The sequence below is a fragment of the Streptomyces manipurensis genome (assembly GCF_049570255.1).
Lineage (GTDB): Bacteria > Actinomycetota > Actinomycetes > Streptomycetales > Streptomycetaceae > Streptomyces > Streptomyces manipurensis.
On record NZ_CP186950.1, the window covers coordinates 2,017,170 to 2,073,468 of the forward strand.

The 56,299-nt window shown below is 72.3% G+C and carries 55 protein-coding genes (2 of these 55 only partly in view); 16 read left to right on the forward strand and 39 right to left on the reverse strand.

From position 1 onward, the window contains the following. The 4 genes in view from ACPU2J_RS09290 to ACPU2J_RS09305 are tightly spaced (each overlapping or abutting the next) and all read left to right on the forward strand, a layout consistent with a single transcriptional unit that may run on beyond the window. On the forward strand, positions 1–401 hold the 3' portion of the coding sequence (locus ACPU2J_RS09290) for an ADP-ribosylglycohydrolase family protein (RefSeq protein ID WP_423834942.1). The gene continues 1,180 nt to the left of window position 1, outside the view; only the last 401 of its 1,581 coding nucleotides appear in the window; the start codon falls outside the window, past its left edge; its stop codon occupies positions 399–401. Beyond that, complete coding sequence (gene rbsK, locus ACPU2J_RS09295) at positions 398–1,297, forward strand: ribokinase (protein WP_420081085.1); 900 nt, start codon at positions 398–400, stop codon at positions 1,295–1,297. The genes ACPU2J_RS09290 and rbsK overlap by 4 nt, the downstream gene beginning before the upstream one ends. Beyond that, positions 1,294–2,511, forward strand: coding sequence for a CaiB/BaiF CoA transferase family protein (locus ACPU2J_RS09300; protein ID WP_365494003.1), 1,218 nt, complete (start codon positions 1,294–1,296; stop codon positions 2,509–2,511). The genes rbsK and ACPU2J_RS09300 overlap by 4 nt, the downstream gene beginning before the upstream one ends. Next, positions 2,508–3,323 (forward strand): HpcH/HpaI aldolase/citrate lyase family protein, encoded by an 816-nt coding sequence (locus ACPU2J_RS09305; protein ID WP_365494006.1) that lies wholly within the window; start codon positions 2,508–2,510, stop codon positions 3,321–3,323. Before ACPU2J_RS09300 ends, ACPU2J_RS09305 begins: the two co-directional genes overlap by 4 nt. Positions 3,324–3,404: 81 nt before the next feature. Here the strand turns inward: ACPU2J_RS09305 and lgt are convergent, their stop codons facing one another. The 11 genes from lgt to hisI form a co-directional block, all read right to left on the reverse strand. Beyond that, complete coding sequence (gene lgt / locus ACPU2J_RS09310) at positions 3,405–4,484, reverse strand: prolipoprotein diacylglyceryl transferase (RefSeq protein ID WP_420082462.1); 1,080 nt, start codon at positions 4,482–4,484, stop codon at positions 3,405–3,407. An 88-nt stretch (positions 4,485–4,572) separates the two neighbouring features. After that, a complete protein-coding gene (locus tag ACPU2J_RS09315) occupies positions 4,573–5,556 on the reverse strand; it encodes a DsbA family protein (protein WP_423833065.1) in 984 nt (327 codons plus the stop codon). A gap of 95 nt (positions 5,557–5,651) precedes the next feature. Continuing rightward, complete coding sequence (gene trpA / locus ACPU2J_RS09320; protein ID WP_389076233.1) at positions 5,652–6,479, reverse strand: tryptophan synthase subunit alpha; 828 nt, start codon at positions 6,477–6,479, stop codon at positions 5,652–5,654. Next, positions 6,476–7,747, reverse strand: coding sequence for a tryptophan synthase subunit beta (trpB, locus tag ACPU2J_RS09325; protein WP_361605455.1), 1,272 nt, complete (start codon positions 7,745–7,747; stop codon positions 6,476–6,478). Before trpB ends, trpA begins: the two co-directional genes overlap by 4 nt. A 205-nt stretch (positions 7,748–7,952) precedes the next feature. Further along, entirely contained in the window at positions 7,953–8,177 is a 225-nt protein-coding gene (gene trpM / locus ACPU2J_RS09330; RefSeq protein ID WP_420081081.1) for a tryptophan biosynthesis modulator TrpM, read from the reverse strand. A gap of 9 nt (positions 8,178–8,186) precedes the next feature. Then, on the reverse strand, positions 8,187–8,996 hold the full coding sequence (trpC, locus tag ACPU2J_RS09335; protein WP_030032547.1) for an indole-3-glycerol phosphate synthase TrpC: 810 nt from the start codon (positions 8,994–8,996) through the stop codon (positions 8,187–8,189). Positions 8,997–9,168: 172 nt separating this feature from the next. After that, positions 9,169–9,681, reverse strand: a complete 513-nt coding sequence (locus ACPU2J_RS09340; RefSeq protein ID WP_420081080.1) for a DUF2752 domain-containing protein — start codon at positions 9,679–9,681, stop codon at positions 9,169–9,171. 54 nt (positions 9,682–9,735) lie between these two features. Then, a complete protein-coding gene (locus ACPU2J_RS09345) occupies positions 9,736–9,987 on the reverse strand; it encodes an HGxxPAAW family protein (protein ID WP_361605449.1) in 252 nt (83 codons plus the stop codon). Between the two features lie 110 nt (positions 9,988–10,097). After that, on the reverse strand, positions 10,098–10,769 hold the full coding sequence (locus tag ACPU2J_RS09350; RefSeq protein WP_423833066.1) for a TIGR02234 family membrane protein: 672 nt from the start codon (positions 10,767–10,769) through the stop codon (positions 10,098–10,100). 14 nt (positions 10,770–10,783) lie between these two features. Then, the gene (locus ACPU2J_RS09355; RefSeq protein ID WP_420081078.1) at positions 10,784–12,274 is read right to left on the reverse strand and encodes an anthranilate synthase component I; all 1,491 of its coding nucleotides are present in this window, start codon (positions 12,272–12,274) and stop codon (positions 10,784–10,786) included. Between the two features lie 13 nt (positions 12,275–12,287). Then, a complete protein-coding gene (hisI, locus tag ACPU2J_RS09360; RefSeq protein WP_361605440.1) occupies positions 12,288–12,656 on the reverse strand; it encodes a phosphoribosyl-AMP cyclohydrolase in 369 nt (122 codons plus the stop codon). A gap of 91 nt (positions 12,657–12,747) precedes the next feature. Between hisI and ACPU2J_RS09365 the strand changes: the two genes are divergently transcribed. After that, entirely contained in the window at positions 12,748–13,380 is a 633-nt protein-coding gene (locus ACPU2J_RS09365) for a TIGR03085 family metal-binding protein (RefSeq protein ID WP_361605437.1), read from the forward strand. Between the two features lie 78 nt (positions 13,381–13,458). On the opposite strand, the gene hisF is transcribed toward ACPU2J_RS09365, so the two are convergent. From hisF to hisD, 8 genes are read right to left on the reverse strand one after another with little or no spacing between them, the layout of a single operon-like run. Further along, positions 13,459–14,214, reverse strand: coding sequence for an imidazole glycerol phosphate synthase subunit HisF (gene hisF, locus ACPU2J_RS09370; RefSeq protein WP_365074395.1), 756 nt, complete (start codon positions 14,212–14,214; stop codon positions 13,459–13,461). Beyond that, on the reverse strand, positions 14,214–14,600 hold the full coding sequence (locus tag ACPU2J_RS09375) for a RidA family protein (RefSeq protein ID WP_423833067.1): 387 nt from the start codon (positions 14,598–14,600) through the stop codon (positions 14,214–14,216). Before ACPU2J_RS09375 ends, hisF begins: the two co-directional genes overlap by 1 nt. Next, the gene (priA, locus tag ACPU2J_RS09380; RefSeq protein ID WP_361605428.1) at positions 14,597–15,325 is read right to left on the reverse strand and encodes a bifunctional 1-(5-phosphoribosyl)-5-((5-phosphoribosylamino)methylideneamino)imidazole-4-carboxamide isomerase/phosphoribosylanthranilate isomerase PriA; all 729 of its coding nucleotides are present in this window, start codon (positions 15,323–15,325) and stop codon (positions 14,597–14,599) included. Before priA ends, ACPU2J_RS09375 begins: the two co-directional genes overlap by 4 nt. Beyond that, positions 15,325–15,975 (reverse strand): imidazole glycerol phosphate synthase subunit HisH, encoded by a 651-nt coding sequence (hisH, locus tag ACPU2J_RS09385; protein WP_361605425.1) that lies wholly within the window; start codon positions 15,973–15,975, stop codon positions 15,325–15,327. Before hisH ends, priA begins: the two co-directional genes overlap by 1 nt. After that, entirely contained in the window at positions 15,972–16,139 is a 168-nt protein-coding gene (locus tag ACPU2J_RS09390; protein ID WP_361605422.1) for a hypothetical protein, read from the reverse strand. Before ACPU2J_RS09390 ends, hisH begins: the two co-directional genes overlap by 4 nt. Before the next feature lie 2 nt (positions 16,140–16,141). Further along, positions 16,142–16,735, reverse strand: coding sequence for an imidazoleglycerol-phosphate dehydratase HisB (gene hisB / locus ACPU2J_RS09395; protein ID WP_361605419.1), 594 nt, complete (start codon positions 16,733–16,735; stop codon positions 16,142–16,144). Continuing rightward, a complete protein-coding gene (locus tag ACPU2J_RS09400) occupies positions 16,732–17,838 on the reverse strand; it encodes a histidinol-phosphate transaminase (protein WP_399818492.1) in 1,107 nt (368 codons plus the stop codon). The genes hisB and ACPU2J_RS09400 overlap by 4 nt, the downstream gene beginning before the upstream one ends. Beyond that, positions 17,835–19,166, reverse strand: a complete 1,332-nt coding sequence (gene hisD, locus ACPU2J_RS09405; RefSeq protein WP_423833068.1) for a histidinol dehydrogenase — start codon at positions 19,164–19,166, stop codon at positions 17,835–17,837. Before hisD ends, ACPU2J_RS09400 begins: the two co-directional genes overlap by 4 nt. A 125-nt stretch (positions 19,167–19,291) precedes the next feature. Here hisD and ACPU2J_RS09410 point away from each other — a divergent pair, with 125 nt between their 5' ends. The 3 genes from ACPU2J_RS09410 to ybaK are packed head-to-tail and all read left to right on the forward strand — an operon-like array spanning position 19,292 to position 22,166. Further along, positions 19,292–20,890 (forward strand): oxidoreductase, encoded by a 1,599-nt coding sequence (locus ACPU2J_RS09410; protein ID WP_423833069.1) that lies wholly within the window; start codon positions 19,292–19,294, stop codon positions 20,888–20,890. 34 nt (positions 20,891–20,924) lie between these two features. Further along, positions 20,925–21,662 carry an LON peptidase substrate-binding domain-containing protein gene (locus tag ACPU2J_RS09415; RefSeq protein WP_361605410.1) on the forward strand — a complete coding sequence of 246 codons (738 nt, stop codon included), beginning with the start codon at positions 20,925–20,927 and terminating at the stop codon, positions 21,660–21,662. Positions 21,663–21,671: 9 nt separating this feature from the next. After that, positions 21,672–22,166 carry a Cys-tRNA(Pro) deacylase gene (gene ybaK / locus ACPU2J_RS09420; protein WP_423833070.1) on the forward strand — a complete coding sequence of 165 codons (495 nt, stop codon included), beginning with the start codon at positions 21,672–21,674 and terminating at the stop codon, positions 22,164–22,166. Between the two features lie 12 nt (positions 22,167–22,178). On the opposite strand, the gene ACPU2J_RS09425 is transcribed toward ybaK, so the two are convergent. From ACPU2J_RS09425 to ACPU2J_RS09445, 5 genes are all read right to left on the reverse strand, one after another. Continuing rightward, positions 22,179–23,030, reverse strand: a complete 852-nt coding sequence (locus tag ACPU2J_RS09425) for a hypothetical protein (protein ID WP_420081073.1) — start codon at positions 23,028–23,030, stop codon at positions 22,179–22,181. Positions 23,031–23,128: 98 nt separating this feature from the next. Beyond that, the gene (locus tag ACPU2J_RS09430; RefSeq protein WP_420081072.1) at positions 23,129–23,812 is read right to left on the reverse strand and encodes a hypothetical protein; all 684 of its coding nucleotides are present in this window, start codon (positions 23,810–23,812) and stop codon (positions 23,129–23,131) included. Positions 23,813–23,846: 34 nt separating this feature from the next. Further along, entirely contained in the window at positions 23,847–24,719 is an 873-nt protein-coding gene (locus tag ACPU2J_RS09435) for an ABC transporter permease (protein WP_420081071.1), read from the reverse strand. Continuing rightward, on the reverse strand, positions 24,716–25,750 hold the full coding sequence (locus ACPU2J_RS09440; protein WP_399818501.1) for an ABC transporter ATP-binding protein: 1,035 nt from the start codon (positions 25,748–25,750) through the stop codon (positions 24,716–24,718). The genes ACPU2J_RS09435 and ACPU2J_RS09440 overlap by 4 nt, the downstream gene beginning before the upstream one ends. Before the next feature lie 28 nt (positions 25,751–25,778). Continuing rightward, positions 25,779–27,077, reverse strand: a complete 1,299-nt coding sequence (locus ACPU2J_RS09445; RefSeq protein WP_389076203.1) for an NYN domain-containing protein — start codon at positions 27,075–27,077, stop codon at positions 25,779–25,781. A gap of 220 nt (positions 27,078–27,297) precedes the next feature. Between ACPU2J_RS09445 and ACPU2J_RS09450 the strand changes: the two genes are divergently transcribed. Continuing rightward, complete coding sequence (locus ACPU2J_RS09450) at positions 27,298–27,456, forward strand: hypothetical protein (RefSeq protein WP_361605653.1); 159 nt, start codon at positions 27,298–27,300, stop codon at positions 27,454–27,456. Between the two features lie 89 nt (positions 27,457–27,545). Here ACPU2J_RS09450 and dnaE read toward each other — a convergent pair whose 3' ends face one another. After that, complete coding sequence (gene dnaE / locus ACPU2J_RS09455; protein WP_420081068.1) at positions 27,546–31,088, reverse strand: DNA polymerase III subunit alpha; 3,543 nt, start codon at positions 31,086–31,088, stop codon at positions 27,546–27,548. A 171-nt stretch (positions 31,089–31,259) separates the two neighbouring features. Between dnaE and ACPU2J_RS09460 the strand changes: the two genes are divergently transcribed. From ACPU2J_RS09460 to ACPU2J_RS09480, 5 genes are all read left to right on the forward strand, one after another. Beyond that, positions 31,260–32,585, forward strand: coding sequence for a DUF2252 domain-containing protein (locus tag ACPU2J_RS09460; RefSeq protein ID WP_361605659.1), 1,326 nt, complete (start codon positions 31,260–31,262; stop codon positions 32,583–32,585). Between the two features lie 37 nt (positions 32,586–32,622). Beyond that, entirely contained in the window at positions 32,623–33,312 is a 690-nt protein-coding gene (locus tag ACPU2J_RS09465; protein WP_420081066.1) for a hypothetical protein, read from the forward strand. Positions 33,313–33,359: 47 nt separating this feature from the next. After that, positions 33,360–34,154 carry a DsbA family protein gene (locus ACPU2J_RS09470; protein WP_423833071.1) on the forward strand — a complete coding sequence of 265 codons (795 nt, stop codon included), beginning with the start codon at positions 33,360–33,362 and terminating at the stop codon, positions 34,152–34,154. A 132-nt stretch (positions 34,155–34,286) separates the two neighbouring features. Next, positions 34,287–35,948 (forward strand): alkaline phosphatase D family protein, encoded by a 1,662-nt coding sequence (locus ACPU2J_RS09475; RefSeq protein WP_420081064.1) that lies wholly within the window; start codon positions 34,287–34,289, stop codon positions 35,946–35,948. 223 nt (positions 35,949–36,171) lie between these two features. Continuing rightward, positions 36,172–37,119, forward strand: coding sequence for a zinc metalloprotease (locus ACPU2J_RS09480; protein WP_361605692.1), 948 nt, complete (start codon positions 36,172–36,174; stop codon positions 37,117–37,119). 66 nt (positions 37,120–37,185) lie between these two features. Here the strand turns inward: ACPU2J_RS09480 and ACPU2J_RS09485 are convergent, their stop codons facing one another. Beyond that, positions 37,186–37,755, reverse strand: coding sequence for a dienelactone hydrolase family protein (locus tag ACPU2J_RS09485; RefSeq protein WP_365074439.1), 570 nt, complete (start codon positions 37,753–37,755; stop codon positions 37,186–37,188). Positions 37,756–37,818: 63 nt separating this feature from the next. Here ACPU2J_RS09485 and ACPU2J_RS09490 point away from each other — a divergent pair, with 63 nt between their 5' ends. After that, positions 37,819–38,877, forward strand: a complete 1,059-nt coding sequence (locus ACPU2J_RS09490; RefSeq protein WP_423833072.1) for a mechanosensitive ion channel family protein — start codon at positions 37,819–37,821, stop codon at positions 38,875–38,877. Between the two features lie 36 nt (positions 38,878–38,913). Here ACPU2J_RS09490 and ACPU2J_RS09495 read toward each other — a convergent pair whose 3' ends face one another. From ACPU2J_RS09495 to ACPU2J_RS09510, 4 genes are all read right to left on the reverse strand, one after another. Next, positions 38,914–40,506, reverse strand: a complete 1,593-nt coding sequence (locus ACPU2J_RS09495; protein ID WP_423833073.1) for a Na+/H+ antiporter — start codon at positions 40,504–40,506, stop codon at positions 38,914–38,916. A gap of 145 nt (positions 40,507–40,651) precedes the next feature. Further along, positions 40,652–41,593, reverse strand: a complete 942-nt coding sequence (locus ACPU2J_RS09500) for an RluA family pseudouridine synthase (protein ID WP_360876108.1) — start codon at positions 41,591–41,593, stop codon at positions 40,652–40,654. Positions 41,594–41,634: 41 nt separating this feature from the next. Beyond that, complete coding sequence (lspA, locus tag ACPU2J_RS09505) at positions 41,635–42,198, reverse strand: signal peptidase II (protein ID WP_361605680.1); 564 nt, start codon at positions 42,196–42,198, stop codon at positions 41,635–41,637. Positions 42,199–42,361: 163 nt separating this feature from the next. After that, positions 42,362–43,207: a TraR/DksA family transcriptional regulator gene (locus ACPU2J_RS09510; protein ID WP_423833074.1), complete on the reverse strand. Its 846-nt coding sequence runs from the start codon at positions 43,205–43,207 to the stop codon at positions 42,362–42,364. Between the two features lie 603 nt (positions 43,208–43,810). Here ACPU2J_RS09510 and ileS point away from each other — a divergent pair. Continuing rightward, positions 43,811–46,957, forward strand: a complete 3,147-nt coding sequence (gene ileS / locus ACPU2J_RS09515) for an isoleucine--tRNA ligase (protein ID WP_365074454.1) — start codon at positions 43,811–43,813, stop codon at positions 46,955–46,957. Positions 46,958–47,723: 766 nt separating this feature from the next. On the opposite strand, the gene ACPU2J_RS09520 is transcribed toward ileS, so the two are convergent. From ACPU2J_RS09520 to ftsW, 9 genes are all read right to left on the reverse strand, one after another. Beyond that, positions 47,724–48,944, reverse strand: coding sequence for a DivIVA domain-containing protein (locus ACPU2J_RS09520; protein ID WP_420081062.1), 1,221 nt, complete (start codon positions 48,942–48,944; stop codon positions 47,724–47,726). An 82-nt stretch (positions 48,945–49,026) separates the two neighbouring features. Beyond that, positions 49,027–49,323 (reverse strand): YggT family protein, encoded by a 297-nt coding sequence (locus tag ACPU2J_RS09525; protein WP_360879231.1) that lies wholly within the window; start codon positions 49,321–49,323, stop codon positions 49,027–49,029. Positions 49,324–49,383: 60 nt separating this feature from the next. Next, positions 49,384–50,001 (reverse strand): cell division protein SepF, encoded by a 618-nt coding sequence (locus tag ACPU2J_RS09530; RefSeq protein ID WP_361595065.1) that lies wholly within the window; start codon positions 49,999–50,001, stop codon positions 49,384–49,386. A gap of 149 nt (positions 50,002–50,150) precedes the next feature. Then, the gene (locus ACPU2J_RS09535; protein WP_420081061.1) at positions 50,151–50,870 is read right to left on the reverse strand and encodes a YggS family pyridoxal phosphate-dependent enzyme; all 720 of its coding nucleotides are present in this window, start codon (positions 50,868–50,870) and stop codon (positions 50,151–50,153) included. Continuing rightward, positions 50,857–51,621 carry a peptidoglycan editing factor PgeF gene (gene pgeF, locus ACPU2J_RS09540; RefSeq protein ID WP_423834943.1) on the reverse strand — a complete coding sequence of 255 codons (765 nt, stop codon included), beginning with the start codon at positions 51,619–51,621 and terminating at the stop codon, positions 50,857–50,859. The genes ACPU2J_RS09535 and pgeF overlap by 14 nt, the downstream gene beginning before the upstream one ends. Before the next feature lie 17 nt (positions 51,622–51,638). Continuing rightward, positions 51,639–52,847, reverse strand: a complete 1,209-nt coding sequence (gene ftsZ / locus ACPU2J_RS09545; RefSeq protein WP_420081060.1) for a cell division protein FtsZ — start codon at positions 52,845–52,847, stop codon at positions 51,639–51,641. Positions 52,848–53,125: 278 nt separating this feature from the next. Continuing rightward, positions 53,126–53,977, reverse strand: a complete 852-nt coding sequence (locus ACPU2J_RS09550) for a cell division protein FtsQ/DivIB (protein WP_423833075.1) — start codon at positions 53,975–53,977, stop codon at positions 53,126–53,128. Positions 53,978–54,006: 29 nt separating this feature from the next. Continuing rightward, positions 54,007–55,101, reverse strand: a complete 1,095-nt coding sequence (gene murG / locus ACPU2J_RS09555; RefSeq protein WP_361595072.1) for an undecaprenyldiphospho-muramoylpentapeptide beta-N-acetylglucosaminyltransferase — start codon at positions 55,099–55,101, stop codon at positions 54,007–54,009. 6 nt (positions 55,102–55,107) lie between these two features. Further along, positions 55,108–56,299, reverse strand: partial view of a putative lipid II flippase FtsW gene (ftsW, locus tag ACPU2J_RS09560; protein ID WP_361595074.1) — the 3' portion only. It continues 170 nt past the right edge of the window; the window shows 1,192 of its 1,362 coding nt (coding positions 171–1,362); its start codon lies off the right edge, out of view; its stop codon occupies positions 55,108–55,110.

The window sequence follows — 56,299 nt, forward strand, 5'->3', positions numbered from 1 at the left end:
CGCCCGGCTCGCGGCTCGCCGAGGCCGTCCGCTTCGCGATCCGCACGGCCGCCGCCGAGACCGACTTCGACCTCGTCGTCGACCGGCTGCACGCCCGCTACGGCCACTACCACTGGGTCCACGCCGTCCCGAACACCGCCCTGATCGCCGCGGCGCTCACCCACGCCGACGGCGACTTCACCCGCTCCGTGTGCCGGGCCGTGTCCGGCGGCTGGGACACCGACTCCAACGGGGCCACCGCCGGCGCCCTCGCGGGACTGCTCGCCGGTTCCCCGGGCAGGATCCCGGCCCGCTGGACCGCGCCCCTCGGGAACCGCCTGTCCACCACCGTCGCCGGTTTCGACGGCACCGGCTTCGACACCCTCGCACAGCTCACCGCACAGGAGGCAGCCCGCTCATGACGGCCATCGCCGTGCTCGGCAGTACCAACATGGACCTCGTCGCCTACGTCGCCAAGGCCCCCCGCCTCGGGGAGACCGTCACCGGCCGCGCCTTCCGCACGGTCCCCGGCGGCAAGGGCGCCAACCAGGCCGTCGCCGCGGCCCGCTCCGGCGGGAGGGTGGTGATGATCGGCGCGGTCGGGGCCGACGAGTTCGGCGTACGGCTGCGCTCCGCGCTCACCGCGGCCGGGGTGGAGACCGCCGGCCTGCGCACCGTCGAGGGGTCCAGCGGCACGGCCCACATCACCGTGGACGACGAGGGCGGCAACAGCATCGTCGTCGTGCCCGGCGCCAACGCCGCCGTCACCGGGCTGGAGGCGGGGGACGAGGCCCGGATCGCCGCCGCCGGCACGCTCCTGCTCCAGCTGGAACTGCCGATGGCCGCGGTGGTCGCCGGGGCCCGTGCCGCCCGCGCGCACGGCGTGCGCACGGTGCTCACCCCGGCCCCCGCCCAGCCGCTGCCGGCGGCGCTGCTCGCCGCGACCGACCTGCTGGTGCCCAACGAGCACGAGGCGGCCGCCCTGACCGGGCTCACCGACCCGCACCAGGCCGCCGAGGCCCTGCTCGCCGACGTACCGGAGGTGGTGGTGACCCTCGGGGCGGCCGGGGTCCTCCACGCGGCACGCGGCCGGGAACCGCTGGCCGTGCCCGCGCCCCGGGTCCGGGCCGTGGACACCACCGCCGCCGGGGACACCTTCGTGGGCGCGCTCGCCGTGGCCCTGGGCGAGGGCCGGCCGATGCCCGAAGCCCTGCGCTGGGCCTCGGCGGCGGCCGCGCTCTCGGTGCAGCGGCACGGCGCGCAGGACTCGATGCCGACGCGTGCGGAGACCGAAGCGCTGGCCGGAGCCACCTCGTGACCCCCGCGGAGCCCCGGCACGGACGGGAAGGAGGCCCGCTGCGCGGGCTGCGGGTGCTGGATCTCGCCACCCTCTTCGCCGGTCCGCTCGCCGCCACCCTGCTCGGGGACTTCGGCGCCGAGGTCGTCAAGGTCGAGCACCCCGCCCTCCCCGACCCCTCCCGCGGCCACGGGCCCGCCAAGGACGGGATCGGCCTGTGGTGGAAGCTGCTCGGACGGAACAAGCGGACCGTGACCCTCGACCTGTCCACGCCCGGCGGCCGGGACACCCTGCTGCGCCTGGCCGCCACCGCCGACGTGGTCGTCGAGAACTTCCGCCCCGGCACGCTGGAGAAGTGGGGGCTGGGCTGGCCCGAGCTGTCCGCCGCCAATCCGCGCCTGGTGCTCGCCCGCGTCACCGCCTTCGGCCAGCAGGGCCCCTACGCCCACCGCCCCGGCTTCGGCACCCTCGCCGAGGCGATGAGCGGCTTCGCCGCGGTCACCGGGGAGCCGGACGGCCCGCCGACCCTGCCGCCCTTCGGGCTCGCCGACTCGATCGCCGCGCTGACCTGCGCGTACGCCGTGATGACGGCCCTCGCCGGGCGGGAGCGGACGGGGCACGGGCAGATCGTGGACCTGGCGATCATCGAGCCGATCCTGACCGTGCTCGGCCCGCAGCCGCTCTGGTACGACCAGCTCGGCCACGTCCAGGCCCGCTCGGGCAACCGTTCCGCGAACAACGCGCCCCGCAACACCTACCGCAGCGCCGACGGCCGCTGGCTGGCGGTGTCGGCCTCGGCCCTGTCCGTCGCCGAACGGGTCGTGCGGCTGGTGGGCCGGCCCGACCTGGCGCACGAGCCCTGGTTCGCCACCGGAACCGGGCGGGCCCGGCACGCGGACCTGCTGGACGACGCGGTCGGCGGCTGGATCGGCCGGCACAAGGCGGAGGAGGTCGTCGCCGCCTTCGAGGAGGCCGAGGCCGCCGTCGCGCCCGTCTACGACGTGCGGGACGTGATGACCGACCCCCAGTACGCGGCCCTGGACACCGTGACGGAGGTCGACGACCCGGAGCTGGGACCCCTGCGCATGCAGAACGTCCTCTTCCGGCTCTCCGAGACCCCCGGCGGGATCCGCTGGGCCGGCCGCCCGCACGGGGCCGACACCGACGAGGTGCTGACCGAGCTCGGCCTGACCGGCGCCGAGATCGCCGCGCTGCGCACCGAGGGAGCCCTGTGATCCTGACCTGGCTGTACGCGCCCGGCGACCGGCCCGAGGTCGTCGCCAAGGCCCTGCGCCGCGGGGCGGACGCGGTCATCGTGGACCTGGAGGACGCGGTGGCGGCCTGCCGCAAGGAGTACGCGCGCGCCGCCACCGCCGAGCTGCTCGCCGAGCGGCCCCCGGTCCCGGTGCACGTCCGCGTGAACGCCCTCGACTCCCCCTGGGGCGGCGCCGACCTCACCGCGCTCGGCGCCCTCACCGGCCTCGCCGGGCTCCGACTGCCGAAAATCAGCGCCCCCGAGCAGATCGCCGCCGTCGCCGGCCGCACCGGCGGGGTGAGCCTGTACGCCCTGCTGGAGTCGGCGCTGGGCGTGGAGCGCGCGTACGACATCGCCCGCGCGCATCCCGCCCTGCGCGGGCTGTCCCTGGGCGAGGCCGACCTGCGGGCCGACCTGGGCGTCAGCGCGGAGGAGGGGCTGGACTGGTGCCGGTCCCGGGTGGTCGTGGCGGCCCGCGCCGCCGGGCTCGCTCCCCCGGCGCAGTCGGTGTTCCCCGACATCCGGGACCTGGACGCGCTGGCCCTCTCCTGCGCGCGGGGCCGGTCGCTCGGCTTCCTGGGCCGGGCGGCCATCCACCCGCGCCAGCTGCCGGTGATCGAACGGTCCTACCTGCCCGGGCCGGAGGAGGTCGACGCGGCCGAGCAGGTCCTCAGCGCGGCCCGTGGCGCACCGGGCGCGCTGGCCCTGCCCGACGGCAGGTTCGTGGATCCGGCCGTGGTGGCGACCGCCCAGCGCACCCTGGCGCTGGCCGCGCGGGTCCCGGTGCACTGAGGCCGCGGCCCGGACGGAGACGCGTGAAGGGGGTGCCGCGGCCTGGGCGGCACCCCCTTCACGACGGCTGCGGTCGGCGCGTCAGCGCGTGCCCGGCTCCGGCGTCTTGTCCCCGGCCGGCTGCGCCGTGCCGAGGTCCTTGTTCGCGGGCTCGTCCTTGGTCAGCACGGACCCCGCCGCCGCGGGCTCGGCGAGGGCGGCACCGGCGGCAGCCTTGCCCTCCGGCTTCGCACCCTTGGTGTCCTTGACGTCCTTGACGTCCTGGGCACCCTTCGTGTCCGCGGCGTCCGTGGCGTCCTTCGCGGCGGGGTCCGCTCCGTCGGCCGCCTTCTTGCCGGCACCGCCGGGGGCGTCCGGCTCGACGACGGTCTCGCGGCCCGGCCGCAGCTTCGCGGAGAGCACGAAGTAGACCACCGCGGCGACGAAGACGACGATCGAGGTCCAGACGTTCAGACGCAGGCCCAGCACGTGGTGCGCCTCGTCGACGCGCATGTACTCGATCCAGCCGCGGCCGACGCAGTACGCCGCCACGTACAGGGCGAAGGCCCGTCCGTGTCCGAGCTTGAAGCGGCGGTCGGCCCAGATCACCAGGACGGCGACGCCGATGCACCACAGCGACTCGTACAGGAACGTCGGGTGGTAGGTGCCGGCGTCCCGGTTCGGTCCGGCGCTGATCTCGACCGCCCAGGGCAGGTCGGTGGCCCGGCCGTAGAGCTCCTGGTTGAACCAGTTGCCCCAGCGTCCGCAGGCCTGCGCCAGCGCGATGCCCGGGGCCAGGGCGTCCGCCCAGGCCGGCAGCGGGATGCCGCGCAGCCGGCAGCCGATCCAGGCGCCCACCGCGCCGAGCGCGATCGCGCCCCAGATCCCGAGGCCGCCCTCCCAGATCTTGAAGGCGTCGACCCAGTTGCGGCCCTCGCCGAAGTAGAGCTGGTAGTCGGTGATCACGTGGTAGAGACGCCCACCGACCAGACCGAAGGGCACCGCCCACACGGCGATGTCCGCGACCGTGCCCGGCTTGCCGCCGCGGGCGATCCAGCGCCTGTTGCCGAGCCAGACGGCGACGAAGACGCCGATGATGATGCAGAACGCGTAGCCGCGGAGCGGGATCGGTCCGAGATGGATCACGCCGGTCGACGGACTGGGGATGTAAGCAATGTCCATGGCAGACATGACGCTACCCTGCCGGGCGGTGCGTACCGCAACCCGCCCGGCAGGGTCGAAACCAAATCCACACATGGATCGGCTGAAGTCAGTCCCCCGAGGACCCGCCCGTGGAGCTGCGCGCCGTCCCCTCCGTGGCGGTGCGGGAGGCGGACGGGGAGGACTTCCCGTCCCCCCTGGACCCGCTCGCGGAGGACGTGGCCGAGGCGGAGGCCGAAGCGGAGGCGGAGGCGGACGGTGAGGCCTTCGCGGTCCCCTTGGCGCCGCCCGCCCCGCCGGAGCCCTTGGCCGCGGCCTCGACCTGCTCCTTGAGCTTCTGCGGGGTCAGCGGGTTGGCCTGGTCGGAGAAGATGTCCTTGCCGTCCAGCAGCACGGTCGGGGTGCCGCGGAAGTTCCCCTCACGGAACGCCTCCTGCGACTTGGCGACCCAGCTGTTGTGCGTGCCCTCCTCGACGCACGTGCGGAACGCGGGGGTGTCCAGGCCGTCGACCTTGGCCGCGAGCTCCAGCAGCTTGGCGTTCTTGCCGTAGGCGTCGTCGACCTCCTCCGGCTGGTTCTGGAAGAGGACGTCGTGGTACTCGGTGAACTTCCCGGCGTCCTGGGCGCAGGCCGCCGCGTTCGCGCCCTTGAGGGAGCCGCTGCCGCCCATGTTCCCGTCGATGAGCGTGACCAGGTGGTAGTCCACCTTGAGCAGGCCCTTGGCCTCCAGCTCGTGGATGGTGTCCCGGTAGTTGTCCTCGAAGGCCTTGCAGGCCGGGCAGCGGAAGTCCTCCCAGACGGTGAGGGTGGACCTGGCCTCCGGCTTGCCGGTCTGGATCGCTAGCGCGTCCTTGCCGGTGGCCCCGGAGGGGGCGACGACCGGCCCGCCCTTGGCGCTGCTGTCCTTGCCGGTGTTGGCCGCGATCACGCCGACGACGGTCGCCAGACCGAGGACGCCGACCACCGCCGCCGCCACGATGAGGGTCCGCCGGCGCTTGTCCCGGGTCTTCTGCCGCTCGCGCTCCGCTTGGAGTCGTTCCCGGGCCGATCGTTTCGTCGCATCGCGGTTCGCACCGTCGTTCTTGTCGCTCACGCTCCGCCAAACGAAGCAGGGAGGCACTCGCGTGCCTCCCTGCTCGCCATTCCACCCGATCGGACTACAGAACCCGATCGAGCGTCCGTTTTGTCTCAGCTCCTGCGTACGCCTTCCGCAAGCCCGCCCGCAAGCTCCCGTACGGCGTCCAGCCCGGACGGCAGGTCCGGGGCGTCCAGGAGCAGCTTCACGAAGGCCGAGCCGACGATCACACCGTCGGCGAAGGCGGCGACCTCCTTGGCCTGGGCCGCGTTGGAGACCCCGAGGCCCACGCAGACGGGCAGCTCGCTGGTGGCACGGGTCCGGCGGACCAGGTCGGCGGCCTGGTCGCCGACGGACTCGCGGGTGCCGGTGACGCCCATGAGGGAGGCCGCGTAGACGAAGCCGGAGCCGGCCGCGGTGATGGTGGCCAGCCGCTCGTCCTTGCTGCTCGGCGCCACGACGAAGACGGTCGCGAGACCGTGCTTCGCGGCGTGCTCGCGCCACAGCGCGGACTCCTGGACCGGCAGGTCGGGCAGGATGCAGCCGGCGCCGCCCGCCGCCGCCAGCTCGGCCGTGAACCGCTCGACGCCGTAGCGGTCGATCGGGTTCCAGTACGTCATCACCAGGATCGGCGCGCCGGTCGCCTCGTGGACCTCGCGCACGGTGCGGAGCACGTCGGCGATCTTGACGCCGCCGCGCAGGGCGATGTCGTCGGCGGTCTGGATGACCGGGCCGTCGAGGACGGGGTCGCTGTGCGGCAGGCCGATCTCGACGACGTCGGCGCCGCCCGCGAGGACCGCCTTGGCGGCCTCGATGCCGCCGTCGACGGTCGGGAAGCCGGCGGGGAGGTAGGCGACGAGGGCGGCCCGGTCCTCGGACCTGGCCTTGGCGAGGGTGGCGCTCAGCAGCTCGACGTTGCCGCGTCCGTGCGTGGAGCTCACTTGTCGTCCCCCTCGGAGAACTCGTTGTCGGCGACCTCGCCGTCGGTGTCGTACAGCCCGAAGTAGCGGGCCGCCGTGTCCATGTCCTTGTCGCCGCGGCCGGACAGGTTGACGACCAGCAGGCCGTCCTTGCCCAGCTCCTTGCCCAGGTCCAGGGCGCCGGCGAGGGCGTGCGCGGACTCGATCGCCGGGATGATGCCCTCGGTGCGGGAGAGCAGGCGCAGGGCCTGCATGGCCGCGTCGTCGGTGACGGCGCGGTACTCGCCGCGGCCGACGTCCTTGAGGTAGGAGTGCTCCGGGCCGATGCCCGGGTAGTCCAGACCGGCCGAGATGGAGTACGGCTCGGTGATCTGGCCCTCCTCGTCCTGGAGGACGTAGGAGCGGGAGCCGTGCAGGATGCCGGGCTCGCCCGCGGTGAGCGTGGCCGCGTGCTCGCCGGTCTCGACGCCGTGGCCGGCGGGCTCGAAGCCGACCAGGCGGACGCCGGCGTCCGGGATGAAGGCGTGGAAGAGGCCGATGGCGTTGGAGCCGCCGCCGACGCAGGCCGCGACGGCGTCGGGGAGCCGTCCGGCACGCTCCAGGATCTGGCGGCGGGCCTCGACGCCGATGACGCGGTGGAAGTCGCGGACCATCGCCGGGAAGGGGTGCGGGCCCGCGACCGTGCCGAAGAGGTAGTGGGTGCGGTCCACGTTGGCGACCCAGTCGCGGAACGCCTCGTTGATCGCGTCCTTGAGCGTCCGGGAGCCGGACTTCACGGCGATGACCTCGGCGCCCAGCATGCGCATGCGGGCGACGTTGAGGGCCTGGCGCTGGGTGTCGATCTCGCCCATGTAGATGGTGCACTCGAGGCCGAAGAGGGCGCAGGCGGTGGCGGTGGCCACGCCGTGCTGGCCCGCGCCGGTCTCGGCGATCACCCGGGTCTTGCCCATGCGCTTGGTGAGCAGCGCCTGGCCCAGCACGTTGTTGATCTTGTGCGAGCCGGTGTGGTTGAGGTCCTCGCGCTTGAGGAAGATCCGCGCGCCGCCCGCGTGCTCGGCGAAGCGGGGCACCTCGGTGAGGGCGCTGGGGCGGCCGGTGTAGTTGACCATCAGGTCGCCCAGCTCGGCCGCGAAGGCGGGGTCGCCCTTGGCCTTCTCGTACTCGACGGCGACCTCGTCCACGGCGGCGACCAGCGCCTCCGGGATGAACTTGCCGCCGAAGTCGCCGAAGTAACCCTCGGCGTTGGGGACGTGACCCTCCGGGTCCGGAATGAAGAACTCGCTGGACATGTCCAGTGCTCCTACGGGTGCGAGATGCGGCGGGTTGGATTCACCGTATGGCGCCGCCCGCGCCCGTGCGCGCACATCCCGCAGGGGGATGTCGTGCGTACGGTACGGAGCGGCCCGCTCCCGGAGCCGGACGGCCCGGGCAGCGGACCGTACGGGACCGCCCCACGGCACGGTACGTCTCGCGTACCGGGCCGGGCAGCCCTCGTTACGGCGCGCCTCCCGGGCGCCATCGCATCCCGTTGACCTGGCCGGGCTCGGAGCCGATCACGTACCGGACCCGGCGACCGTGGACGCGCCGGGCCGGGGCGCGGCAGCCGCGGGGGCGGCAACCGCGCGCCAGGGGCGCGTACGCCGTCGGCACGCCGCCCTGGCCGCGGCGGGGTGCCGGCGGCGCGGGCTGCGTGCGGACGCAGGGTCGGTCGGGGGTCATGGGGACGGGTCAGCTCCGCCCGTGGCGCAGGGCGGGGTGGGCCCCGGCGGCGACGAGGTCGGCGACGGCCGCCTTCGGGTCGCGGCCGGTCACCAGGGACTCGCCGACGAGGACGGCGTCGGCGCCCTCGTTCGCGTAGGCGATCAGGTCGTGCGGTCCGCGGATGCCGGACTCGGCGACCTTCACGATGTGGGGCGGGATCTCCCCGACGACGCGCTCGAAGGTGGAGCGGTCGACCTTGAGGTCCTTGAGGTTGCGGGCGTTCACGCCGATGATCTTCGCGCCGGCGGCGACCGCGCGCTCCACCTCCTCCTCGTCGTGGACCTCGACGAGCGGGGTCAGACCGATGGACTCGGCCCGCTCGATGAGGGAGACGAGGGCCTCCTGCTCCAGGGCCGCGACGATCAGCAGCGCGAGGTCGGCGCCGTAGGCGCGGGCCTCCCACAGCTGGTACGCCGTGACGATGAAGTCCTTGCGGAGGATAGGGATGTCCACGCGGGCGCGGACGGCCTCCAGGTCCGCGAGCGAGCCGCCGAAGCGGCGCTGCTCGGTGAGGACGGAGATGACAGCCGCACCGCCGGCCTCGTAGTCGGCGGCGAGCCCGGCCGGATCCGCGATCGCGGCCAGCGCGCCCTTGGACGGGCTGGAGCGCTTGACCTCGCAGATCACCTTGACGCCGTCGCCGCGCAGGGCCGCGACGCCGTCCTTGGCCTGGGGCGCCTTGGCGGCACGCTCCTTGAGCTCGTCGAGGCTCACGCGGGCCTGCCGTTCGGCAAGGTCTTCGCGGACCCCTTCGATGATCTCGTCGAGCACACTCACGCGAGCGGCCCCCTTCCGGGTCGATGACGGTCGGCCGCCCTGCAGACACGTACAACTGCAAGGTCAGCACTCAAATGGTATCCGCCCGGGGCGTCGCCCTCCGCACCCGGTTGACGGCGTCCCAGTAACTGGACATGCGGAATACGGGCTTCTTACGGGCCCCGCAGCGGGATCAGGGCGCCAGCGCGGAGCCGAAAGAGAGATTTCGGACAACGGCGAAAACCAGTACCACGGCGCCCAGGGCCCACCAGTAGGCAGGACGCAGCACGACCCTCGGCACGGGTCCGCCGCGCAAGGCCCGAACCAGCCAGACGGCCATGAAACCCGCGAAGACGAAGTAGCCGACGACGGCCAGCGCATTCGACCCGAAAGCAGCGGCCAGATCGCCGTGGGCGAACGCGTGCGCACTGCGCAGACCACCGCAGCCCGGGCACAGCACGCCCGTCAGCCGCAGCAGCGGGCAGACCGGGTAGTGGCCGGGCTCGTTCGGGTCCACGGTGCCCACGTAGGCGAAGGCGGCGACGGCACCGGCCACGTACAGCACGGGGGCGGCCAGCCGCCTCGCCCGGGACGGCGCGGGCGCCGCCGCCTGCGTCGGCACGGGGGCCGTGGGCCGTCCGGGGGGCGTCACCGGACGGGCGTCGGGGGTACGGGGGGCGTCCACCCGCTGATTCTCTCCGCTCATGACAAAAGGCGCAGCCCGGCGGGGCCACGCCTTTCGGCTGTTTCCGCTCCGCGCTCAGGCCTTGGCGGGAACCTTGGAGGCTGCGATGACCTCGGCGAGGTCCTTGTGCGCGGCCTTCGGCGCACCCATGCCCGCGGCCCGCATCGCGAGGCCGACGACACCGCCGACCGCGACGACGACCATTCCGGCCCAGAAGCCGAGCGGGTTGGCGAGCACCATGAAGGCGCCGGAGATGCAGAAACCGATGAAGGCGATGATGACACCGGTCCAGGCGGCCGGGGTGTGTCCGTGGCTAGTGCCCGCCATGAGTTGCTCCTCGTTGCTCTGTCGCACTGCTTCGTCGAACGTGCGGTCCGTGTCGGACGCTCGGTGCCATTGTCCCGCACCGGGCGGCTCCGCCCACCAGGGGGGTCCGGTCAGCGGGACCGGTCGGCGCGGGAATCCCCGGTCGGGTCCTCACCGCGGTCCAGGGCCTTCCACAGATCTTCCGGCCGGTCGGGATCCACCGCCGCGGCGGTGCGCGGACGGGGACTTCCGTCACGCTCGTAGCGGCCGCCCATCGAGGGCCAGCCCTTGCCGAAGCGCAGGGCCAGCAGCCCGGAGGCCAGCAGCAGGACCGCGCCGGCGGCCGTCACGTACGGCCAAGTCGTCTGGGTCAGGCCGGCCACGTGCGCCGCGGTGTCCGCGGTCGTGCGGGCGGCCTCCGCGTCCAGGGCCCGGCGGCCGTCCGCCCCGAAGAGGGCCGACAGGCCGGCGCCCAGGCCGCTGAGCGCCAGCAGTCCGGACACCAGCAGCCGCCCCTTGCCCCGGACGGCGAAGACGGCTACCAGCGCGGCCAGGCCCACGATGGCCAGGGCCGCCGGCAGACCGGTGACCGTCCGCCCGTCCGCGGCCAGCGGGAGCGAGTCACCGCCGATCGCGGCGGTGCCCCGGGCCCAGACCCGGCCGGAGGCGAGCAGGACGACGGTGGCGCCGAGCGCGCCGAGCAGCAGCGCGACGGCCACGCTGCGGCGGCTGCTGCGGCTGTCGGGAGCCTCGGGCTCGTCGGCTTCGGTTCGGGGCGGGGGTACGGCACTCACGCACCCCACTATCCCCTACGCCCTCAGGAGCCGCCGAGGCGGTTCGCCGCTCCCACCGCGCGCAGCACCGCGGCGGCCTTGTTGCGGCACTCGTTGTCCTCCAGCTCGGGCACCGAGTCGGCGACGACACCGGCGCCCGCCTGCACGTACGCCGTCCCGTCACGCAGCAGCGCGGTACGGATGGCGATGGCCGTGTCGGAGTCCCCGGCGAAGTCCAGATAGCCCACGCAGCCGCCGTACAGACCGCGGCGGGAGGGCTCCAGCTCCTCGATGATCTGCATGGCGCGCGGCTTGGGCGCACCGGAGAGCGTGCCGGCCGGGAAACAGGCGGTGAGCACGTCGAAGGCCGTCCTCCCCTCGGCCACGCGCCCCGTCACGGTCGAGACGATGTGCATGACGTGGGAGTAGCGCTCGATCGACATGAAGTCGACGACCTCCACCGACCCCGGCTCGCAGACCCGTCCGAGGTCGTTGCGGCCCAGGTCGACGAGCATCAGGTGCTCGGCGCGCTCCTTGGGGTCGGCCAGCAGCTCCTCGGCCAGGTCGTTGTCCTCCTGCGGGGTCGCGCCCCGGTGCCGGGTGCCCGCGATCGGGTGGACCATGGCCCGGCCGTCCTCGACCTTGACCAGCGCCTCCGGGCTCGACCCGACCACGTCGAAGCCGTTCTCGAACCGGAAGAGGTACATGTACGGGGACGGGTTGGTGGCCCGCAGCACCCGGTAGACGTCCAGCGCGGACGCCCGGCACGGGGTCTCGAACCGCTGCGAGGGCACCACCTGGAAGGCCTCGCCGGCCCGGATGCGCTCCTTGATGTCCTCGACGGCCGCCTGGTACTTCTCGCCGCCCCAGAGCGCGGAGAACTCGGGCAGCTCGGAGGCCGGCAGCGGGGCCGGCACGTACGGGGCCGGACGCGCCAGGTCCGCCTCCATGGCGTCGAGGCGGGCCACCGCGTCCGCGTACGCCTCGTCCACCCCGGACTCGAGGTCGTTGTGGTTGATGGCGTTCGCGATCAGCTGGACGGTGCCGTCCCAGTGGTCCATGACCGCGAGGTCGGAGGTGAGCAGCATCGTCAGCTCCGGCAGCTTCAGGTCGTCGCTGCCGTGCTCGCCGATGCGCTCCAGGCGGCGCACGATGTCGTAGCCCAGGTAGCCGACCATGCCGCCGGTGAAGGGCGGCATCTCCCCCGCCAGGTCCCGGGGGGTGTGCAGGGCCTCCACGGTGGCGCGCAGGGCCTCCAGGGGGTCGCCGTCGGTGGGTACGCCGACGGGCGGGGTGCCGATCCAGTGGGCGCGGCCGTCCCGGGCCGTCAGGGTCGCGTCGCTGCGCACCCCGACGAAGGAGTACCGGGACCAGGAACGGCCGTTCTCCGCGGACTCCAGGAGGAAGGTGCCGGGGCGTTCGGCGGCGAGCTTGCGGTAGAGCCCGACGGGGGTGTCCCCGTCGGCGAGCAGCTTGCGGCTCACGGGGATGACGCGGCGGTCGGCCGCGAGCTTGCGGAACGTCTCAAGATCCATCGAGGGGCCCCTACTAGTCGGCTGCGCGGAGGAGGACGTCTTCGTCGAAGCAGGTGCGGGCCCCGGTGTGGCAGGCGGCGCCCACCTGGTCGACCCGGACGAGCACGGTGTCGCCGTCGCAGTCGAGGGCGACGGACTTGACGTGCTGGAAGTGGCCGGAGGTGTCCCCCTTCACCCAGTACTCCCGACGGCTGCGGGACCAGTACGTGCAGCGGCCGGTGGTCAGGGTGCGGTGCAGGGCCTCGTCGTCCATCCACCCGAGCATGAGCACCTCACCGGTGTCGTACTGCTGGGCGATGGCCGGTACCAGGCCGTCGGCGGAGCGCTTGAGGCGCGCGGCGATGGCGGGGTCGAGGCGGTCGGGGCGGGGGGACGTACTCATGCAGCCATTGTGCCGGGCGCGGACGGGCGGAATGATCCATGTCCGCAGGATGGGCGGGCGTCCCGCACGATACGGCCGTAGGCTGGCCCGCATGTCTACCCATGCGAAGCGTGAACGCCTGCTGCTGGCGGACCTGTTGGAGGCGGCCGGTCCGGAGGCCCCCACGCTGTGCGACGGCTGGACCTGTCGCGACCTCGCCGCGCACGTGGTCGTGCGGGAGCGGCGGCCGGACGCGGCGGGCGGGCTCGTGCTGGGCGTCCTGAAGGCCCGCCTGGACAAGGCCATGGCGGAATACACGGCCAAGCCGTACGAGGAGCTGATCCAGCTCATCCGGACCGGGCCGCCGCGGCTGTCCCCCTACGCGCTGAAGCAGATCGACGAAGCGGCGAACGCGGTGGAGTTCTACGTCCACGCCGAGGACGTCCGGCGGGCGCAGCCGGACTGGTCCCCGCGGGAGCTGGACCCGGTCTTCTCGGACGCGCTGTGGTCACGGCTGGAGAAGCTGGCCCGCCTGACGGGACGCCGCTCGCCGGTGGGCCTGGTGCTGAGGCGCCCGAACGGGCAGACGGCGGTGGCTCACAAGGGTGCGCCGGTGGTGACGGTGACGGGCGAGCCGGGTGAGCTGACGCTGTTCTGCTTCGGGCGGCAGGCGTCGGCGGCGGTCACGCTGGACGGCGAGAAGGACGCGGTGGCGGCCCTGACGGTGGCGGCCCTGGGCATCTGACCGCCGTTTCCCGTCTGCGGCCCGGTGGCCGGGCCGCAGACGGGAAACGGCCCGCACCTCCCCCCGGGAGGGGAGGGGTCAGCGGATCGGGTGGCCCGACTTGGCGAGGGCCGACTTCACTTCGGCGATCCGCAGGTCGCCGAAGTGGAACACCGACGCCGCGAGCACCGCGTCCGCACCCGCCTCGATCGCCGGGGCGAAGTCCCCGAGCCGCCCCGCGCCGCCGGAGGCGATCACCGGGACCGTGACGTGCTTGCGCACGGCCGCGATCATCTCGGTGTCGTAGCCGTCCTTCGTGCCATCGGCGTCCATGGAGTTCAGCAGGATCTCCCCGGCGCCCAGCTCGGCCGCCCGGTGCGCCCACTCGACGGCGTCGATGCCGGTGCCCCGGCGTCCGCCGTGGGTGGTGACCTCGAAGGAGCCGTCGGCGGTGCGGCGGGCGTCCACCGACAGGACGAGGACCTGCCGTCCGAAGCGCTCGGCGATCTCCTGGATGAGCTCGGGGCGGGCGATGGCGGCCGTGTTGACGCCGACCTTGTCGGCTCCGGCGCGCAGCAGCTTGTCGACGTCGTCGGCGGTGCGGACGCCGCCGCCGACGGTGAGCGGGATGAAGACCTGCTCGGCGGTGCGGCGGACCACGTCGTAGGTGGTCTCGCGGTTGCCGGAGGAGGCGGTGATGTCGAGGAAGGTCAGCTCGTCGGCGCCCTCGGCGTCGTACAGCTTGGCCATCTCCACCGGGTCGCCGGCGTCGCGCAGGTTCTGGAAGTTGACGCCCTTGACGACGCGGCCGTTGTCCACGTCGAGGCAGGGGATCACCCGTACGGCGAGGGTCATCACGCCACCTCCCCGTACGCCTCGACCTCGACCTCGACGACCATGCCGGGGTCGACGAAGCCGGAGACGATCAGCATGGTGGCGGCGGGGCGGACGGTGTCGAAGAGGGTCTTGTGGGCGCGGCCCACTTCGTCGACGTCCCGGGCGTGCGTGAGGTACATCCGGGTGCGGACGACGTTCTCCGGTCCCAGTCCGGCGTCGGCGAGCGCCTTGAAGGCGACCTCGAAGGCCTTGACGGTCTGGTCGTAGGGCCCGCCGGCGTCGGCGGCGGTGCAGCCGGAGACGAGGACGAGGCCGTTCGGGAGCTGCACGGCGCGGGAGTAGCCGATGACGTCCTCGTAGGGGCCGCCGGAGGAGATGCGGCGGATGTCGGAGGCGCTGCTCATGCGGAGACCACCTTCAGGGCTTCTTCCAGGGTGAAGGCCTTGGCGTACAGGGCCTTGCCGACGATCGCGCCCTCGACGCCGAGGGGGACCAGGTCGGAGAGGGCCCGCAGGTCGTCGAGGGAGGAGATGCCGCCGGAGGCGACGACGGGCCGGTCGGTGGCGGCGCAGACGTTGCGCAGGAGCTCCAGGTTGGGGCCGGTGAGCGTGCCGTCCTTGCCGATGTCGGTGACGACGTAGCGGGCGCAGCCCTCGGAGTCGAGGCGGGCGAGGGTCTCGTAGAGGTCGCCGCCCTCGCTGGTCCAGCCGCGGCCCTTGAGGGTGGTGCCGCGGACGTCGAGGCCGATGGCGATCCTGTCGCCGTGTTCGGCGATGGCCTTGGCGGCCCACTCGGGGGTCTCCAGGGCGGCGGTGCCGAGGTTCACGCGGGTGCAGCCGGTGGCGAGGGCCGCGGCGAGCGAGGCGTCGTCGCGGATGCCGCCGGACAGTTCGACCTTGATGTCCATGGCGCGGGTGATCTCGGCGACGAGGGCGCGGTTGTCGCCGGTGCCGAAGGCGGCGTCGAGGTCGACCAGGTGGAGCCATTCGGCGCCGGCGGCCTGCCAGGCGAGGGCGGCGTCGAGGGGGGATCCGTAGGAGGTCTCGCTGCCGGAGACACCGTGGACGAGGCGGACGGCCTGGCCGTCGCGGACGTCGACCGCGGGGAGCAGTTCAAGCGTGTTCGGCATCAGAGGGTCTCGATCCAGTTGGTGAGGAGCTGGGCGCCGGCGTCGCCGGACTTCTCGGGGTGGAACTGGGTGGCCCACAGGGCCCCGTTCTCGACCGCCGCCACGAAGCGTTCGCCGTGGGTGGCCCAGGTGACCTTGGGGCCCCGGATCCTGGGGTTGGTGACCTCCAGGGTCCAGTCGTGGGCCGCGTAGGAGTGCACGAAGTAGAAGCGGGCGTCGTCGTCGAGGCCGGCGAAGGCCTGGCTGTCGGCGGGGGCGTCGACGGTGTTCCAGCCCATGTGGGGGACGACGGGGGCCTTGAGGGGGCCGACCGTGCCGGGCCACTCGTCGAGGCCCTCGGTCTCGACGCCGTGCTCGATGCCGCGTTCGAAGAGGATCTGCATGCCGACGCAGATGCCCATGACCGGGCGGCCGCCGGAGAGCCGGCGGCCGATGATCCAGTCGCCGCGGGCGTCCTTGAGGCCCTTCATGCACGCGGAGAAGGCGCCGACGCCGGGGACGAGGAGTCCGTCGGCGTCCATGGCCTTGTCGTAGTCGCGGGTGATCTCCACGTCGGCGCCGACGCGGGCGAGGGCGCGTTCGGCGGAGCGGACGTTGCCGAAGCCGTAGTCGAAGACCACGACGGTCTTGGTGGGGTTGGCTGCGCTCATGCCCAGATACCTTCGATCCGCAGGACTCCGGCGGCGAGGCACATCGCGGAGCCGATGGCGAGCAGGACGACGACCGACTTGGGCATCTGCTGCTTCTGGAAGGAGTAGACGCCGCCGGCCAGGAAGAGGCCGACGACGATCAGGATGGTGTTGAGGCCGTTCACGACTAGAGGGCGCCCTTCGTGGAGGGCAGGATGCCGGCCGCTCGCGGGTCGAACTCGGCGGCGTAGCGCAGGGCGCGGGCCAGGGCCTTGAACTGGCATTCCACGATGTGGTGGGCGTTGCGGCCGTACGGGACGTGGATGTGCAGGGCGATCTGGGCCTGCGCCACGAAGGACTCGAAGATGTGCCGGGTCATCGTGGTGTCGTAGGAGCCGATCATGGGCGCCATGTTCTCGGGCTCGGTGTGCACGAGGTAGGGGCGGCCGGAGAGGTCGACGGTGACCTGGGCGAGGGACTCGTCGAGCGGCACGGTGCAGTTGCCGAAGCGGTAGATGCCCACCTTGTCGCCGAGGGCCTGCTTGAAGGCGGCACCGAGGGCGAGGGCGGTGTCCTCGATGGTGTGGTGGGAGTCGATGTGCAGGTCGCCGTCGGTCTTGACGGTGAGGTCGAAGAGGCCGTGGCGGCCGAGCTGGTCGAGCATGTGGTCGTAGAAGCCCACGCCCGTCGAGACGTCGACCTTGCCGCTGCCGTCGAGGTTTATCTCGACGACGACGGAGGTCTCCTTGGTGGTCCGTTCGACCCGTCCGATGCGGCTCATGCGTGCTGCTCCTTCTTCAGTGCGCGAACCGCTTCCAGGAACGCGTCGTTCTCCGCCGGGGTGCCCGCGGTGACCCGCAGCCGTCCCGGTACGCCGTTGTCCCGGACCAGGACGCCCTGGTCGAGGATCTTCTGCCAGGCGGTGTGCGAGTCCTCGAACGTCCCGAACTGGACGAAGTTGGCGTCGGACTCGGTGACCTCGTAGCCGATGGCCCGCAGTTCGGTGACGAGGCGGTCCCGTTCGGCCTTGAGCTGCTCGACGTAGCCGAGCAGGGTGTCGGTGTGTTCCAGGGCGGCCAGGGCGGTCGCCTGGGTGACGGCCGACAGGTGGTAGGGCAGGCGCACCAGCTGTACGGCGTCGACGACGGCGGGGTGCGCCGCCAGGTAGCCGAGGCGCAGGCCCGCCGCGCCGAAGGCCTTGGACATGGTCCGGGAGATCACCAGGTGGGGGCGGCCCTCGATGAGGGGCAGCAGGGAGTCCCGGTGGCTGAACTCCACGTAGGCCTCGTCGACGACGACCAGGGACGGCTTGGCCGCCTGGGCCGCCTCGTAGAGGGCGAGGACGGTCTCCGCGTCGACGGCGGTGCCGGTGGGGTTGTTGGGGGAGGTGATGAAGACGACGTCGGGTGCGTGCTCGGCGATCGCCCGCTCGGCCGCTTCCACGTCGATCGTGAAGTCCTCGCGGCGCGGGCCGGAGATCCAGCCGGTGCCGGTGCCGCGGGAGATCAGCGCGTGCATGGAGTAGGAGGGTTCGAAGCCGATCGCGGTGCGGCCGGGCCCGCCGAAGGTCTGCAGCAGCTGCTGGAGGACCTCGTTGGAGCCGTTGGCGGCCCAGACGTTCTCGGGCCCGACCGGGTGCTTGCCGGTACGGGTGAGGTAGGCGGCGAGGCCGGCGCGCAGCTCGACCGCGTCCCGGTCGGGGTAGCGGTTGAGGGTGCGGGCGGCGTCGGCGACGCGTTCGGCGATGCGTGCGACGAGCTCGGCGGGCAGCTCGTAGGGGTTCTCGTTGGTGTTCAGCTGGACGGGCACGTCGAGCTGAGGGGCCCCGTAGGGGGACTTTCCGCGCAGTTCCTCGCGGATGGGGAGGTCGTCGATCCCGGTCACTGCTGGGGCACCTTCCATCCGAAGCGCGCCTTGAGGGCGGCGCCGTGCGCGGGCAGGTCCTCGGCCTCGGCGAGGGTGACCACGTGGTGGGTGACCTCGGCCAGGGCGTCGCGCGTGTAGTCGACGATGTGGATGCCGCGCAGGAAGGACTGCACGGACAGGCCGGAGGAGTGGCAGGCGCAGCCGCCGGTGGGCAGGACGTGGTTGGAGCCGGCGCAGTAGTCGCCGAGGGAGACCGGGGCCCAGGGGCCGACGAAGATCGCGCCGGCGTTGCGGACGCGGGCGGCCCAGGCGGCGGCGTCGGCGGTCTGGATCTCCAGGTGTTCGGCGCCGTAGGCGTCGACGACCTTGAGGCCGTCCTCCAGGCTGTCGACCAGGACGATCGCGGACTGCTTGCCGGCGAGGGCGGGCTTGATCCGGTCCTCGATGTGCTTGGTGGCGGCGACCTGCGGCTCCAGCTCCTTCTCGACGGCGTCGGCGAGGTCCGCGGAGTCCGTGACGAGGACGGCCGCGGCGAGCGGGTCGTGCTCGGCCTGGCTGATCAGGTCGGCGGCGACGTGCACGGGGTCGGCGGTGGAGTCGGCGAGGACGGCGATCTCGGTCGGGCCGGCCTCGGTGTCGATGCCGATGCGGCCGGTGAAGTAGCGCTTGGCGGCGGCGACCCAGATGTTGCCGGGGCCGGTGACCATGTTGGCGGGCGGGCAGCCGTCGGGGCCGGAGGTGCCGTAGGCGAACATCGCGACGGCCTGGGCGCCGCCGGCTGCGTACACCTCGTCCACGCCGAGCAGCGCGCACGCCGCCAGGATGGTGGGGTGCGGCAGGCCGCCGAACTCCTTCTGCGGCGGGGACGCGAGCGCGACGGACTCGACGCCCGCCTCCTGGGCCGGTACGACGTTCATGACGACGGAGGACGGGTACACCGAGCGGCCGCCGGGGGCGTACAGGCCCACGCGCTCGACGGGAACCCACTTCTCGGTCACGGTGCCGCCGGGAACCACCTCGGTGGTGTGCTCGGTGCGGCGCTGGTTGCGGTGCACGATCCGGGCGCGCCGGATGGACTCCTCCAGGGCGGCGCGGACGGCCGGGTCGAGCTGTTCCAGGGCGTCCGTGAGGGCCTGTGCGGGTACCCGGACCTGCGAGAGTTCGACCCCGTCGAACTTCTGCGCGTACTCGATCAGCGCCGCCGTGCCGCGATGATGGACGTCCTCGCAGATGGGCCGCACCTTCTCCAGGGCGGCTTCCACGTCGAACTCGGCACGGGGCAGCAGGTCGCGCAGGGCGCCGCCCTCGGGGAGGGCGGCACCGCGCAGGTCGATACGAGAGATCACCTCCCAATTCTCTCAGACCGCCTCGCACCACCGTCCGCCCGTATCACTGGCTGATACACGCCCCGGACGTCACGGGCGCCCGTTAGCGTTCGCCTACATGTACACGACAGCGGAGGGGGGCCGCCGTGGCCGAGGCGCGCGCGGGCGAGGAGCCGGAGGATCTCACCGCTCCCGAGCGGCGGATGTGGGAGGCCTTCCGCACGGGCAGCGTGTGCGACCTCAGCACCCGCACCGCCGGGCAGGACGACCCGCACTCCGACCGGGTGTGGGGCCCCGGCCGCAGCGTCCGCGCCGAGGTGGTGGCCCTGCTCCTGCTGCACGGGCCGCCCCCGGTGCCGGGCCGGGTGCCCTCCCTGAAGCTGCGCGGCGTACGGGTCACCGGGCGGCTCGACCTGTCCGGCGGCGCGGTCGCCCCGTACGTGGAGCTGCAGTCCTGCCGCTTCGACAGCGAGATCCAGCTGTCGGAGGCCCGGGTCGGCACGCTGCGGCTGGTCAACTGCGCGGTGCCGCGGCTGGAGGCCTCCCGGCTGCACACCGAGGGTGACCTGCACCTGCCGCGCTGCCGGGTGACGCGCGGGATCCGGCTGACCGACGCGCAGATCGGCACGGACCTGCTGGTCAGCCAGGCCGTGGTGCAGCGCGACGCCAAGGGCCGGGCGATCGCCGCCGACGGGCTGTCGGTCGCGCAGGACTTCCAGGGGGAGCTGCTGGAGACGTACGGCGAGGTGAGCCTGCGCGGCGCGAAGGTCGGCGTGTCGATGAACCTGCGCGGGGCCCGCCTGCACAACCCCTACGGCCGGCACGCGCTGAACGCCCCGCAGCTGACGGTCGAGCGGACCCTGTACCTGACCTCGATCGCCGCGGACCGGGGGCCGGGCGGCTCCGGCTCCGCCACTCCCCCGTACGGACTGGGCCGGACGGGGGGTCGCGGCGGGCACGGGCAGCGCTTCGAGTGCCGGGGCGGGCTCCGGCTGGACGACGGCCGGTTCGGGGACGCCGTGGACTTCCACGGGGCGCGGTTCCTGCTGACCGACGAGCAGGAGATCTCCCTGCGGCGCATCCAGACCCCCGAGTTCCGTTTTGTCGGGGAGGGGCCCGAGCGCGGGCGGGTGGTGGTCTCGGGGGCCAAGGTGGTCAGGCTCGTCGACACCTCCACGAGCTGGCCGGGCCCGGGCGCGCTGTCCATCGAGGGGTTCCAGTACGAGATCCTCGCGCCCCGGGGCCATTTCCCGCTGGCCCGGCGGCTGGCCTGGCTGGAGGCCGCCACGCCCGAGTACTCGCCGGAACCGTACGAGCGGCTGGCGGCGGTCCTGCGGGCGAGCGGCGAGGACGCGGAGGCCCGCGAGGTGCTGCTCGCCAAGCAGCGGCGGCGCCGGGCCACGCTGCCGCCGGGCCCGAAGGCGTGGGGGTACCTCCAGGACTGGACGGTGGTCTACGGCTACCGGCCCGGCCGGGCCGCCCTGTGGATGGCGGTGCTGTGGGCGGCGGGGACGCTGTTCTTCTCCCGGCTCGACCCGCCCGCCCTCAAGGAGGACGAGCACCCGCAGTGGAGCGCCCCGCTGTACGCCCTGGACCTGCTGCTGCCGGTGATCGACCTCGGCCAGCAGGGCCAGTGGAAACTGGCGGGCGGCTGGCAGTGGGGGGCGGCGGGCCTCGTCGTCATGGGCTGGATCCTGGCCACCACGGTGGCGGCGGGGGCCTCCCGGCTGCTGCGCCGGGGGTGACGGGCGCAGTCTCCGGACGATTACGCTGTGCGTCGTGACCACCGTTCGCCTGCCCCTCTTCCCGCTGAACTCGGTGCTGTTCCCGGGACTCGTCCTCCCGCTGAACATCTTCGAGGAGCGGTATCGCGCCATGATGCGCGAGCTGCTGAAGGCGGGCGAGGACGACCCGCGCCGTTTCGCGGTCGTCGCCATCCGCGACGGCCGGGAGGTCGCCCCGACCGCGCCCGGGCTGCCGGACCCGACCTCCGTGCCCGAGCGGGGCCCGGCCGCCGGTTTCGGCGCCGACCCCATCCAGGCCTTCCACCGGGTGGGCTGTGTGGCGGAGGCGGCGACGATCCGCGAGCGGGAGGACGGCAGCTTCGAGGTCCTCGCGACCGGTACGACCCGGGTCCGGCTGCTCTCGGTCGACGCCTCGGGGCCCTTCCTGACGGCGGAGCTGGAGGAGCTCCCGGAGGACGCGGGCGACGGCGCCGGGGTCCTCGCGGAGGGGGTGCTGCGGGCCTTCCGCAGCTACCAGAAGCGGCTGGCCGGGGCCCGCGAGCGCTCGCTGACGGGCGCGGAGCTCCCCGACGAGCCGTCGGTGGTGTCGTACCTGGTGGCAGCGGCCGCGGTGCTGGACATCCCGGCGAAGCAGCGGCTGCTGCAGGCCCCCGACACCGCGACCCGGCTGGCGGAGGAGCTGAAGCTGCTGCGTACGGAGACGGCGGTGATCCGGCACCTCCCCTCCCTGCCGGCGGTGGAGCTGACCCGTACCCCGACGAGCCCGAACTGACGGAAGACGATGGCGAAGAAGACGAAGCAGGCGGCCGGCACCCCGGCGATCGTGGCTCTCACGGCGGCCGGCGTGCCCTTCACCACCCACGCGTACGAGCACGACCCGGCGCACCCCTCGTACGGCGAGGAGGCGGCCGAGGCGATGGGCGTGTCGCCCACGCAGGTCTTCAAGACCCTGGTGGCGGACGTGGACGGCGTCCTGACGGTGGCGGTGGTCCCGGTCTCGGGTTCGCTGGACCTGAAGGCGCTGGCGACCGCGGTGGGCGGCAAGCGGGCCGCGATGGCCGATCCGGCGCTGGCGGAGCGCACGACGGGCTACGTCCGCGGCGGGATCTCCCCCCTCGGGCAGCGCAAGCGGCTGCGGACGGTGATCGACGAGTCGGCCACGGCCCATACGACGATCTGCTGTTCGGCGGGGCGCCGCGGCCTGGAGGTCGAGCTGTCGGCGTCGGACCTGGCCGCGCTGACCTCGGCCACCCTGGCCCCGATCGCCCGCGCGTAGGAGCCGGGGGCGCTACGGCCGTTCGAGGGCCTGGAGCACACCGCCGACGGAGAAGCACAGGGCGCCGGTCAGCGTGCCCCAGTTGGCGACGCCCTCGCTGACCAGGTCGCCGGTGCCGGGCCGGGTGAACGCGGCGACGGCCGAGACCATGAAGAGCACCGACCCGAGCTGGTTCACGGCGACGATCCACCAGCCGAGGCTGCGCCGGTGCAGGCACGGCCAGGGCCGGTGGCAGATCTCGGCGAACGCCAGGTGGCCGGAGATCAGGAACAGCACGCACCCGATGACGTCGGGAGTCCAGATCAGCCGGTTGGTCTGCTGCACGGAGAGCCCCTGGAGGAAGCTGTCCAGCAGGTTGACGCCGAAGACGAGGGTCCCGACGAACAGCACGAAGGTGCTGAGCCAGTCCAGGCGCATCGGCTCGTACCCCCACCACCTCCAGCGGGAGGTGACCAGCCGGCCGCCGTCCGCGGTGTGGCGGGGCGCGTTCAGCACCTGGAGCAGCGAGACGTAGCCCCCGGTGTTGAAGAACAGGCCGCCGGCGAAGTAGACGGCGGCGCTCTCCATGGCGTCGCCCGAACCGAACTGGGAGAGCGCGGCGCCGAGGGCGAAGAGGGCCCCGCCGACGACGAACGCCGCGGACGCGACCGCGTTGAGCCTGCGCAGGCGGGTGAGGCCCGCGGGCTCGGCGGTCGCGGCATGTGCCGCGCCCTCTCCCGGTCCGCTGACCGACAGCACGCCGCGCCTGCGGGCGGGCCGTGACTCCCACACCACCGTCCCGCCCTCGGGGCGGTTCCAGGTGCGCCGGGTGGTGAACGGTCCTGCGCCGTCGGCGCGTGGCTCGGGCTGCTCGGGCTGTCCCACGGCGAGAGCGTAGCCGCGGGCCCGGTGCCCGCCCGGGGAGCGAAACGTACCTTTCCGGGGCGCGCCGGATCAGGGGCGCGCCGTCACCGGCAGGAGGTTCAGGGGCGCGGGGTCTCCGGCGCGGCCGGGGGCCCGGTCTCCGCGGAGGGCGCGGTGGCGGTCGGCGCCTCGGGCGCCCGGTAGTAGCCGCTCCAGCCGAAGTCGGGCTCCGGATCCGGGTCCCGCGGCCCCCACAGCGCCGTCAGCCCCAGGTGCAGCAGTACGGCGGCCATCGGCCAGGCGAGCAGCGCCCCGTGCGCGAGCAGCTGGAGCGGCGCGTCGAACGGCACTCCCTTGCCCGCCCGGGCGGCGGCGGCCACCAGGTCGGTCGACGGCCCCAGCCACAGCCCGAACCGCCACCCGGCCAGGGCGGCGAAGCAGGATCCGACGGCGAGGCCGACCACCAGCGGCACTCCGCCGGTGCGGCGCCACAGGAACACGCCGACTGCGCTGAGCACGCCCAGACCCACCGACAGCAGGAAGAAGGTCCCGTCGGCGGCGATCCGCGCCTCGCTCTCGGTGTTGCGCAGGAACACCGCCTCGCCGTTGGAGACGTACTGGACTCGCGGCGCCAGCCAGACCCACAGCAGTCCGAGGAGCAGACCGGCCACCCCGACCACGAGGGCCACGACGGCCCCGTCGCGGACGTCCGCGGGGGTGATGGCCCCGGGGGCGGCGCCCGGCTTCTCGGGCGGCGGCGACGGCGGGTCGAACGGGGACGGCGGGGTCACGGCTTCGGTCACCCCCACATCGTGCCAGGTGCGGCCGTCCTCGGCGTCAGCGGACCGCTGCCCGCCGGTACGCCCAGGTGGCGACGGCCAGCGAGACCACGCCCACGGCCGCGCACACGCCGAGGTCGACGGCGACGGCGCTCCAGTCGGGCCGCGCCTCGAAGGTCCGTGCGAACGCCTCCACCCCGTAGGTGGACGGCAGCAGGTCCCGGGCCCACACGATCGGCTCGGGCATCCGCTCGGGCGGCAGCACGCCCAGCAGCAGCGCCGCCGACATGCCGAGCTGCCCGGCCAGCGTGGCGAGCTCCTGGCGCGGGGCCAGCAGTCCGAGCGCCGCGCCGAGCCCGGCGAGGGCGGCCCCGGCCAGCGGCACCACTGCCGCGAGGATCCACAGTCCGCTCATCGGCAGCCCGAAGAGCAGGCAGCCGAAGACGGCGGTGGCCAGGGTCCCGGGCAGGGTGAAGGAGGCGTACGCGCCGGCCGCGCCCAGCACCACCGAGGCGGGCGGTACGGGCAGGGTGGCGTAGTGGTCGAGACCGCCGCCGGCCCGTAGCTGGCCGAAGTACTGCGCGAGCAGGTTCAGCGCGACGAAGGCGACGACGAGCACGGAGGAACCGGCGACGACGGCCCTGGCCTCCGTGCCCCCGTCGACGACGCCCCGCATGAGGATCATGATGCCGACGGACTGGAAGGTGGCGACGAACAGCAGCGGGATCCGGGCCACGCGGGCCCGGGACAGCTGCGCCCGGTACACGGCGGCCAGGGCCGGGAAGAACCGGGCGCGGGGCGCCAGCGGCGCGGGCCGCGGGGTCCGTGTGTGCTCCGCGGTGGCGGCCGCCTGCGTACCGGCGGGGGCGGGGAGCGGCGGGGCCTCGGGCGCGAGCACGGCCCGGGCGGCCCCCGTCGGACGGTCGCTCACGACTTCACCAGCCCTTTCGTCTTGCCGCCGAGGGCCAGGTACACGTCTTCGAGGCTGGGGGTGGCCAGGGTGAAGTCGTCGAGCGCGGCGAAGGCCGGTCCGCCGGTGATCGAGGCGACCGCCGCCCTGGCCTCGTCGGGCTCCAGCCGGAGCACCCAGCGGCGCCCCGATTCGGTGGCCCGGTCACGCAGCCGGGCGACTTCGGGCACCGCGAGCGGGGCCTCGTCGCGCCACACCAGGTCGAGCCGGACCTCTCCGGAGACGGCGGCCTTCAGCGCGGCCGGGGTGTCGCAGGCGATGACCTTGCCCTGGTCGATGACGGCGACCCGGTCGAGGACGGTCTCGGCCTCGATGACGTTGTGGGTGACGAGCAGGACGGTGGCGCCGTGCTCGGCGCGGCGCCGGTCGACGGCGGACCAGACGGCGCGCCGGGCGACCGGGTCCATGCCGGTGGTGGGTTCGTCGAGGACGAGGACGGGGCGCTCGCCGACCAGGGCGGCGGCGAAGCAGGCGAGGCGCCGCTGGCCGCCGGAGAGCTTCTTGAGGGGCCGTCCGGCGATCGCGGTCAGTCCGAGTTCGTCCAGGACGGCGTCGCGGGCGGTGCGGGCGGTGCGGGCGTCGAGTCCGCGCAGCCGTCCGGTGGTCTCGGCGGCCAGGGAGACGGTCAGCTCGTCGAGGGCGGTGGACTCCTGGCCCAGGTAGGCGAGCAGCCGGGAGGCGCGTCCGGGGTGGCGCACGAGGTCGTGGCCGAGGAGGTCGATGCTGCCGGAGTCGGGCCGGAGCAGGCCGGTGAGCTGGCGGACCAGGGTGGACTTGCCGGCGCCGTTGGGGCCGAGCAGGCCGAAGATCTCGCCGCGCCGCACGTCGAGGTGGATCCCGTCGTTGGCGCGGGTCTCGGGCAGGGCGGGTGCCCCGCGGCCTCCGCGTACGGCGGGATAGGTCTTGACCAGGTCACGCACCGCGCAGACCACGTCCGACGCCGCTCCCGCGGCGGCCGCCGTGCTGTCCGCGTGTGCTGTGCCCGTACTCACGAGGGAGCAGCCTACGGGGTTCCCGGCCCTACTCGGTGGCCGGGGTCAGCGGGGCGGCGAGTTCGCCGTTGGTACCGCCGGGTACGGCGGCCACGTGTTCGGCGGCGGCGCGGACGTCGATCTCGCGCCAGAACCCGGCGCGGATGGCGTAGCGGTCGTGTTCGTCGATCTGGTCGTCCTTGTGGGCGAGCAGGCCGAACCGGGCGGCGTAGCGCAGCAGCTCGCCGTCGATGCGGTGCGGGATCCGCGGGTACATCGTGGCGAGTTTCTGGAGGTGTCCGGTGTCGGGGAGACGTTCCATCCACCGCCGGGCGAACACCTGGCCGACCTCGAACGGGTCCCCACCGACGGTGGTGATGTCCTCCTCGCGGTCGGCCCAGCGCTGTTCGGCGCTGGTGAGCTGGGCGAGGGTGGGGAGGGAGGCGGTCTCGGCGGGTTCGCCGAGCGGTCCGGCGCGGTCGATCCAGCCCTTGTCGGAGGACCAGCGCAGGGCGCTGGTGGGGGTGGGTGTGCTCGCGGCGGCCTGGGGGCCGCCGTGGTGGCCGGGGGCGGCGCGCAGGGCGCCGGCGAGGTCTTTGGGGGTGGGTACGGGTTTGCCCCCGGGGGCGGTGGGCGCCGGTACGGGGGTTCCCTCGCGCGTGTCGTCGCCGGTGGTGGTGGCGGTGCCGTTGCGGGCGGCTTCGGCGAGTGCGGCCTCGGGGAGGGGCGCGGAGAGGATGGCGGCGATGTCGGGGCGGGGCACGGGCGGCGGGGAGCACAGCCCGGAGAGGTCCCTGGCGCGGACGGCCCGGGTGATCCAGGCCCGGTCGAGGACGCGGCGTTCGTCGGCCTCGGCGACGAGGTCCTCGGACTGGTTGTAGTCGCCGTCGGCGGCCTGGACGGCCCAGAGGTGGACGGCGACGCCGTGTTCCTTGGCGGACATCAGGCCGGGCAGCAGGTCTCCGTCCCCGGTGACCAGGACCACGTCGGAGCAGGCGCGGTTGCGGGCGAGCTCGGTGAGCTCGGCGTGCATGGCGGCGTCGACGCCCTTCTGGGCCCAGCGTCCGTCGCTGCGGGTCAGGGCGCCGAGGCGGACGGTGACGCGGGGCATGACGCGCAGCCGGCGGTGTTCGGGCTGGGGCACCCGGTCGGGTGCGCCGTCGAACCAGTAGATGCGCAGCAGGGGCTGTTCGGTGTCGGCTTCGGCGCGCTCGCGCAGGCCCTGGATGAGGGCGGCGTGGTCGACGGTGATCCGGGAGCGGGAGGGCTCCCCGGCGAGAAGGCTGGCGGCGGCGCCCAGCAGGTAGCCGGCGTCCACCAGGACGACGCAGCGGTCCACGCGTTCCACCCTCTTCCCTGGGGGTCCCTCGTGTTTTTCACGGGTTCCCCGAGTCTGCCCGACCTCAAGGGTGTTGAAGGCCGGAACTCGATCATCGGCGTGGCGGATGTCACGTTCCGGTGGGGCGAGGGGCGCGGCTACACGTAGTAATGATCCAAAATGCGCGGTTTGTGGCGCTGTGTGAGTGTGAAGGCGGTCCTGGCCCCTAGACCCTCACGGAGGCTCCACCATGGCCAAGAACAAGCAGCAGAAGCAGCCGAAGCAGCAGCGCTCGACCGGACAGGATCCGACGCGCAGCTCGGACGGCTCCCCGGAGCAGTCCTCCCAGGCGCCGAGCCCGATGGAGATGGCCCACAAGAGCAAGCAGAAGAAGTTCGGCCACAACTGACGCCTTCGCGTCGGTCTGTGACGTTCCGAAGCCGGAAGGGCCTGCCCGGTGGTGCCGGGCAGGCCCTTCCGTGTGGTGCGTGAGAGGCGCTATCCGGCCAGGCAGGACGGGCCGAGCAGCACCTTGAGGTCGCCGAAGAGGGCGGGGTCGGGCTGGACGCGGTGCCGGTCGAGGCGCAGCACGGTGGTGGTGCGCGGGCCCTGGAGCTTGATGCGGACCTCGGTGTTGCCCTTGTGGTGGCGCAGGATCTCGCCCAGACGGGTCACCATCGGCGGGGTGACCTTGACGGTGGGGATGGTGAGTACGACGGGCGCGTTGGTGCCGGCCGAGGAGAGGTCGGGGACCATCATCTCCATGGCGACCAGGCGGGGGACGTCCTCGCGCTTGTCGAGGCGGCCCTTGACGAAGACGACGGTGTCCTCGACCAGCTGGGTGGAGACGAGCTGGTAGGTCGCGGGGAAGAACATGCACTCGATGGAGCCGGCGAGGTCCTCGACGGTGGCGATGGCCCAGGCGTTGCCCTGCTTGGTCATCTTGCGCTGGAGGCCGGAGATGATGCCGCCGATGGTGACGACGGCGCCGTCGGCGTGCTCGCCGCCGGTGAGCTGGGAGATCCCGGCGTCCGTCTTGTCGGACAGGACGTGCTCCAGGCCGAAGAGCGGGTGGTCGGAGACGTAGAGGCCGAGCATCTCGCGCTCCTGGGCGAGCAGGTAGGACTTCTCCCACTCGACGTCGGAGAACTCCACGTCGAGCCCGAAGCCGGGCTCGTCGCCGCCGCTCTCGTCACCCATTCCGCCGAAGAGGTCGAACTGTCCCTCGGCCTCCTTGCGCTTGACCGCGACCACGTTGTCGATCATCGATTCGTGGTGGGCGACCAGGCCCTTGCGGGTGTGGCCCATCTCGTCGTAGGCGCCGGCCTTGATCAGTGACTCGACGGTGCGCTTGTTGCAGACGACGGCCTCGACCTTGTCGAGGAAGTCGGGGAAGGAGGAGTACTTCCCCTTGGCCTTGCGCGTCTTGATGATCGACTCGACGACGTTCTGGCCGACGTTGCGGACGGCGGTGAGGCCGAAGAGGATCACGTCGTCGCCCTGGGCGGCGAAGTTCGACTCGGACTCGTTGACGTTCGGCGGGAGCACCTTGATGCCCATGCGGCGGCACTCGTTGAGGTAGATCGCGGACTTGTCCTTGTCGTCCTTGACCGAGGTGAGCAGACCCGCCATGTACTCGGCGGGGTAGTTCGCCTTGAGGTAGGCGGTCCAGTAGGAGACCAGCCCGTAGGCGGCGGAGTGGGCCTTGTTGAAGGCGTAGCCGGCGAAGGGGACCAGGACGTCCCAGAGCTTCTGGATGGCCTCGTCACTGTATCCGTTCTTGCGGGCGCCCTCCTGGAAGATGGTGAAGTTCTTCGCCAGCTCCTCGGGCTTCTTCTTGCCCATGACGCGGCGCAGGATGTCGGCCTCGCCGAGCGAGTAGCCGGCGATGATCTGGGCGGCCTTCTGCACCTGCTCCTGGTAGACGATCAGGCCGTAGGTGACCGCGAGCACCTCTTCGAGCGGCTTCTCCAGCTCGGGGTGGATCGGGGTGATCTCCTGCTGCTTGTTCTTGCGCAGGGCGTAGTTCGTGTGGGAGTTCATGCCCATCGGGCCCGGGCGGTACAGGGCCGACACGGCGGAGATGTCTTCGAAGTTGTCGGGCTTCATCAGGCGCAGCAGGGAGCGCATGGGCCCGCCGTCGAACTGGAAGACGCCGAGGGTGTCGCCGCGGCCGAGCAGTTCGAAGGTCTTGGGGTCGTCGAGCGGGAGGGCCAGGAGGTCGATGTCGATCCCCTTGTTGGCCTTCACCATCTTGACGGCGTCGTCCATGATCGTGAGGTTGCGCAGGCCGAGGAAGTCCATCTTCAGCAGGCCGAGCGACTCGCAGCTCGGGTAGTCCCACTGGGTGATGGTGACGCCGTCGGTGTGCCGCACCCAGACGGGCACGTGGTCGGTGATCGTCTCGCTGGACATGATCACGCCGGCGGCGTGCACGCCCATCTGGCGGACCAGGCCCTCCACACCGCGGGCGGTGTCGATGACCTTCTTCACGTCGGGCTCGTTCTCGTACATGCTGCGGATCTCGCCGGCCTCGCTGTAGCGGGGGTGGGCGGGGTCGAGGATGCCGGAGAGGGGGATGCCCTTGCCGAGGACGTCGGCGGGCATGGCCTTGGTGAGGCGGTCGCCCATGGCGTAGGGGTAGCCGAGGACGCGCGCGGAGTCCTTGATCGCGTTCTTGGCCTTGATGGTGCCGTAGGTGCCGATCATGGCGACCTTGTCCTGGCCGTACTTCTCCGTGACGTACCGGATCACCTCGACGCGCCGACGCTCGTCGAAGTCGATGTCGACGTCGGGCATGGAGACGCGCTCGGGGTTCAGGAAGCGCTCGAAGATCAGGCCGTGCGGGATGGGGTCGAGGTCGGTGATGCCCATGGCGTAGGCGACGATCGAGCCGGCCGCGGAGCCTCGGCCGGGGCCGACCGCGATGCCCTGGTTCTTCGCCCACATGATGAAGTCGGCGACGACGAGGAAGTAGCCGGGGAAGCCCATCGAGATGATCGTGTCCATCTCGTACTCGACCTGCTTCATGCGGTCCTCGGGGATGCCCCCGGGGAAGCGGCGGTGCATGCCGCGCATGGTCTCCTCGCGGAACCAGGTGACCTCGGTGTAGCCGTCCGGGATGTCGAACTTCGGCATCAGGTTCCGGAAGGTGAACATGCCCTCGGTGTCGATCTGGTCCGCGACCAGCCTGGTGTTGGCGCAGCCCTCCTGCCAGGCGTCCGAGGAGTCGATCGCGTACATCTCGTCGGTCGACTTCAGGTAGTAGCCGGAGCCGTCGAAGCGGAAGCGGTCGGGGTCCGAGAGGTTCTTGCCGGTCTGGATGCACAGCAGGGCGTCGTGGGCGCCGGCCTCGCTCGCGTACGTGTAGTGCGAGTCGTTCGTGACCAGCGGCGGGATGCCGAGCTTCTTGCCGATCTCCAGCAGACCGTCGCGGACCCGGCGCTCGATCTCGATGCCGTGGTCCATCAGCTCCAGGAAGTAGCGGTCCTTGCCGAAGATGTCCTGGTACTCGGAGGCGGACTTGAGGGCCTCGTCGAACTGGCCGAGGCGCAGCCTGGTCTGCAGCTCGCCGGAGGGGCAGCCGGTGGAGGCGATCAGCCCCTCGGACCACTGGCTGATGGTCTCCTTGTCCATGCGGGGCCACTTGGTCAGCCAGCCCTCGGCGTAGGCGTCGGAGGACAGCCGGAAGAGGTTGTGCAGGCCGGTGACGTTCGCCGCCCAGATCGTCTTGTGGGTGTAGCCGCCGGAGCCGGAGACGTCGTCGCGCTTCTGGTGCGGCTGGCCCCACTGGATGCGCCGCTTGTTGCGCCGGGACTCGGGGGCGACGTACGCCTCGATGCCGATGATCGGCGTGATGCCGGCCTTCCGGGCGGAGTGGAAGAAGTCGTAGGCGCCGTGCAGGTTGCCGTGGTCGGACATGGCGATGTGGGACATGCCCATCTCGTTGCACGCGTTGAACATGTCCTTCAGCCGCGCGGCACCGTCCAGCAGCGAGTACTGGGTGTGGACGTGCAGGTGCGTGAACGGCGTCTTGGTCACGGCGCTGGTCTCCTGGCGGCGGGGGGAGGGGGCAGCTTCGAATCCTACGTCCCGCGGGTGACAGATCCGGGGCACGCAGCGGTACGGTCGGGCGTTGCAGAACCAGGGGCACCGGTCCGGCGTCCAGTCCGGCAGAGCCCGTACCACCCCGTGCACCAGGAGGAACCCGCCATGGCGGTCCCCGAGACGACCGACGAGCAGCGCGCCGAGCAGATCCTCGACGTGTTCGACACCGCGTTCGGAGAGCTGCAGGCCGCGGACCCCGCCGCCTTCCGCGTCAAGTTCCGCAAGATGGCCGCCTCGGCCTTCGCCTTCTACCGCGGTACGGCCTGCCTGTTCTACTCCGACCTGGAGCGGGACCGGCACGGCGGCCCCTACCTGGACGAGCGGACGGGCCGGGTGTGGATCCACGGCGATCTCCACGCCGAGAACTTCGGCACCTACATGGACTCCAACGGCCGGCTGGTCTTCAACGTCAACGACTTCGACGAGGCGTACGTCGGCCCCTTCACCTGGGACCTCAAGCGCTTCGCCGCCTCCGTCGCCCTGATCGGCTACACCAAGGCCCTCAGCGACGACCAGATAAGCGAGCTGGTGCGGATCTACGCCGGGGCCTACCGCGAGCGGATCCACCGGCTGGCGAAGGGCGCCAAGGACGAGGAGGTGCCCTCCTTCACCCTGGACACCGCCGAGGGCCCGCTGCTGGACGCCCTGCGCGCGGCCCGCTCCCGCACCCGGTTCTCGCTCCTGGACTCCATGACGGAGATACGGGACTACGAGCGCCGCTTCTCCTCCGGCGGCGGCGCCGTCGAGCTGGACGCCGCCACCCGGTACAAGGTGCTGGCCGCCTTCGACGGCTATCTGGAGACCCTGCCGGACGAGTCCCTGGTGCGGCCGGACTCCTACCGGGTCAAGGACGTGGTGGGGCGCCGCGGCGTCGGCATCGGCTCGGCGGGCCTGCCCTCGTACAACATCCTGCTGGAGGGCCACAGCGACGCCCTGGAGAACGACGTCGTGATCTACCTCAAGCAGGCGCAGACCCCGGCGGCCTCCCGGCACATCACCGACCGGGCGGTGCGGGAGTACTTCCGGCACGAGGGCCACCGCACGGTGATCTCCCAGCGGGCCCTGCAGGCGCACGCCGACCCGTGGCTGGGCTGGACCGAGCTGGACGGGGCGGGCCAGCTCGTCGCCGAGGTGTCCCCCTACGCGGTGGACCTGGACTGGTCCGACCTGGACGACCCGGAGGAGATCGCGGCGGTCGTCGCGGACCTCGGCCGGGCGACGGCGACCATGCACGGCGCCGCCGACGAGGACGAGAGCGGGCACACGCTGGTGCCGTTCTCCACCGAGCGGGCCATCGACGCGGCGATCGCCGCGGACGAGGAGGGCTTCGCGGAGCTGCTGGTGGACTTCGCGCACGCGTACGGGGCCCGGGCGCGCGCCGACCACCAGATCTTCGTGGACCTGTTCCGCAACGGGCGTCTCACCCCCTGAAACGGCGTCCACAGGAACACGTGACACACTCGCGAGGATGGATTTTTCCGGGAAGGGACTCAGAGGGCTGCGGGCCGCGCTGTTCAGCGCCGTCGTCGTGCTGCTCTCCTCCGGGTCCCACGTCCTGATGTCCCGGGTCCCGCTGCCGCCCGCGCTGGTGGCCGGGGCCTTCGCGGGCGTGTTCGTGATCGCCTTCGCGCTCGCCGGCCGCGAACGGGGCTTCGGCCCCATCGCCGGGCTGCTCGTACCGCTGGAGCTGGCCGCCGACACCGTCTTCACCGCGGGCCAGCACCTCTGCTACGGCCCGGCCGGCGGGCCCGTCTCGGGGCCGCTGCGCGCCATGGGCCTGGAGGAGCTGTGCGGGGGCTCCCCGGTGGGCGGTCCGCTCACCGAGGTGAGCGGGCCGGCCGCCGACGCGGCCGCGCTGCTGGCGTCACCGGGGCCCTACACGCCGTGGCTGCTGCTCGGCGCGCACGTCGCGGTGGGGCTGCTGGCCGCCTCCTGGCTGCACCACGGCGAGCGGGCCCTGGGCCGGCTGCTGGGTGCGGTGGCCGCCTTCGCGTTCCGGCCGCTGCGCCTGGCCGCGGCGGCCGTCACGGCGGCGCGCGGGCCGGTGCGGCGGGCGCTGCGGCCGGCACCGGCCGGCGCCGGGGCCCTTACCCGCTTCCCCGCACACTCCGTGGGACGGCGGGGACCGCCCGTGTCCGGCGCGCTCGCGCGCGCCTGACCCGCGTACGGCAGTCCCTCACCGCGTCACACACCACGGAGATCATCATGAGTTCACGCAACAGCCAGGCGAACAAGGCGGCGGCCCGCGAGCGGCTGCGCGCCGAGCGCGAGGCGCAGGCCAAGAAGGACAGGGTCCGTCGGCAGGTCATAGTCGGCGTCGGTGTCGTGGCCGCGCTGGGGCTGGCAGGCGGCATCGCCTACGGCGTCATGAAGGCCAGCGAGCCCGACTACTGGGAGAAGGCCGCGACGGCCCAGCTGGTCACCCCGAAGAACGCCACGGGCGAGGACGGCACCACCGTGGTCGTCGGCAAGGCCGACGCGAAGAAGACCCTGGAGCTGTACGAGGACTCCCGCTGCCCGGCGTGCGCCTCCTTCGAGCAGGCGGTGGGCGAGCAGATCAAGAAGGACGTCGACGCGGGCAAGTACAAGCTCCGGTACGTCGGCGCCACCTTCATCGACAACGCCGTCAAGGGCGAGGGCTCGAAGAACGCGCTGAGCGCGCTGGGCGCGGCGCTGAACGTCAGCCCGGAGGCCTTCCTGGAGTTCAAGGGGGCGCTGTACTCCAAGGAGCTGCACCCCGAGGAGACCGTCGACAGCTTCGCCAAGGACGACTACCTGCTGAAGGTCGCGGACACCGTTCCGGCGCTCAAGGGCAATGCCGAGTTCAAGAAGGCCGTCGAGGACGGCACGTACGACCGGTGGGCGCTGGAGATGTCGAAGAGCTTCGAGAAGTCGGGCGTGAAGGGTACGCCGACCCTGAAGATGGACGACAAGAAGATCGACACCCCGCAGACCGCCGAGCAGTTCACGGCGGCGATCGACAAGGCGCTGCAGGGCTGACGCCGGCGGGGCGCCGGGTGGCGCCCCGCCGCATGCGCTGCGCCAACGGGCGGGCGGACTCCCAGAGTTCGCCCGCCCTTTGCATTCCCACGTCTGTTCCCGAGGGTGTACCCGTCGGTAATATGATCATCCGTGACCAGTCATCTCACCTCCTCTCAGACCACGGCAACTCCCCGTCGCCGCACGGTCGTTCTGGCTGCCGCGGCCACTGCCGCGCTTGCCCCCCTCACCTCGCTGGGCGCCTCGGCCGCCCATGCGGCGGGCGCCGCTCCTTCCTTCCTCCACGGCGTCGCCTCCGGCGACCCGCTGCCCGACGGGGTCCTGCTGTGGACCCGCGTCACCCCCACCCCGGACGCCGTCCCCGGCTCCGGCCTGGGCGCCGCCACCCAGGTCGGCTGGGAGATCGCCTCTGACCAGGGCTTCTCCCAGGTCGTGGCGTCCGGGGCGGTCACGGCTACCGCCGCCACCGACCACACGGTCAAGGTGGACGTGCGGGGCCTGCGGCCGCAGACGCCCTACTGGTACCGCTTCACGGCGGGTACCACCGTCTCCCCCGTCGGCCGGACGCTGACCACGCCGGCCCACGAGACGACGACCGCGGGGGTCCGGTTCGGCGTGGTGTCCTGCGCCAACTGGGAGTCGGGCTACTTCTCGGCCTACCGCCACCTGGCCGCCCGTACGGATCTGCACGCGATCCTGCACCTGGGTGACTACATCTACGAGTACCAGAGCGGGGGCTACCCCGAGGCGAAGTACGTGGTGCGCCGGCACGAGCCGCAGCACGAGATCGTCACGCTGGCCGACTACCGGACCCGGCACGGCAGGTACAAGACGGACGCCGACCTCCAGGCCCTGCACCGCGCCCACCCGGTCATCGCCATCTGGGACGACCACGAGCTGGCCAACGACGCGTGGTCCGGCGGGGCCGAGAACCACACGCCGGGCGCCGAGGGCGAGTGGGCGGCCCGTGCGGCCGCCGCGAAGCAGGCGTACTTCGAGTGGATGCCCGTACGCGCCTCCATCGCCGGGACCGTCTACCGCCGGCTGCGCTTCGGCACCCTCGCCGACCTGCACCTGCTGGACCTGCGGTCGTTCCGCTCGCAGCAGGCCAAGCTGGGCAGCGGTTCGGTGGACGACCCCGAGCGCACCCTGACCGGGCGCGCCCAGCTGGACTGGCTCAAGTCCGGCCTGGCGGGCTCGACGGCCACCTGGAAGCTGGTGGGCACCTCGGTGATGATCTCGCCGGTGGCCTTCGGCTCGCTGCCCGCGCACCTGCTGGCGCCGCTCACCAAGCTGCTCGGCCTGCCCGAGGGCGGCATCGCCATCAACGTGGACCAGTGGGACGGCTACACGGACGACCGCAAGGAGCTGCTGGGCCACCTGAAGGAGCGCGGCGTCAAGAACACCGTGTTCCTGACCGGGGACATCCACATGGCCTGGGCGAACGAGGTCCCGGTGAACATGGCCACCTACCCGGGCTCGGGCACGGCGGCGACCGAGTTCGTCGTCACGTCGGTGACCTCGGACAACATCGACGACCTCCTGCACGTGCCGGCCGACACCGCCTCACTGGTCGCCGAGTCGGCCATCAAGGCCGCCAACTGGCACGTGAAGTGGCTCGACATGGACTCCCACGGGTACGGCGTGCTGGACGTGACGGCGGAGCGGTCCCAGATGGACTACTACGTCGTCTCGGACAAGCGGCAGCCGGGCGCGACGTCCGCGTGGAGCCGGTCGTACCGGACCCTGAACGGCACGCAGAAGGTGGAGCGGATCCACCAGCCCGTCCACTGATCGACTGTCGAATCTCCTGCCACATGGGGCGCCCGGGACATTCCAGGCGCCCCATGTGCGTGGTCGGCAACAAATCTTTTACGTAAGGCCCTTGACCTGAATATGTCATGGACACATAAGCTTCCCGCCAGCTGAAGAAGATCTTCACGCCACCACCCCCCACTCGCGAGGAGCACACGTGCGCGCAACTGCCCGCATATCCCCACTGCTTCGCCGCCGCCTCATGGGCACGGCGGTCCTGGCCGGAACCCTGGCGTTCACCCCGCTCGCGGCCCCCACCACGCTCGCGGCCGCCAAGACCCCCGCCGAAGTGTGCGCCGACGAGGCCACCGGGCCGGCCAACGCCCGCGTGACCCGTGCCCACGACGAGCACGCGGACGAGCCCAACGAGCTCACCGACGCGCAGGCCAAGGCCATGGACGCCGACCTGAAGGCGAAGCTCGACAAGGCCCTGAAGAACCAGCCGCAGCGCAGCCTCGCCGCCGCCGAGGCGGTCGTGAACATCCCCGTGTACTTCCACGTCATCCACTCCGGCAGCACCGGCAAGCTCACGTCCACGGACGTCGGCAAGCAGCTCGCGGTCCTCAACGCGGCCTACGGCGGCCAGGGCACCGGAAACGTGAACACGAACTTCCAGTTCACCCTGGCGTCCACGGACTACACGGACAACGCGTCCTGGTACAACCTGGCCTCCGGCTCGCAGGCCGAGAAGGACATGAAGAACACCCTGCGCAAGGGCGGGCCGGGCGCGCTCAACTTCTACACCGCCAAGCTCTCCGGCGGCCTGCTCGGCTGGGCGACCTTCCCGACCTCCTACGCCTCCAGCCCCAAGATGGACGGCGTGGTCGTACTGGACAGCTCGCTGCCCGGCGGCTCCTCCGCCAACTACAACGAGGGCGACACCGCGACCCACGAGGTCGGCCACTGGCTCGGGCTCTACCACACCTTCCAGGGCGGCTGTAACGGCAACGGCGACTACGTCGCCGACACCCCGGCCGAGAAGAGCGCCGCGTACGAGTGCCCGACCGGCCGTGACAGCTGCGCGAGCAAGCCGGGCGCCGACCCGATCCGCAACTTCATGGACTACACGTACGACTCCTGCATGTACCAGTTCACCGCCGGCCAGGTGGCCCGCATGAGCAGCAGCTGGACCGCCTACCGGGCGGGCTGACCCAGCGGGAGGGGCCCCGGTCCGGCAGCACGCCGGACCGGGGCCCCTCTCGTTCCCGCGCCGCGGCTACAGGCTGTCGAGGAAGCCGATCGCGGCCTTCCAGGCCTGCTCCGCCGCCTCGGCGTCGTAGTCGTCCAGGCCCGGGTCCGTGAACAGGTGCCCCGCACCCGGGTAGCTGTGGACCTCCACGTCCGCGCCCGCCCGCTGCATCCGCAGGTACCAGGCGGTCAGCCAGTCGTGCGGCTCGAAGGGATCGGGGTCGGCGATGTGCAGCTGCACCGGCAGCTCGTCCACCGACGCGCCGTCCTCCAGGTCCGCCGTCCCGTGCAGGAGCAGCAGGCCGCGCGCCTTCTCGTCGGCCAGCGCCAGGTGCTGGGCGACGGAGCCGCCGAAGGAGAAGCCCGCGTAGACCAGCCCCCGGTCGGAGTGCGGGGCCGCGGCCAGCACCGCCCGCTTCAGCAGCTCGTCACGGCCGATGCCGTCCCGGTGGGCCATGCCCTCCTCGACGGTCTCGAAGGTGCGGCCCTCGAACAGGTCCGGCACCTGGACCTCGTGACCGGCCGCCCGCAGCCGGTCGGCCGCCTCGTGCACCGCGGGCCGCAGCCCGTACGTCGAATGGAAGAGCATGATGTTCATGCCTCCATCGTGCCAGCCGCGGAAGGCCCGGGATCCCGCCCCGCTTCCCGCTACGTTCCTCCCATGGAGACGGAGAACTTCCAGAGCCCGTGGACGGTCGTCGCAGGCGCCCTGGTGGCCACCCTGATCGCGGGCTGGCTGCTGGACCTGCTGCTGCGCCGGGCCGACGCCCGGCACCCCGAGACCCCCCTGTGGGGCCTGCTGCGCCGCTGCCGCCTCCCCTTCCAGGTGGTGCTCTGCACCAGCCTGCTGAGAGCCTCCTACCGCTGGGCCGGCGTCCTGCCCGACCATCCCGTCGGCGTCGGCCGCTTCCTCACCCTGGTCCTGATCGGCTCGGCGGCCTGGCTGGCGGTACGCGTCGCCGCCGCGGCCGTGGACTCGACGTACGCCCGCTACGCCGCCGTGACGGAGGACGAGGCCCGGGTCCGCCGGGTCCGCACCCAGGTCACGCTGATCCAGCGGGTGATCACCGCGGTCGTGGTCGTGGTCGCCGTCGCGGCGATACTGCTGACCTTCCCCGCCATGCGCACGGTCGGCACCTCGATGCTGGCCTCCGCCGGCATCCTCGGCATCGTGGCGGGCATCGCCGCCCAGGCCTCGCTGAGCAACCTCTTCGCCGGACTCCAGATCGCCTTCGGCGACACCGTCCGCATCGGCGACACGGTCGTGGTCGACAAGGAGTGGGGCAGGGTCGAGGAGATCACCCTCACCTTCCTGACCGTCCGCACCTGGGACGAGCGCCGCATCACGATGCCCGTGTCGTACTTCACGAGCAAGCCCTACGAGAACTGGTCGCGCGGCGGTGCCGAGATGACCGGCACGGTCTTCTGGCACCTGGACCACTCGGCCCCCGTCGGCCTGATGCGCGAACGGCTGGCCGAGGTCCTCGCCGGACTCCCCGAATGGGACGGCCGCGGCGGCGGCCTGGCCGTGACGGACACCACACCGCACACGGTCGTGGTCCGCGCCGTGGTCACCGCGAAGGACGCGGACGACCTCTGGACGCTGCGCTGCGCCGTCCGCGAGCAGCTGATCACCTGGCTGGCCGCCCACCACCCGCACGCCCTCCCCCGCATCACCACCCTCGACGCGACCCCCGCCCCGGAACAGGACCCGGCCTGAGACCGTGGGCGGCCGCCCCGGGCACCGGGCGGCCGCTCACGGCGAGCGCAGGCTGCGCACGTCCAGGTGCCGCAGCACCCGGTCGACGACCTCCGGGTCGGAACCGGGCTCGCTGCGGGCGGCCAGCACCTCGTGCCGGGCGGCGGACATCATCTCCCGCTGGATCCGCTGGATCGCGTGCAGCCGCTCCACCCGCTGCGCGTACGCCTCCCGCCGCTCCTCGTCCACCATGTCGGGGCTGATGCGGGCCCCCACGTCGTAGGCGCGCCGGGTCAGCTGCTCGATCAGGTCCTCCGGCAGCTCCTCGACCTCCTCGATCTCCTTCAGCCGCTGCTTCGCGGCCTTTGCGGCGCGGATCGCCAGCTGCCGTTCGGCGTCGCGGGCCGCGTCCGTGTCGGCCTCCACGCCCAGCCGGCGCACCAGCCACGGCAGCGTCAGCCCCTGGCACACCAGCGTCACCATGATCACCGCGAACGCGATGAAGACGATCTCGTCCCGGGCCGGGAACGGCTCCCCCGCATCCGTCCGCAGCGGAACGGCCAGGGCCAGCGCCACCGAGGCCACCCCCCGCATCCCCGCCCACCACATGACCACGCTCTCGCGCCAGCTGAGCGGGATCTCCTCGTCGTAGTCGCGCCGCCGGTGCAGCTTCTGCGCGAGCCAGCCGGCCGGCAGCAGCCACAGCAGCCGGACGCCGACCACCACCGCGACCACGGCGGCCGCCCAGCCGGCCATCTCCAGCTCCCGGCCCCGGGTCGTCCCGAAGACGTTGTGCAGCTCCAGCCCGATCAGCCCGAAGGCCACGCCCGTGACCAGCATGTCGACCACCTCCCAGAAGGTGTGGCCGGCCAGGCGCCCCAGCACGTCGTCGGCGTCGTTGGCGTACTCGGCGAGGAACAGGGCCGTCGTCAGCACCGCCAGCACCCCGGACCCCTCCAGCTCCTCCGCCAGCACGTACGACACGAAGGGCACCAGGAGCGTCAGCCCGATCTGCAGCGTGGCATCGCCCAGCCGGCCCATCAGCCGGTGCGTGGCCCAGCCGAGGGCCAGGCCGACGGCCACCGCGACGACGGCGGACAGCACGAACTCCCCGAGCGCGTCGGGCCAGGAGAAGGAGCCGCTCACGGCGGCCGCGATCGCCACGTGGTAGAGCACGATGGCCGTCACGTCGTTGAAGAGCCCCTCGCCCTCCAGGATCGACACCATCCGGCGGGGCAGCCCGAGCGACCCGGCGACGGCCGTGGCGGCGACCGGGTCGGGCGGGGCGACGAGCGCGCCGAGCGCGACGGCCGCGGCGATCGGCAGCCCCGGCACCACGGCGTGCGCGACGGCGGCCACGGCCGCGGTCGTGACGAACACCAGGGCCACGGCCAGCAGGAGGATGGGCCGCACGTTGGCGGCGAACTGCCGCCAGGACGTCCGCTGCACGGAGGCGTACAGCAGCGGCGGCAGCACCAGCGGGAGGATGTAGTCGGGCGGGATGTCCACGTTCGGCACGGCCGGGACCAGGGCGAGGCACACCCCGCCGACGGTCATCAGGACGGGCGCGGGCAGTCCGAGCCGGTCCCCGAGCGGCACCGTGACCACCGCTCCGAGCAGGAGCACGAACAGCAGGGCGAGCTGATCCACTCCCCCACCCTGCCAGGCTGCCGCGCCCGGCCGCGGCGGTGCGGGCCGCGGTCGCGTGTCGGCGGCCGCCGCACACCCCGTACGGCCGTCGGCGGCCCCGGCCGCGGGACTCCGGCGGCCGGGGCCGGCCGCCGGTCGGGGACCGCTACTCGCTCTCCGCGCGGATCACGTCCAGGGCGTGCTGGAGGTCCGCCGGGTAGCCGCTCTCGAACTCCACCCACTGCCCGTCCGCGGGGTGCTCGAAGCCGAGCCGGACCGCGTGCAGCCACTGCCGGGTCAGGCCGAGCCGCTTGGCGACGGTCGGGTCCGCGCCGTAGGTCAGGTCGCCGACGCAGGGGTGGCGGTGCGCGGACATGTGCACGCGGATCTGGTGCGTACGGCCCGTCTCCAGCTTGATGTCCAGCAGGGACGCGGCGCGGAAGGCCTCGATGAGGTCGTAGTGCGTGACGGAGGCCTTGCCGTCCTGGGTCACGGCCCACTTGTAGTCGGCGCTGGGGTGCCGGCCGATCGGCGCGTCGATCGTGCCGCTCATCGGGTCCGGGTGCCCCTGCACCAGCGCGTGGTAGCGCTTGTCCACGACGCGCTCGCGGAACTGGTTCTTCAGCGAGGTGTACGCCCGCTCCGACTTCGCGACGGCCATCAGGCCGGAGGTGCCGACGTCGAGGCGGTGCACGATGCCCTGGCGCTCGGAGGCGCCGGAGGTGGAGATCCGGTAGCCCGCGGCGGCGAGACCGCCGATGACGGTGGTGCCGGTCCAGCCGGGGCTCGGGTGCGCGGCCACGCCGACCGGCTTCATGATCACGACGATGTCGTCGTCGTCGTGGACGATCTCCATGCCCGGGACCGGCTCGGCCACGATCTCGACCGGACGCGGCGGCGCGGGCATCTCGACCTCGAGCCAGGCGCCGCCGTGCACGCGCTCGGACTTCCCGACCACGCTGCCGTCGACCGACACCTTCCCCTCGGCCGCGAGCTCGGCCGCCTTCGTCCGGGAGAAACCGAACATGCGGGCGATGGCGGCGTCGACGCGCTCGCCTTCGAGGCCATCGGGAACGGGCAGGGTGCGGATCTCGGGAATCGTACTCACCCGTCGAGTATGCAGGACGGGGCGGACGGCCCGTCCCGCGCTCAGTCCTTGTGGACGGTGCCGTCCGGGTCCAGGCCCTTGAACGACAGCAGCACGATCAGGATGCCGCCGCACACGATCGCCGAGTCGGCGATGTTGAAGACGGCGAAGTGGGCCGGGGCGATGAAGTCGACGACCGCCCCGCGGAACACGCCCGGCGAGCGGAAGATCCGGTCGGTCAGGTTGCCCAGCGCGCCGCCCAGCAGCAGGCCCAGCGCGATCGCCCACGGCAGGCTGTACAGCTTGCGGGCCAGCCGCACGATCACCACGATGACGGCCGCCGCGATGGCGGTGAAGATGATGGTGAAGGCCTCGCCGAAGCCGAAGGCGGCACCCGGGTTGCGGACCGCCTCGAACTTCAGCAGGTCCCCGATGATCTCGATCGGCGGCTGGTGCTCCAGCTTCGCCACGACCAGCATCTTGGTACCGAGGTCCAGCAGGTAGGCCAGCACCGCCACGACGAGCAGTGCCGCGATCCGCCGACGCCCCTTCGCGGGCCCGGCGGACTCCGGCTGGGAGCCGTCCCCGATGTCCGGCGTACCGATGATGCGCTCCGCCTCTGCCACGTGAGTCCCTCGAACTAGCCGACCCAGGCTCCTCATGGACCCTGACGAGACACGAGGGTACGTCAGGGCCCCCGCGAGCGGCCCGTCCCGGCTCCCGCTGCAGCGCAAATCACCCGGGGCCCCGCCGCCCGGCGCCCGGGGGGCCGGCCGGCAGGGAGGCGGGTCAGTGGCGCCGCTCCTGCTTCTGCTTGCAGTCCACGCACAGGGTGGCCCGGGGGAAGGCCTGCATCCTGGCCTTCCCGATCGGCTGCCCGCAGTTCTCGCAGAGGCCGTACGTGCCCGCTTCCAGCCGCTCCAGGGCCCGCTCGGTCTGCTCCAGCATGGAGGTCGCGTTCGCCTGGAGGGCGAGCTCCGACTCCCTCGTGATGTTCTTCGTACCGGTGTCGGCCTGGTCGTCGCCCGCGCCGTCGCCCGAGTCCCGCATCAGGCCGGAGATGGCGACCTCGGAGGCGTCCAGCTCGGCGCGCAGCCGCAGCAGCTCCGACGTCAGCTCCGCCCGGGCCTCCGCGACCTCGTCCGGGGTCCACGGGTCCTCCCCCGGCCGTACGGCGAGCTCACCGGGGGCGGCCGCCGCCGCGACCCGGGTCTTGGGCAGCCCGCTGGTGGCGGCCTCCGCCGTCTTCCTCGCCGCACCGCTGCTCTTCTTGGCAACCACGTTCCGGACTCCCGTCTCCTTCGCGGCGTGTGCCGCCCCCTCGGCCCCGGCCGTCGTGGCCGCGGCCGTCCGCTTCCCTGCGGCGGTCGTCTTCCTGGCGGGAGACTTCTTCGCCGGAGCCTTCTTCGCGGCGGTCTCCTTCACCGCGGCCTTCTTCGCAGCGGTCTTCTTCGCAGCAGTCTTCTTCGCAGCAGTCTTCTTCGCGGCCGCCTTCTCGGCCGGGGCCTTCTTCACCGCGGTCTTCCTCGCGGCCGTCTTCTTGGCGGGAGCCGCCTCCGCGGGGACCTCCGCCTTCGAGGCGGCCCTCCCGACGGCCCTTTCGGCAGTACTCCCGGCGGTCTTCTTCGCCACCATGGCCGCGGCCCCTTCACATACCGTGATATTGCTCGCGAATCGTGCCGGAACGATAAATCGGCTCCGACCCCACGGCAACGGGGCACGCATCCGTCGAGGTCAACCTGCATCCGTTGTGCCCATCCGGAGGCCCGGTAATCCGCCCCTCCCGCCCCACCCGACGGCGGGCCCGCACCGCTCGTCCGTCCGGGTCACCCCCGGCGCCGCCGCGGACGCCCCGGACGGCCCCGGAGGCGGGGCCGGCGCCCCGCCGGACGGGCCCCGGCCCCGGCGCGGCACCGAAAACCGGTCTGCCGGGCGCCCCCCGGCCCCGTACACTGACCCCAGCGAAAGGCATGGACGGGGACGAGTAGCGTCGGACGCAGCCAGGAGCGACCCGGGGACGGTGAGAGCCCGGGGGCGAGCGCGACGTGAAGGATCACCCCTGAGCCGCCGGAAGAAAGCCGCGGGTCCCCCGCAGGGCGAGTAGAACCGGCTTCGCACCCCAATGAGGGGGCCACCGGATCCGTCCGGCGGCCAAGGAGGGTGGTACCGCGGGAGCAGCAGTCGGCTCTCGTCCCTCCGGACGGAAGTGACACCCCGCCGGAGGAAGAGTTCAGCCTCATGACCACACCGCCGCAGTACCGCCCGGTACCCGCCCAGGTCGACCTGCCTGCCCTCGAGCACGCGGTCCTCGACTTCTGGCGCGAGAGCAAGACCTTCGCCAAGACCCTGCAGCAGTCCGAGGGCCGCCCCGAGTGGGTCTTCTACGAGGGCCCGCCCACCGCGAACGGCATGCCCGGCGCCCACCACATCGAGGCCCGCGTCTTCAAGGACGTCTTCCCCCGCTTCCGCACCATGCGCGGCTACCACGTGGCCCGCAAGGCCGGCTGGGACTGCCACGGCCTGCCCGTCGAGCTCGCCGTCGAGAAGGAGCTGGGCTTCAACGGCAAGCAGGACATCGAGGCGTACGGCATCGCCGAGTTCAACGCCAAGTGCCGCGAGTCCGTGACCCGCCACACCGACGCGTTCGCCGAGCTCACGACCCGCATGGGTTACTGGGTCGACCTGGACGACGCCTACCGCACCATGGACCCCGAGTACGTCGAGTCCGTGTGGTGGTCCCTCAAGGAGATCTTCAACAAGGGCCTGCTCACCCAGGACCACCGCGTCGCCCCCTGGTGCCCGCGCTGCGGCACCGGCCTCTCGGACCACGAGCTGGCCCAGGGCTACGAGACGGTCGTCGACCCCTCCGTCTACGTCCGCTTCCCCCTCACCTCCGGCCCGCTCGCCGGCGAGGCGGCCCTGCTGGTCTGGACGACCACCCCGTGGACCCTGGTGTCCAACACGGCGGTCGCGGCCCACCCGGAGGTCAGCTACGTCGTCGCGACCAACGGCGAGGAGAAGCTGGTCGTCGCCCAGCCTCTGCTGGAGAAGGCCCTCGGCGAGGGCTGGGAGGCCACCGGCGAGTCCTTCACCGGCAAGGAGATGGAGCGCTGGACCTACGAGCGCCCCTTCGAGCTGATCGAGTTCCCGGCCCCGGCCCACTACGTCGTGAACGCCGAGTACGTCACGACCGAGGACGGCACCGGTCTGGTCCACCAGTCCCCCGCCTTCGGCGCCGACGACCTCGCGGTCTGCCGCGCGTACGGCCTGCCCGTCGTGAACCCGGTCCGCCCCGACGGCACCTTCGAGGAGGAGGTCCCCCTGGTGGGCGGCGTCTTCTTCAAGAAGGCCGACGAGAAGCTGACCGCCGACCTCGACGCGCGCGGCCGGCTCTTCAAGCACATCGCCTACGAGCACAGCTACCCGCACTGCTGGCGCTGCCACACGGCCCTGCTCTACTACGCGCAGCCGTCCTGGTACATCCGCACCACCGCCGTCAAGGACGCGATGCTGCGGGAGAACGAGAAGACCAACTGGTTCCCGGACTCCGTCAAGCAGGGCCGCTTCGGCGACTGGCTCAACAACAACATCGACTGGGCGCTCTCCCGCAACCGCTACTGGGGCACCCCGCTGCCGATCTGGCGCTGCGAGGAGAACCACCTCACCTGCGTCGGCTCCCGCGCCGAGCTCTCCGAGCTGTCCGGCCAGGACCACTCGGACCTGGACCCGCACCGCCCGTACATCGACGACGTCACCTTCACCTGCACCCACGAGGGCTGCTCCCTCGAAGCGGTCCGCGTGCCCGAGGTCATCGACGCCTGGTACGACTCCGGCTCGATGCCGTTCGCGCAGTGGGGCTACCCGTACAAGAACAAGGAGATCTTCGAGAAGCGCTACCCGGCGCAGTTCATCTCGGAGGCCATCGACCAGACCCGCGGCTGGTTCTACACGCTGATGGCGGTCGGCACCCTCGTCTTCGACAAGTCGTCCTACGAGAACGTGGTCTGCCTCGGCCACATCCTCGCCGAGGACGGCCGCAAGATGTCCAAGCACCTGGGCAACATCCTCCAGCCGATCCCGCTCATGGACCAGCACGGCGCGGACGCGGTGCGCTGGTTCATGGCGGCCGGCGGCTCCCCCTGGGCGGCCCGCCGCGTCGGCCACGGCACCATCCAGGAGGTCGTCCGCAAGACCCTCCTCACGTACTGGAACACGGTCGCCTTCCAGGCCCTGTACGCCCGTACGTCGAACTGGGCGCCCTCCGCCGCCGACCCGGCCCCGGCCGACCGCACGGTCCTGGACCGCTGGCTGCTCTCCGAGCTGCACGCCCTGGTCTCCGAGGTCACCGAGGCGATGGAGTCCTACGACACCCAGCGCGCCGGCAAGCTGCTGTCCTCCTTCGTCGACGACCTGTCCAACTGGTACGTCCGCCGCTCGCGCCGCCGCTTCTGGCAGGGCGACGCCGCCGCGCTGCGCACCCTGCACGACGTGGTGGAGACCGTCACCCGCCTCCTCGCGCCGCTGACCCCGTTCATCACGGAGCGGGTCTGGCAGGACATGGTGGTCCCGGTCACCCCGGAGGCACCGGAGTCGGTGCACCTCTCCACCTGGCCGGTCGCCGACACGACGGCGATCGACCCGACCCTGTCCCAGCAGATGCAGCTGGTGCGCCGCCTGGTCGAGCTGGGCCGCGCCACGCGTGCGGAGTCGGGCGTGAAGACCCGCCAGCCGCTCTCCCGGGCGCTGGTCGGGGCGACGGGCTTCGACGCCCTCTCCCCCGAGCTCCAGGCCCAGATCACGGAGGAGCTGAACGTCTCCTCCCTGGCCTCCCTCTCGGAGGTCGGCGGGTCCCTGGTGGACACCACGGCGAAGGCGAACTTCCGGGCGCTCGGCAAGCGCTTCGGCAAGGGCGTCCAGGACGTGGCGAAGGCGGTGGCCGCGGCCGACGCGGCGGCCCTGTCGCTGGCCCTGCGCTCCGGCGAGGCCACGGTGGAGGTGAACGGGGAGCAGGTCACCCTCACCCCCGAGGAGGTCATCATCACCGAGACCCCGCGCGAGGGCTGGTCGGTGGCGTCCGACTCGGGCGCGACGGTGGCCCTGGACCTGGAGATCACCCCCGAGCTGCGGCTGGCGGGCCTGGCCCGTGACGCGATCCGGCTGATCCAGGAGGCCCGGAAGAACTCCGGCCTGGACGTCGCGGACCGCATCGCCCTGCGGTGGTCCTCCGCGGACCCGGAGGTCGTGACGGCCCTGACGGACCACGCGGGCCTCATCGCCGACGAGGTCCTGGCGACGGACTTCGCGTCGGGCGAGGCGGACGGCGCGTACGGTGACCCGTTCACGGACGAGCCCCTGGGCCTGACCTTCCGCCTCCGCAAGGCGTAACCCCCGGCCAACGGCCCGCCCTTCCCCTCCCGGGGTGGGTGCGGGCCGTTTCCCGTCTCCGCCCCGGTGGCCGCGCCTCAATCGCCGGCGGGGCTGGGGGGTGTGCGGGGGCGGGGTCGGTGGGGTGGGGGGTGTGGGTGTCGTGGGGTGGTGCCCCTGCGGGGGCTCTCCTCGGCTCGGCGCGTGCGGGCATGTCACGGGTGGTACCCGGTGGTGGCGCCTCGTCCTGCGGGGAGCCCCCACAGTGTCCCCACCCCACGCCCCCCACACCCCGGGCCCGCCCCGCCCGCGCGAGGGGGGTGGGAAAGGCGTCCTCCTCGGGCCTGCTTCCGCCCGCGCGAGGTGGGGCGGGCCCGGGGCCATGCCGCTCGGCGGGGTAGGGGCGTGCCCAGGCCGGTCCCGCTCGGGTGGGTGTGGGCGTGCCGGGTCGGGGATGCCTCGAGACCGATGTCCCTCCTGCCGGGGCGGGGTGGATGTGCCGGTGGGGGTGTGGGGACGGTGGGGGGTGTCCCCGCAGGACGAGGCGCGACCACCGCTCACAGCCGAGACATGCCCGCGCGCGCCGAGCCGAGGAGACACCCCCCGCCGGCCCCGCACACCCACCCCCATCCGACCCCGACCCCGCACACCCCCCAGCCCCGCCGGCGATTGAGGCGCGGCCACCGGGCCGCAGACGGGAAACCACCCGGACGCGGAAACGGGCCGGGCCCGGTGCCCCCGTGGGGGAACCGGGCCCGGCCCGTGACTGCCGACTGCGCGGCGGCGCCTAGTTGTCGTCCTCGTCGATCAGGAAGCCCCGCATCGGCGACGGCGCCTGCATCGGCTGCGGCGCGGTCGGCCGCACCGGCGCCATCGGCTGGGTCATCGCCGGGGACATCTGCTGCTGGCCGCCGTAGGACGGACCGGCACCCATCGGGGAGGGACCGCCCATGGGGGACGGGCCGCCCATGGAGTGGCCCATCGCACCGGCCGGAGCCATCGACGGGGACGGCGACGGCGGCAGCGCCGGACCGGCCGGGTTGCGCGGCGGGGCGAGGGAGTCGTCGGCCTGGGTCTCCAGCTGGCGCAGCTGCGACTCCAGGTACGACTTCAGGCGCGTGCGGTACTCGCGCTCGAAGCCCCGCAGGTCCTCGACCTTGCGCTCCAGCGTGGCGCGGGCGGACTCCAGGGAACCCATCGCGACGCGGTGCTTCTCCTGCGCGTCCCGCTCCAGCGCGTCGGCCTTGGCGCGGGCGTCCCGCTCCAGGCCCTCGGCGCGCGACCGGGCCTCGCCGACGATCTTGTTGGCCTCGGAGCGGGCCTCGGCGATCGCCTGGTCGGCGGTCTGCTGCGCCAGCGACAGGACGCGGGCGGCGCTGTCGCCACCGGGGCCCTGCTGCGGAAGCTGCGGCTGACCCATGGGCTGCATCTGCTGGCCCATCGGCTGCATGGGCTGACCCATCGGCTGCATCTGCTGGCCCATGGGCTGCATCTGCTGGCCGAGCGGGTTCTGGCCGCCCATCGACTGCTGCTGACCCATCTGCTGCTGACCCATCTGCTGCTGGCCCATGGGCTGCTGACCCATGCCCTGCGGTCCGCCCATGGGGTGCTGCTGCATGGGGCCGCCCATGGGGCCGGGGCCCTGCGGGCCGCCGTGTCCACCGGGGCCGGGCGGGAGCTGCGGCGCGCCGCCGGGCAGCTGGGGCGGGCCCATCTGCGGCTGCTGCGGCTGCTGCGGCGGGCCGGATATGGCCGCGGGCACGGGGGCGCCGGGGCCTCGCTGGTCCTGGGGCTCGGGCTTGCGCATTCCCTGCTGCTGCTGGTTCTGCGCGGCGGCGCGCGTGGCGGCGGCCAGCTTCGCGCGCAGGTCCTCGTTCTCGCGCAGCAGGCGCGTCAGTTCGGACTCGACCTCGTCGAGGAAGGCGTCGACCTCGTCCTCGTCATAGCCTTCTCGGAGGCGGACGGTCGTGAACTGCTTGTTCCGCACGTCCTCGGGAGTCAGCGGCATGTCTTCTTCACCTCTACGTAGTCGTCGGCAGTCGGCAAGACCGTATCGGGACCGTCCCCGCGCGTGCGGGGCAGCTCATCGTTCACACGCTTCTCGCAGCGGCGCTCACGAAGTTGATGAGGATGTAAACGATGATCATCAGAACGAAGAAGGACAGGTCGAGTGCCACGCCCCCGAGGCGCAACGGCGGGATGAACCGCCGAAGCAGCTTGAGCGGTGGATCGGTGACAGTGTAGGTGGCCTCGAGTACGACCACCATCGCCTTGCCGGGTGTCCATGAGCGTGCGAACTGGAACACGTAGTCCATGACCAGTCGGAAGATCAGCACGATCAGGAAGCACATCAGCACGATGTAGACCACCTGCAGTGCGACACCCATCCCGTGCTTCCCTCTCCCCGTTTCCCGCTCTGTTCCCGGCCCCGTGTCTGACGGATCGGTCTAGCTTTGGTTGAAGAACCCGCCCTCCGCGATGCGGGCCTTGTCCTCCGCCGTGACATCGACGTTAGCAGGCGACAGCAGGAACACCTTCTGTGTCACGCGTTCAATGCTGCCGTGCAGACCGAACACGAGTCCGGCGGCGAAGTCCACCAGACGCTTCGCGTCCGTGTCGTCCATCTCCGTGAGATTCATGATCACCGGAGTGCCCTCACGGAAGTGTTCCCCGATGGTACGGGCCTCGTTGTAGGTCCGGGGGTGCAGCGTCGTGATGCGGTACGGCTCCCGCTCGGAGACGACCTTGGGCATGATCACGGGGGCGTTCTTCTCCAGGTTCGTGCGTTCAGGTGTGATGGATGCCACGGGGGCAATTCGCGCAGGACGTCCGTTTTCCACCGGAATTGGGATGGGTTCCCGCTGCGCCGGAGGCTGTGCGACTCGTACCGGTTCGTCCGGTACGGGCGCTTGGTGCACGGGCTGCTGTCGGCGATCCCGCTCCCGAGCCCGTTCCATCTCCGGCTCGGGCTCGAACTCGTCGTCGGGGTCGTACCCCGGGTTGTCGTACCGGTCGTCCTCCACGAGGCCGAGGTAGACCGCCATCTTGCGCATCGCGCCGGCCATTCTCCGAGTCCTCCGCTCTGTGGTGGATCGCCCTGTCGCAGGTGCCGCCGTGTCACGAATGTCACCAACTGCCCGCGATCCACGTGGTCTGCCCGCTCATCGACGGGAATGACCATATTTTCTGCTGTGGTCCGACTTTCTTCGCGACGTTACCCGAGCCGGGGTCTCGCGCCGAGTACCGCAGTGCCGACGCGTACATGTGTCGCACCGGCCGCCACGGCCTGTTCCAGGTCTGCGCTCATCCCGGCCGACACCATCGTGGCAGTCGGATGGTCCGCGCGCAGGCCGGATGACAATTCCACCAGCCGCTCGAAGGCGGCCCGTTCGCGTCCCGCGTAGGGGCCGGACAGCGGGGCGACGGTCATCAGTCCGTCGATCCGCAGTCCCGGTGACCCGGCGACGAGATCCGCCAGCTCCGCGAGCTGTTCGGGCGCCGCCCCTCCGCGGGAGCCCCGTTCGCCCGACTCGGCGTCGAGGGCGATCTGCACGAGGCAGCCGAGCTCCCGGTCGGCGTTCACCGCGGCCGACGAGAGGGCGGTGACCAGCCGGGGCCGGTCCACCGACTGCACGACGTGCGCGTATCCCGCAACGGAACGGACCTTGTTCGTCTGCAACTGGCCGACGAAGTGCCAGCTGAGGGGCAGATCCGTGCAGGCGGCGGCCTTGGGGGCGGCGTCCTGGTCGCGGTTCTCCGCGACATGACGGACGCCCAGCTCCGCCAGCAGCCGCACGTCGCTCGCGGGGTAGGTCTTGGTGACCACGATCAGCGTCACCTCGTCCCGGTCCCGGCCCGCCCCGGCGCACGCGGACGAGATTCGTTCCTCCACCCGCGCCAGGTTCTCGGCGAGCTCCGCCTTACGATCCGTCATCCTGCTGTTCCCCCGGGGCTCCGGGGGTCGCCCCCCGGGAAGACTCTGTCAACCAGACATAACCGGCAAGCCGTCCGGTCACCCGGTCACGGCGGTACGAGAAGTGGTCCCGCGACTCCAGTGTGCAGACCGGGGAACGGAGGCCGTTCACCACCCCCGCCTCCGCGAGCTGCGCGTGCACCCCCGCGACCACGTCGACCGCCGGTGTCCCCCAGCTGGTCTCGGCGCGGGCGGCGGGCACCACCGCGGTCACCGCCTCCCGCATCTCGGCCGGCACCTCGTAGCAGCGGCCGCAGACCGCGGGTCCGGTCCGGGCGACGATCCGCCCGGGTTCCGCGCCGAGGGCCACCATCGCCTCGATGGCGGCCGGCACGACCCCGGCGACCAGCCCGGGCCGCCCGGCGTGGGCGGCCGCGGCGACCCCGGCGACGGGGTCGGCCAGCAGGACGGGGGTGCAGTCCGCGGTGAGCACGGCGAGGGCGAGGCCCCGACGCGCGGTCACCACCGCGTCCACGGCCGGGATCTCCGCGTCCCCCCAGGGACCGTCGACCACGGCGACGTCCCGGCCGTGCACCTGGTTCATCCAGACCACCCGGTCCGGGTCGAGTCCCAGGGAGCCTGCGGCACGGGCCCGGTTCGCGAGAACGGCGGCCGGGTCGTCTCCGACCGCGCCGCCGAGGTTGAGCTCTTCGTACGGAACGGCGCTCACTCCGCCCCACCGGTCGGTGAAGGCGAAGTGGGCGCCGCCCACGTGGTGCTGCTCCGGTGTCACTTCAAGAAGTCCGGGACATCCAGCTCCTCGGCCGGGCTGTCCTGGTACGGACGGGCCGTCGGGACCTGCGGGGCCGGGGCCTGGATCTCGGCCGGCGCCGGCTCGACGGGGGCCGGGGGCTCCTCGCGCGGGGTGACCGTGCCGAGACCGCCGAAGGCCGGGCGGGCCGGCTCGGGGGCGGCGCGGACGGGGGCCGGTGCGGGCTCCTCGCGCTTGGTGGACGCGGCGCCGATGACGTTGTCCCGGCGGGCCGGGGGCTGTCCGCCGTCGAACCCGGCGGCGATGACGGTGACCCGCACCTCGTCGCCGAGCGCGTCGTCGATGACGGCGCCGAAGATGATGTTCGCCTCGGGGTGCGCCGCCTCGCTCACCAGCTGCGCGGCCTCGTTGATCTCGAAGAGACCGAGGTCGGAGCCGCCGGAGATGGAGAGCAGCACGCCGCGGGCGCCGTCGATGGACGCCTCCAGCAGCGGCGAGGAGATCGCCATCTCGGCCGCGGCCACCGCGCGGTCGTCGCCGCGCGCCGAGCCGATGCCCATGAGCGCCGAGCCCGCCTCGGACATCACGGACTTGACGTCGGCGAAGTCGAGGTTGATCAGGCCCGGGGTGGTGATGAGGTCGGTGATGCCCTGAACGCCCGAGAGCAGGACCTGGTCCGCCGACTTGAAGGCGTCCAGGACGCTGACCTGGCGGTCCGAGATGGACAGCAGACGGTCGTTGGGGATGACGATGAGGGTGTCGACCTCTTCGCGGAGCTCGGCGATGCCGTCCTCCGCCTGGTTGGCGCGGCGCCGGCCTTCGAAGGTGAAGGGCCGGGTGACCACGCCGATCGTCAGGGCGCCGAGCGAGCGCGCGATGTTGGCGACGACGGGTGCGCCGCCGGTGCCGGTGCCGCCGCCCTCGCCGGCGGTCACGAAGACCATGTCGGCCCCCTTGAGGACCTCCTCGATCTCCTCACGGTGGTCCTCTGCCGCCTTGCGACCGACCGCCGGGTTGGCGCCGGCGCCGAGGCCGCGGGTCAGTTCCCGGCCGACGTCGAGCTTGACGTCGGCGTCGCTCATCAACAGCGCCTGGGCGTCGGTGTTGATGGCGATGAACTCGACGCCCTTGAGACCGACCTCGATCATTCGGTTGATGGCATTGACACCACCGCCGCCGACACCGATGACCTTGATGACTGCGAGGTAGTTCTGCGGTGCTGCCACGTCGAAGGCCTCTCGCCTCGAGTTACGTGTCGCCGCCTCGCGGGCCTGCGTTGCGACGACTGATGCCGAAATGGGACGGTCCGAACGCGCCGACCCGAACCCTCACCCTGAAGTTTAGGGTTAGGGGTGTGTCTGTTCCCTGGACTCTTCCGAACAGGACACTAAGTCGACAAGTAGCGCGTGTTCAACGAACACGCCGAACCTCCCGTTTTTCTTTTCACCCTATGTGATCACCCGTATCGCTGGCCAACCAGGGTGCGCCGCTGTTGAACCCGACGTCAACTCCCGGCCGCAGCAGGGGCGGTGGGAACGCTCACGTCGAAGTGACCGGCCTTGGGAGCGGCTTTCAGCAAAGCGGTCAGCGCGCGCCCCTTCGCATCGCTCTGTTCGCCACTCCCCCACCGCACGGTGCGCCCCCCGGTGAGCTCCAGCACGATGGAATCGTAGGACCCCACCGTGACCTGCACGGTTTGCTTCGCGACCGGCCCAGGAAGGGCTCCGGCGACGAGGACGGCCTCGTGCAGCAGCCGCTCCTCGTCGAAGCGGCGGGCGCTCGGGGAGCCCCCGGCGTTCAATTCGAGGACCGGAACACCCGCGGGTGCTTTCGGAACCGTGTCGAATCGCACACCCGATGCGTCCACTTCGACGAAGTTGGCGTCCTTCTTGATGAGCAGGACGGGTTTGCGTTCGGTCACCTTCAGTCCGATTCCGTGCGGCCAGGCGCGCACCACATCGACCGAATCGATGCGGGGCAGCCGGCCGCGCACCCGGCTCTCGATCTCCTCCGTGTCGACGCTCACGAGGGGTGCGCCGAGCGGCACGGCCGCCGCGGAGAGCACCTGTTCGGAGGTGAGCACCTGTGTGCCGGTGGCGGTGACCTTCTCCACCCGGAGCCAGGAGGATCCGTAGAGCACCCAGGTGCCGCCCCCGGCGAGCAGCACGGCGGCGGCGAGGGAGGCCAGCACGGGGCCCCGGCGCAGGCGCGCGCCGGGGCCCCGCGGTGCGGTCTTCCTCGTGGGCTCGGAGGACTTGGGCGGCTTGGGGGGCCGGGGGGTGCCGGCCCCCTTGCGGGCGGGCCGGCCGGGCCGTTCGGACGGTGTTCCGCGCTGTGCGGTCGGCGCTCCGGCCACTCCTGTGCCTCCTGCGTCAGCGTCCCGCGTCAGCGGGCCCTGTGGGCCGCAATCGCCTCGTACACCATGCCGACCAGCAGGTCGTCGGCGTCCCGGCGGCCGAACTCTCCGGCGGCGCGGGACATCTCGTAGAGGCGGTGCGGATCGGACAGCACCGGAAGGACCTGGCCCAGCACCCAGTCGGGGGTCAGTTCCGCGTCGTCCACGAGCAGGCCGCCGCCGGCCTTGACCACCGGCTGGGCGTTGAGCCGCTGTTCGCCGTTGCCGATCGGCAGCGGGACGTAGGCGGCGGGCAGCCCGACGGCGGACAGTTCGGCGACGGTCATCGCTCCCGCGCGGCACAGCATCATGTCGGCGGCGGCGTACGCGAGATCCATCCGGTCCACGTACGGTACCGGCACATACGGCGGCATCCCGGGCATGTTGTCGACACGCGGCAGTTCGTTCTTCGGCCCGACGGCGTGCAGGATCTGCACGCCGGAGCGCTGGAGGGTCGGAGCGACCTGCTGGATCGTCTCGTTGAGGCGGCGGGCGCCCTGCGAGCCGCCGGAGACCAGCAGGGTCGGCAGGTTGGGGTCCAGGCCGAACGCGGCGCGCGCCTCGGGGCGTACGGCGGCCCGGTCGAGGGTGGAGATCGAGCGGCGCAGCGGGATGCCGACGTAGCGGGCGCCGCGCAGCTTGCTGTCGGGCGTGGAGACCGCGACGGCGTGCGCGTAGCGGGAGCCGATCTTGTTGGCCAGTCCGGGCCGGGCGTTGGCCTCGTGGACGATGATCGGCACGCCGAGCCGCTTGGCGGCCAGGTAGCCGGGCAGGGCCACGTAGCCGCCGAAGCCGACGACGCAGTCGGCCTTGGTGCGCTGGAGGATCTCCTCGGCGGCCTTGATGGTGCCGCGCAGCCGCCCGGGGACGGTGATCAGTTCCGGGGTGGGCTTGCGGGGCAGCGGTACCGCGGGGATCAGTCCCAGCTCGTAGCCGCGCTCGGGCACGAGGCGGGTTTCGAGTCCGCGTTCCGTGCCCAGGGCGGTGATGCCCACTGTGGGGTCCTGCCTGCGCAGGGCGTCCGCGAGGGCGAGCGCCGGCTCGATGTGGCCGGCGGTCCCCCCACCGGCGAGTACGACATGCACCGAAATTCACCGCTCTCCGGACGGACGCTTCGTGACGCGCCGTCTCATCGACTTCCATCTCACCCCGGTCCGCCTCCAGCCGGTCTTCGGCTGTCGCATCGCGAGTGCCGCGCGCGCGGCGGGCTCCTCACGCGCGAAGGCGATGAGCAGTCCGACCGCGAACATGGTCGGCAGCAGGGCGGACCCCCCGTAGGAGAACAGCGGGAGCGGGACCCCGGCGATCGGCAGCAGGCCGAGCACCGCACCGATGTTGATCACGGCCTGGGCCGTGATCCAGGTGGTCACGCCTCCCGCGGCAAACCGTACGAAGGAGTCCTCCGTGCGTCCGGCCACGCGGATACCCGCATAGCCTAGAGCCGCGAAGAGGGCGAGCACCGACAGCGTCCCCGCCAGACCCAGTTCCTCCCCGGTGATGGCGAAGATGAAGTCCGTGTGGGCTTCGGGTAGTTGACCCCATTTTTCCACACTTGCACCCAGTCCGGAACCGAACCAGCCGCCGGAGGCGAGGGCGTAGATTCCGTGCACGGCCTGCCAGCAGAGGTCGTTCTTGCCGGGTTCGGTGGCGCCGAGGCATTCGAGCCGGTCCATCCGGTGCGGGCTGGTCTTGATGAGCAGTGCGACGATCGCACCCGCGAAGGCGAGCACACCGACGAACAGCCGGGTGGGCGCGCCGGCGAGCCAGAGCAGTCCGAAGAGGATGGCGCCGAGGATCATCGCGGTGCCCATGTCGCCGCCCAGCATGATGAGCCCGAGCAGCAGGAAGGCCACCGGGACCAGCGGGACGAGCAGGTGCTTCCACTGGCTCAGCAGGCCCTTGTCGCCCTTGCGGGCCAGCAGGTCGGCGCCCCAGAGGATCAGGGCCAGCTTCCCGAACTCGCTGGGCTGCAGCATGAACGGGCCGCCGAGGGAGATCCAGTTCTGGTTGCCGTTGATCGAGACCCCTATCCCGGGGATCTGGACCAGGACCATCAGGAAGAGCGTGCCGGCCAGGACGGGGTAGGACAGCGCCCGGTGCAGTGTGACCGGCATCCGGGAGGCGGCGAGCAGCAGCACGGTGCCGATGAGGGCGGCCAGGAACTGCTTCTTGAAGAAGTAGGCGTCGCCGAGGCCCAGCTGGAGGGCCTTGATCATGGAGGCGGAGTAGACCATCACCAGGCCGAGCACGGTGATGAGCAGGGAACTGCCGAAAATCAGGTAA

What these genes read in the sequence shown, in the direction of transcription:
- ACPU2J_RS09465 (WP_420081066.1), top strand. Translation starts at nt 32,623, where the DNA reads ATGGATTTTTCCGGGAAGGGACTCAGAGGGCTGCGGGCCGCGCTGTTC.
- ACPU2J_RS09470 (WP_423833071.1), top strand. Translation starts at nt 33,360, where the DNA reads ATGAGTTCACGCAACAGCCAGGCGAACAAGGCGGCGGCCCGCGAGCGG.
- rbsK (WP_420081085.1), top strand. Translation starts at nt 398, where the DNA reads ATGACGGCCATCGCCGTGCTCGGCAGTACCAACATGGACCTCGTCGCC.
- trpM (WP_420081081.1), bottom strand. Translation starts at nt 8,177, where the DNA reads ATGACCCCCGACCGACCCTGCGTCCGCACGCAGCCCGCGCCGCCGGCA.
- ACPU2J_RS09355 (WP_420081078.1), bottom strand. Translation starts at nt 12,274, where the DNA reads ATGGATCTTGAGACGTTCCGCAAGCTCGCGGCCGACCGCCGCGTCATC.
- ACPU2J_RS09510 (WP_423833074.1), bottom strand. Translation starts at nt 43,207, where the DNA reads ATGGTGGCGAAGAAGACCGCCGGGAGTACTGCCGAAAGGGCCGTCGGG.
- ACPU2J_RS09535 (WP_420081061.1), bottom strand. Translation starts at nt 50,870, where the DNA reads ATGACGGATCGTAAGGCGGAGCTCGCCGAGAACCTGGCGCGGGTGGAG.
- ileS (WP_365074454.1), top strand. Translation starts at nt 43,811, where the DNA reads ATGACCACACCGCCGCAGTACCGCCCGGTACCCGCCCAGGTCGACCTG.
- hisF (WP_365074395.1), bottom strand. Translation starts at nt 14,214, where the DNA reads ATGACCCTCGCCGTACGGGTGATCCCCTGCCTCGACGTGGACAACGGC.
- ACPU2J_RS09520 (WP_420081062.1), bottom strand. Translation starts at nt 48,944, where the DNA reads ATGCCGCTGACTCCCGAGGACGTGCGGAACAAGCAGTTCACGACCGTC.
- ACPU2J_RS09365 (WP_361605437.1), top strand. Translation starts at nt 12,748, where the DNA reads ATGTCTACCCATGCGAAGCGTGAACGCCTGCTGCTGGCGGACCTGTTG.
- ybaK (WP_423833070.1), top strand. Translation starts at nt 21,672, where the DNA reads ATGGCGAAGAAGACGAAGCAGGCGGCCGGCACCCCGGCGATCGTGGCT.
- ACPU2J_RS09345 (WP_361605449.1), bottom strand. Translation starts at nt 9,987, where the DNA reads ATGGCGGGCACTAGCCACGGACACACCCCGGCCGCCTGGACCGGTGTC.
- ACPU2J_RS09375 (WP_423833067.1), bottom strand. Translation starts at nt 14,600, where the DNA reads ATGAGCAGCGCCTCCGACATCCGCCGCATCTCCTCCGGCGGCCCCTAC.
- ACPU2J_RS09460 (WP_361605659.1), top strand. Translation starts at nt 31,260, where the DNA reads ATGGCGGTCCCCGAGACGACCGACGAGCAGCGCGCCGAGCAGATCCTC.
- ACPU2J_RS09450 (WP_361605653.1), top strand. Translation starts at nt 27,298, where the DNA reads ATGGCCAAGAACAAGCAGCAGAAGCAGCCGAAGCAGCAGCGCTCGACC.
- hisH (WP_361605425.1), bottom strand. Translation starts at nt 15,975, where the DNA reads ATGAGCGCAGCCAACCCCACCAAGACCGTCGTGGTCTTCGACTACGGC.
- hisI (WP_361605440.1), bottom strand. Translation starts at nt 12,656, where the DNA reads ATGAGTACGTCCCCCCGCCCCGACCGCCTCGACCCCGCCATCGCCGCG.
- trpB (WP_361605455.1), bottom strand. Translation starts at nt 7,747, where the DNA reads ATGTCCAGCGAGTTCTTCATTCCGGACCCGGAGGGTCACGTCCCCAAC.
- ACPU2J_RS09525 (WP_360879231.1), bottom strand. Translation starts at nt 49,323, where the DNA reads ATGGGTGTCGCACTGCAGGTGGTCTACATCGTGCTGATGTGCTTCCTG.
- lgt (WP_420082462.1), bottom strand. Translation starts at nt 4,484, where the DNA reads ATGGACATTGCTTACATCCCCAGTCCGTCGACCGGCGTGATCCATCTC.
- hisB (WP_361605419.1), bottom strand. Translation starts at nt 16,735, where the DNA reads ATGAGCCGCATCGGACGGGTCGAACGGACCACCAAGGAGACCTCCGTC.
- ACPU2J_RS09530 (WP_361595065.1), bottom strand. Translation starts at nt 50,001, where the DNA reads ATGGCCGGCGCGATGCGCAAGATGGCGGTCTACCTCGGCCTCGTGGAG.
- priA (WP_361605428.1), bottom strand. Translation starts at nt 15,325, where the DNA reads ATGCCGAACACGCTTGAACTGCTCCCCGCGGTCGACGTCCGCGACGGC.
- ACPU2J_RS09340 (WP_420081080.1), bottom strand. Translation starts at nt 9,681, where the DNA reads ATGAGCGGAGAGAATCAGCGGGTGGACGCCCCCCGTACCCCCGACGCC.
- ACPU2J_RS09480 (WP_361605692.1), top strand. Translation starts at nt 36,172, where the DNA reads ATGGGCACGGCGGTCCTGGCCGGAACCCTGGCGTTCACCCCGCTCGCG.
- ACPU2J_RS09485 (WP_365074439.1), bottom strand. Translation starts at nt 37,755, where the DNA reads ATGAACATCATGCTCTTCCATTCGACGTACGGGCTGCGGCCCGCGGTG.
- ACPU2J_RS09490 (WP_423833072.1), top strand. Translation starts at nt 37,819, where the DNA reads ATGGAGACGGAGAACTTCCAGAGCCCGTGGACGGTCGTCGCAGGCGCC.